Genomic DNA, 57,671 nt, shown 5'->3' on the forward strand with positions numbered 1-57,671 from the left:
GCTCTGGCTCTGGCTCTGGCTCTGGCTCTGGCTCTGGCTCTGGCTCTGGCTCTGGCTCTGGCTCTGGCTCTGGCTCTACAGTCAGTGTTGCTGCTGTCTCAGCCGTTGTCGAATCTTCAGATGCAGGTGACAGGTCCGCTTCTGCAGCGCCCTGCTCTTCCTCGCCCTGCTGCAGCTGCTCATCCTGATCAGGCTCCTGCAGCAAGGCCTCCAGATATTCAAATACAACTTTCTTCTGGTCAGCCATGCTTCACTCCTGTCGGCGCCGTTCCAGCAGACTGCGCAACAAACGGGCATAGGCATGTACCCCCCGGCTGCCGGCATCAAGCGACGACGGTACCAGCCCCTTGAGGCTGGCATTTCTGAATTTGGTATCCACCGGCACTACAGCATTGGAAACATGGTCCGGGTAATGGTGGTGCAACTCGCGCAGACTGTTCACGGAGGCCTGAGTTCTGCGGTCATAGAAGGTCGGGACAATGGTGTAGGCGAGCTTGTTGCGGCGCGCACGGTTGATCATTTCAATGGTGCGCACCATGCGCTCCAGCCCCTTGAGCGCCAGAAACTCCGTTTGCACCGGTACCAGCAGGTGGTTACAGGCTGCGAGTGCGTTCACCATCAGCACACCCAGCACCGGCGGGCTGTCCATGATGACGTAGTCATAGTCGGCCTGCAGAAGCTTGAGCGCCTTGGCCACTTGCAGCCCCATGCCTTCCTGCGCCACGGCCTTGCGCTCCAGGGTGGCCAGAGCCGTTGAAGCCGGAATCAGGTCGATGCTTTCATGGCTGGTACCCAGAATCAGCTGACGGACGCGGTCAGGCTCGACTTTTACCTGTTCAAACAGGTCATATACGCTGTGCTCAAGCTCATCGGGGTCGTACCGGAAGTAACTGGTCATGGAACCGTGGGGGTCCAGATCGACCAGCAGCACACGGTAACCGACCTCTGCCAGTAGCCCCGCCAGCGTCACAGCGGTGGTGGTTTTACCAACCCCGCCTTTCTGATTTGAAACTGCCCATACCTGCATCTTTATTGTTCCTGTGCTTGCTCCGGATCCGCCTGACGAAACAGAATTCCCGAATCCGTCTCAACCTGCTCCAGCGTTGGTGCCGCTTCTTGTTGTTGTGTCTGTTCCCGGTCCTGCTCAATCAGCAACGTATTAACGGCGTCATCACTGATACGGTCGCTGCCGTAGGCCTGCACGGCACGACGAACACGCTCATCACGTGCAATCACAATGACAATGCGCCGATTGCGCTGCCGCCCCTCCTCGGTCCGGTTGCTGTAGGCCGGCTGGTACTGTCCATACCCCACTGCCGCCAGCCGCCAGGGTTCAATCCCGCGTTGCTGCAGCAGGCGAACCACTGCAGCGGCACGAGCGGCCGAGAGCTCCCAGTTTGAGGGAAACCGCTCCGTACTGATCGGCTGATTATCCGTAAACCCTTCAACATGTACGGGGTTATTCGCATCCTGCACCAGTTCCACGACCTGCTGCAACAGTGGGTCGGCTTCGATCACCGGAATCGCATCACCACTGGCAAAGAGCAGGCTCGCATTCAGCTCAATGGCAACCCATAAACGGTTGCCTCGCACCAGCACCTGGCCAGCGTCAATCTGCTGTGCGAAGCGCTCACGGGCCTGGGCTTCCATCTGCGTCAATTGATCCGTTACTTCGGGATCGGGCGGCTCAATGCGCGCGTCCGGAGTTGCCAATGGGCGCTGACTGCCCTCCAGAACCCCTTCACCCTGCCCGGTCCCTTCCACCAGTGCCGTTCCACCTTCCGCACGGAAAATCTGGGAGAGCGACTGGGACAGTTGGCGGTATTTTTCTTCGTTGACCGAGGACAGTGCGTACATGACCACGAAAAAGGCAAACAGCAAGGTGACGAAGTCCGCCCAGGAAATCATCCAGCGGTCGGTCTTCAAATCCGTGTCAGGGCGTCGTCTGCGTGGCATCGTTCACGTCCAGATAGCCTTGCAACTTCAGCTGTATGCTCTTGGGCCCCTGGCCCTCGGCAATCAGCAGCAGGCCTTCCAGCATCATTTCACGGTACAGGTTATGCGCATCGATCATTTGACGAAGCTTGGCCGCCAGTGGCAACAGCAGCAGGTTCGCAAGGCCAATCCCATAAACGGTCGCCACAAAGGCCGTGGCGATACCGGACCCGAGCCGGGAAGGTTCATCCAGCTGGGCCATCACCTGAATCAGGCCCAGCACCGCACCGATAATCCCCATCGTGGGTGCATATCCGCCCATGCTTTCCAGCACACGTGCCGCCTGATGATCACGCTGCTCCTGCGCGACCAGTTCCACTTCCAGCGTGGTACGCACCGCATCCACGGGCTTGCCATCGGCCAGCAGTTGCAGGCCGTTGCGCACGAAACGATCTTCAACACGGGCTGCCTCCGGCTCGAGCGCAATGAGGCCCTTTCGACGCGCGGTGATGCACCAGTGGATAAGCGCATCCAGCCCCTGTTCGTGGCGACCCTCTTCAGGCATCGAGGAGCGCCGAAGCAGGCCCAGTGTGCGACGCAACAGAGAAGGCGGTGTCTGGACGACGACCGCCCCCAGGGTTCCACCCAGTACGATCAGGGCAGCGGGCAGGTTAACCAGCTGCATGACGCTGCCACCTTCGAGCTGGTTAGCGCCAACAATGGCCCCAACGCCCAGCAGCAGGCCCAGCAGCACCCACATCAGCGCGGGCCTCGGTTCGCCAGCAGAGGGCCAATGTCTTCCAGAGCCAATATGGCATCGGCCAGGCCCGCATTGACGACGGCCTGAGGCATGCCATAAATGGTGCAGGTTTCCTGATTCTGTGCCCACATGGTCGAGCCTGCCTGCTTCAGCAGGCGCGCACCATCACAGCCGTCAGCGCCCATCCCGGTGAGGATCACGCCCAGCACCTTGCCTGAATAGGTTTTGGCAGCCGATGCATAGGTCACATCCACACTCGGTTTGTAGGTAAGCCGCTCATCTCCGGCGAGCACTCTGACACGGTCCGTCTGCTTGGGGTCGATCATCATCTGCAAACCGCCAGGCGCCAGCAGTGCCTGTCCCGGCTTGAGGCGGTCGCCATCTTCGGCTTCCTTGACGCTGATGTTGCACTGCTGGTTCAGCCGCTCTGCAAACACCTGGGTGAAGGTTTTGGGCATATGCTGAACCAGCAAAATGGGATAGGGAAAGTTTGCCGGCAGGGCCGTTAACACTTTCTGCAGGGCAGCAGGGCCGCCCGTTGATGCCCCGATCACCACCAGCTTGCAATCCGGGAAACGCACACGGCTGGGTGGCGTGGCCGCCACATCCCCCCGTGCCGCTGGCGGCGGGTCACGGCGCAGTGCCGGGCTGACGGGTCTTGCCGAGGTCCGGGGCGCTTCTTCACGCGTCAAGGGTCGCGCAGGGCGAGGTTTGGGCGGCGCCTGGCGTGTTTCGGGCTCCGGCTTGAACACCATGGTTGTACCCTTGCGGGTACTGCCCGGGAAAGACCGTTCCAGCGCAGAGGGGCGCTGATGACGACGGCTGCGGCCGAGCGCAACCAGCCGGTCGATCAGTTGACTGCGCACACTGCTGCCCTTGTCCATCCAGGCCCGAATATCCTTGGGCAGATAATCGGCAGCCCCTGCCTCGAGGGCCTGCAGCGTGACGCGCGCACCCTCGTGGGTCAGGGACGAAAGCATTAACACATTGGTCGGCGCCTCACGCATGATGACCCGGACCGCTTCGATGCCGTTCATCTGCGGCATCTCCACGTCCATTGTCACCACGTCGGGCTTGAGTCGCTTGGCCAGATCAACCGCTTCCTTGCCATTAACTGCGGTGCCTACCACTTGAAGCCGGGGATCATCCTTGAGCATCTCTTCGATGCGGTGCCGGAAAAACCCCGAGTCATCTACGATCAACACACTTACCGGCATAGCGTTTCCTCAGTTACACCCGCCGTTATCAAGTTGATGCGTAGTGTTTCAGCAAATTGGGAATATCAATAATCAGCGCTATACGACCATCACCGGTGATAGTGGCACCTGACAAGCCCGGGGTACCATGCAGGATGCTGCCCAGCGGCTTGATGACGACCTCTTCCTGGCCCACCAGCTGGTCGACGATAAAGCCGACGCGTGTGGTCCCCACGCTGACGATGACCACGTGGCCCTGATCAGGCAGCTCGGCACCTTCCTGTCCCTTGACCAGCCAGCGTTTGAGGTGGAACAGCGGCAGGGCCTGGTCGCGAACAATGATCACCTGCTGGCCATCAACGATATTGGTCTTGGTCAGATCAAGGTTGAAGATCTCGTTCACGTTGACCAGCGGCAGGGCAAACGCCTGACCTTCAAGGACCACCATCAGTGTTGGCATGATGGCCAGTGTCAGCGGTACCTGAATCGCAATGCGGGTACCCTGGCCCAGAATGGAATCGATGCTCAGGGTACCGTTCAGCTGGGTGATCTTGGTCTTGACCACATCCATGCCAACGCCACGGCCGGACACATCCGAAATCTCGGTTTTGGTGGAGAAGCCGGCTTGGAAGATCAGGTTGAAACATTCCTGATCGGTCAGACGGCGCGCCGCCTCGACATCCATCATGCCGCGCTTGACCGCCAGGTTGCGCAATTTCTCCGGATCCATCCCGGCACCATCATCCTGAATAATCAACAGGATATGGTCACCTTCCTGTTCCGCAGACAGGAGAACATGGCCTTCACGGGGCTTGCCGCTACTGGCACGCACATCCGGATCTTCGATGCCGTGGTCAACCGCGTTGCGCACAAGGTGAATCAACGGATCAGCCAGTGCTTCAACCAGGTTCTTGTCCAGATCGGTCTCTTCCCCGCGCAGTTCAAGACGAACTTCCTTCTTCAGGCTGCGAGAGAGGTCACGAATCAGGCGCGGGAAGCGGCCGAATACTTTCTTGACCGGCTGCATGCGGGTCTTCATGACCGAGGTCTGCAGGTCCGCTGTCACCATATCCAGCGTACCCAGTGCCTTGGCCATCTCCTCGTCTTCACGAGTATTGCCCAGCCGGACCAGTCGGTTACGTACCAGTACCAGCTCACCGACCATGTTCATGATCTTGTCGAGCAGTCGAGTGTCAACGCGAACGTTGCTCTCCGCAGCAGGCTTGCCGGGCTTGGCCGCCTTGCTGGTGGGGTCCTTGGACTTTTCAGGTTCCGCCGTGACCGGCGCCACGGCAGCAGCAACGGTAGCGGCCGGATCAGGCGCACTGGTAGCCGCTTCAGGCGCCGCAGGAGCAGGCGCAGGTGCTGCCGGCTCGGAAGCCGCGCCAGAGGCGGGTTGTTCATCATGCGGCAGATGCGCAAAAGCCCCCTGACCTGACGACTGAAGCTCATCCAGCAGCGCTTCAAACTCGTCATCGGTAATCAGGTCGTCGCCTCCGGATGCACTGGCAGCGCCAGTATCAGCCGCACCATCCTGAACACCCGGTCCCTTGCCGGGGCCATGCAGCTCATCCAGCAGGTTTTCGAATTCGTCTTCCGTAATCAGGTCGCTGCTTTCATCACCGCCTTCGGCGTGACTGCCCGCCAGGTCGCCCAACAGCATCTCAAATTCGTCATTCGGCGTATTGGGGTTGCTGCTGGCGGGGGCTTCAGCAGCCGGCTCTGCCGGTGCCTGCGGCTTTGCTGCGGGAGCAGGCTGAGGCGCAACCGGCACGGCCGCCTGTTTGCCTTCGGCAAAATCCTTCAGCGCCTGAAGCAGTTCTGGGGAAGCATGCTCGGGCTCTTCACCGGATCGCACGTTCTCAAACATGGCGTTGACGGCATCCAGTGCCTGCAGCACCACATCCATCAGGTCAGAATTGACCGACAGTTCGCCGTTACGCAGCAGGTCAAACAGGTTCTCTGCCTTGTGGCAGCATTCGACCATCGCTTCCAGCTGAAGGAACCCCGCTCCACCCTTGACGGTGTGGAAGCCACGGAAAATGGCGTTCAGCAGATCCTTGTCTTCGGGACGCTGCTCAAGGTCTACCAACTGTTCCGAAAGCTGTTCAAGAATCTCGCCCGCTTCAACGAGAAAATCTTCCAGAATTTCCTGATCGACATCCAAACTCATACGGAGCTCCTATCAAAATCCCAGGCTGGAAAGCAGGTCATCCACATCATCCTGGTCACACACCGTGTCCCCTTTGCCCGCCGGAAGTTGAGGGCCTTCCGCTCGGATAGGATCCTGTTTCTCTTGTTTCTTTTCACGCTCGCTGTCATCCGACTTGGCGCTGGCACCGCCGTTTTCCGGCATCCCTTCGCCTTCGAGGCTGCTCAGGCGCTCGACCTTGGCAGCCATATCCATCAGATTCACGAGCTGGCCTTCAACCTGCGTCACCAGCGTGATAACACGTCGGATCAACTGCCCGGTTATGTCCTGAACCCCCTGGGAGACGAGGATATCGGTCAAGGTCGTACGCAGTTCTTCAATGGTTTTTTCAGACTCGTTTTTAAGCGTGCAGGTGCGGTCGTAAACCCCATCAAGCGCCTTGAACTCACCTTCCAGCTGCCCAACCAGCAGCAGCAGTTCCTTGAACCTTTCACTCTGCTGATCCAGCTTGTCGACCAGGCTCAAGGAGCGGTCTACGCGGTCCATGGTTTCGTGCGCGCTTTGCTCGGTCAGTTCAATGACGTAGTTGAGACGGTCAGACGCATCGCCCATGGCTGATTGCACATCAGCATCTTCAGCGGAAATCTGACCACCCACATCACTGGAGAAGGTTTTGATCGCTTCATGCAGGCCGCGCGTCAGATGCCCTACTTCATTGTAGAAAACCTGATGGCGAGCAAACTGCAGCTCATTGATCAGCCCCATGGCTTCCGGCAGGTTACCGGCTTCCAACTCGGACACCAGTGCACGAGCTCTGTCCTGCAGGAACTCGTCGAAGCCATTGAAGTCCACTTTGCTGGCCGTTTGTGCTGCCATCTAAACTCCCCGCTAACGCCCGTTAGCCGTCAATACGTTCAAAGATCTTGTCGATCTTTTCTTTCAGCACCGCAGCGGTGAAAGGCTTGACGACATATCCGTTTACACCGGCCTGTGCAGCCGCAATGATCTGCTCACGCTTGGCCTCAGCCGTCACCATCAACACCGGGATCTGTGCCAGGGAAGGATCAGCGCGCACATGCTTGAGCAGGTCGATGCCGGTCATGCCTGGCATATTCCAGTCGGTGATCAGAAATTCGATATGTCCCTGCTGCAGAATGGGCAGTGCCGTTTTGCCGTCATCTGCTTCTTCGACATTGGTAAAACCAAGGTCACGCAGCAGGTTCTTGATGATTCGTCGCATCGTCGAGAAATCATCTACAACAAGAATTTTGATGTCTTTCTTCAAGACACTTCTCCCAGTTCAAAAAACATCTTCCAGCGTTGTCTGTTCATGACAGACGCATCCTGGTACTCAACGCCAGTCCTTCAGCCTTCCTCTCAGTCTCAGTGCCGCCTGGCTGTGAATCTGACTGACACGTGATTCACTGACACCCAGCACCTGACCAATCTCTTTCAGGTTCAGTTCTTCGTCGTAGTACAAAGACAGCACAAGGCGTTCCCGCTCAGGCAAGCGCCCGATGGCATCCGCCAGCGCCTGCCGAAAGCCACTGTCTTCATGGTCTGCACCCGGGTCCGGCTCAGACGCCTGGAACTGCTCACCGGGTGAGTCTTCATTCGACTCTGTCAGCTGATCATAGCTGAACAGCCGACTGTCTACCGAATCCTGCAATAAACCGTGGTATTCCGCGATACTTACACCCAGTTCGGCAGCCACTTCAGCATCGGACGCATCACGTCCGGTACGGTGCTCGATCTGATGAATCGCATCACTGACCCGTCGCGCATTTCGGTGTACCGAACGAGGGGTCCAATCGCCGCGGCGCACCTCGTCAATGATGGCACCACGAATCCGTATTCCGGCAAAGGTTTCAAAACTGGCACCTTTGCTCGCATCATAGCGCCGAGCAGCTTCGAGCAACCCGATCATGCCGGCCTGCAGCAGATCATCCAGTACAACGTTGGCCGGCAGCCGCGCCATCAAGTGGTGCGCAATGCGTTTGACCAGCGGCGTATACTCCTGGATCAGCTCTTGACCCGATTTAAACTCCAGTTCGTTGTACATACACGCTGCTTTTAAGGTGCTCTGGTTCCCTGCACAAGGCGCTCGACAAAAAACTCAAGATGCCCGCGGGGACTGTTATTGACCGGCCAGGCATCCACCTTGTTTGCCAACTGCCGGTATGCAAGTGCCGCCTTGTCCCGTGGATAGGCCTTGAGAACCGCCTGCTGCTTCTGTACAGCCTTGCGTACCGACTCATCATAAGGGATTGAGCCAAGGTATTGAAGCGTCACATCCAGGAACCTGTCGGTAACCGTCAACAGTTTATTGAACATACTACGACCTTCCGATTCCGTTCGGACCATATTCGCCAGCACACGAAAGCGCGTCATCTGGTAATCCCGGTTCAGCAGCTTGATCAGTGCATACGCATCGGTAATGGATGTGGGCTCGTCACACACGACCACCAGCACCTCCTGTGCCGCCCGCACAAAGCTGACCACGGAGTCCGAGATACCCGCAGCGGTATCAATCACCAGCACATCCAGCTCATCCGCAATATCATTGAAGGCATGGATCAGTTCGGCGTGCTCATGCGCGCTCAGTGCCGTCATCTCCTGTGTCCCTGACGCGGCAGGCACAATCCAGAAATTGTCGCCGGCACTGACCATCACGTCCTTGAGGGTCGCATCGCCAGACAGGACATCGGCGATGTTCTGCCGTGCCCGTAGCCCCAGCATGACATCCACGTTGGCCAGGCCAAGGTCGGCATCCATCAGCACAACCCGCTGGTTCATCTCGCTCAGGGCTGCCGCCAGATTAACCGACACGTTGGTTTTGCCAACGCCGCCCTTGCCGCCTGTGACTGCAATAACCTTTACCGGGTGGGTCTGCTTCATCCAATGACTCCTCAGCCCGCCCTGAACAGGGAGTCATCGGAAGCATCGTCCGACTGCCCTGATACCTTTTGTGCCGTGACAACGGCCCGGCTGACGAGGTCATGCCGGCTCGCTATCCCGATATCATCCGGTATTTTCTGGCCATCCGTGATGTAGGCCACCGGCAGCTGTTTCTCGACCGCCAGCGTCAGGGCCTCTCCCAGACTGCCGGACTCGTCGGTTTTACTCAGCACACACCCCTGCAGTCCCAGCGTAGAGTAATTGTCGTATGCGCTGCGCATCAACTGCTGCTGGCTGGAACAGGACAGCACCAGCAGCTTTTTCAGCCTTAAGGTGACACCGGACAACATCTGCATCTGCAACTGCCCCTGAGGGTCCCCTGCATTCATGCCTGCCGTATCAATCAGCACCAGTCGCTTGTTGCGCAACCCCTGCAGCACCTCTTCCAGGCTGTGGTTTTCATCCACCACCCTGACCGGCACATCCAGAATGCGGCCAAAGGTCTTGAGCTGTTCGTGCGCTGCGATACGGAAGCAGTCCGTGGTGACCAGCGCCAGACTGGAGCTGCCATGCTGCAACACATAACGCGCTGCCAGCTTGCCGATAGTGGTGGTTTTCCCCACCCCGGTGGGCCCCACGAAGGCGATCATGCCGCCACGTTCAATCATCTCCTCGCCCAGCACCGGCAAGGCATCCGACAGGCGCGACAGCGCATTACGCCAGGCCTTGTCCGGAGACAGGTCCGGCTCGACGCCACTCATCAGCTGGCGGACCAGGTTTTGCCCCAATCCCAGGTGCTGCAGGCGCTTCACAACCGCTGGCGCCGCCTGCTGAGCATCTGCTCCATATGAAGGTGGCGGAGCCACAGCGGGCTGTGGTGCCTCGCTCTGGCGAGACGCCTGCTGCAACAGGCTGCGCAGTTCCTGAATTTCGCTCTGCATGCTCTGCAGAACACTGTCATCAGCAATGGAGTGATGGTCTTGCTGGGGTGCGCGCGGGGACGGGGGACGGGCAGGTTCAGTATAGGGCTCCGGCGGATCCAGGTGGCGCTGCTCCTGACTCTCACGGCGGCGATTGCGACTGCGCAGAGATTCCAGAATCGAGCGCAAGTCCTCATCATCCTCGTCGTCGATCTGACGGTTGGCATTGCGGTCTGCGGCGGGAGTGGGCTCTGTCATGCGCCGACTGGCTTCGGCAATACGCGCCCGAGTCTTGTTCAATTCGGCTTCCAGTGCCGCATTACGGCTGGCCTGCGCCGACTGGTGCGAATGGCCACCGGTGAGGATCTTGATCTGCTCATCTCGTCGGGACGGCGATGGTGACGCTGAAGCACGGTTACGCTTCAGCTCGGCCTGAGCTGCCTCGTATTCGTCTTCGCGAGCCGCCACGACCTCAACCCCACCCGCTACGCGATGGTTGGAGATGATAACCGCGTCGGCCCCAATCTCTTCCCGCACCCGGCGCATCGCCTGACGCATATCCGGTGCAAAGATGCGTTTGACTTTCATATGCTTCCCTTATCGGCAGCCAGTCGCCAAACCCTAGCCATTTTGTCCACCCACTGTGGCCACGATGGTGACTTTCTTGTTTTCAGGGATCTCCTGATAGGAGAGTACATGAATTTGGTGCTCACCATAACGGACAAACTTCGCCATCAGCGGCCGCACCGGAGCCGCTACCAACAGAACGGACGGTTTGCCCGCCATTTCCTGACGCTGTGCAGTTTCTGCCAGCGATTTCTGCAGACGCTCGGCCATACCCGGCTCCAGCACCATGCCTTCATCCCCCTGCCCCTGCTGCATTGAGTTCAGCAGCATCTGCTCCAGCGAAGGCTCCAGCGTAATCACCGGCAGATCCGGATCCGAGCCATTGATCGTCTGTACAATCAGACGCGCCAGCGCGACGCGAACGGCCGCAGTCAGCGCCAGCGGATCCTGAGTACGCTGCACCGCCTCGGCCAGCGCCTCGGCAATGGAGCGGAAGTCCTTCAGCGGCACCTGCTCCATCAACAGGTTCTGCAACACTTTCAACAGCGCGCTGATGGAAAGCTTCTTCGGAATCAGCTCTTCTACCAGTTTGGGACAGGATTTGGTCAGCAGATCCAGCAACTGCTGGACTTCTTCATGCCCCAGCAACTCGTGCGCATGTGACTGCATGATCTGATTGATATGCGTCGCCACCACGGTACTGGCATCCACCACCGTGTACCCCAGCGTCTGGGCCTGTTCTTTCTGGCTCTTCTCGATCCAGACAGCATCGAGCCCGAACGCCGGGTCCTTGACCGCGACGCCCTTCAGATCCCCGAAGACCTGGCCGGGATTGATCGCCAGTTCGCGGTCAGGGTAGATTTCGGCTTCACCGGCAATCACCCCCATCAACGTCACCCGATAGGCACCCGGCATCAAATCCAGGTTGTCACGGATATGCACCGACGGCACCAGGAAGCCCAGATCCTGAGACAGCTTCTTGCGCACCCCCTTGATCCGCCCCAGCAGCTGACCGCCCTGCATCTTGTCCACCATCGGAATCAGGCGATAGCCCACTTCCAGGCCGATCATGTCCACCGGCATCACATCATCCCAGCCAAGCTCCTTCTGCTCTTCGGGAGGCTGCTCGGCCTCAATATTCTGTTCCTCTTCCGCTGCCTGCGCCGCGGCCTCTTCACGCTGCTCTTCTCGACGGCGGATCCACCAGGCACCCCCTGCCGCAGCCGCTGCAAGACCGATAAAGGCGATATGCGGCATGCCCGGCACAATGCCCATAATGAACAGTATGGCAGCCGCCACGCTCAGTGCACGCGGGGAGGCAAACATCTGGCGGAACACCTGTGTGCCCATCGCCTCGGAGGAGTTGGCGCGTGTCACCATCACGGCCGCCGCGGTTGACAGCAGCAGCGACGGAATCTGGGCCACCAGGCCATCACCGATCGTCAGCAGTGAGTAATACTGCAGCGCCATGTCGAAGTTCAGCCCGTGCTGAACCATCCCGATGCCAAGACCACCCAACAGGTTGATCACGAGGATCAGAATGCCTGCGACCGCATCCCCGCGGACGAACTTTGACGCACCGTCCATCGCACCGTAGAAGTCCGCTTCCTGAGTCACTTCGCGACGACGGTCGCGCGCTTCATCCTGGTTAATCAGGCCCGCGTTCAAGTCCGCATCGATCGCCATCTGCTTGCCCGGCATCGCATCCAGCGTAAAGCGGGCACTTACTTCGGAAATACGCCCGGCACCCTTGGTCACCACCACGAAGTTGATGATGACGAGAATCAGGAAGACGACGATACCCACGACGTAATTGCCGCCAACCACCACGTCACCAAAGGCCTGGATCACCTTACCTGCCGCATCGCCCCCTTCGTGACCGAACAGCAGCACCACACGGGTCGAGGCCACATTCAGTGCCAGCCGCAACAGTGTTGCCGCCAGCAGGATGGTCGGGAAAACGGCAAAGTCCAGCGGACGGAGGGCGTAAATGCTGACCAGCAGCACCACGATCGACAGCGCGATGTTGAACGTAAAGAAAACGTCCAGCAGGAAAGGCGGCATCGGCAGCGTCACCATGCCGAGGATCACCAGCAACAGCAGCGGAATACCCAGATTCCCCTGTGTCAGTCCTCGCACATTATTGATGATGACGTCGCGTTCCACTCGTCCTCCAAGGCGTCAAAAAAACGACAAAAATACACCCAGTGAGTCTTATGTTGTTTGGACTCTGGGCCAACTGCGGGTTTTTTGATGTTTTTCTGACGATTCGTCAGTACCCGAAGAGGAGTAATGCAAAAATCCGGCCAACTTACTCCGGCTCCGGATCATTGCGCAACTCGTCAGGAATATCGAAATCGTCTTCGCGGGGAGGTTCCGGCGTCTCATCCAGATGCTGGCGTGCACGCTTGAGCTGGAACACATAGGCCAGCACCTGGGCCACGGACTTGTACAGACCGGCCGGGATTTCGTCACCTATCTCGGTGTTGTGATAGAGCGCCCGAGCCAGTGCCGGTGCTTCGAGCAGAGGCACATCGTTGGCTTCGGCAACTTCTCGAATCTTGAGCGCGATGAAGTCAGCGCCCTTGGCAATCACGCGCGGTGCGCCTCCACCACCCTGATCATACTTCAGCGCTACGGCATAGTGGGTCGGGTTGGTAATGACCACATCGGCTTCCGGTACTTCCGACATCATCTTGCGCTGTGCGATTTCACGCTGCAACTGACGGATTCGCCCTTTAACCTCCGGCTTACCCTCCGTGTTCTTCATCTCATCCTTCACTTCCTGCATGGTCATCTTCAGCTTCTTGTTGTAGTCGTAGAGCTGAAAGGGCACGTCCACCAGGGAGATAATGATGAGAGACAGACTCATGACCAGAAAAGACCAGCCCAGAATCTGCAGGGAGTGAGCCATCGCGGGTTCGACGGCTTCACGGGCCAGCGCCATCAGGTCGGGACGGTCCAGCCAGAGCACCATGATGGCGAAGGCCCCGACCAGCAGAAACTTGGCCAGCCCCTTGCCCAGTTCGACCAGCGCCTTGAGTGAAAACATGCGCTTGAGCCCGCTCAGCGGGTTGATCCGACTCCCCTTGGGCTGCAGCGCCTGACCGCTGAAATTCCAGCCGCCCAGCGCAATTGGACTTAACAGCGCCGCCAGCAGGGTCAGCAGAAAAAAGCCCCACAGACTGAAGAACCCCTCAAACAGCGCCTCCCCCAGGTGGGTAAACATCAGCGCCGTATCAAAGGCATCTCGCCGATCCAGCGTGAAGCTTTCCTTCATGATATTCATCATGGTGGTCGCCACATTGTCGCCAAACAGCAGAGCGGCGGCCGCTGCAGACAGCAGGAGGGCGGTTGAACCCAATTCACGCGAGCGGGGTATGTCGCCTTTCTCGCGCGCTTCTCGAAGGCGTTTCTCCGTGGGTTCTTCTGTTTTTTCCTGACCCGTTTCTTCTGCCATCTCAGCGTCCTGATTTCAGCAGCGCGGCAATATTATCCAGCGCCTCGGCAGAAAAGGTCTGGTAGTGGCTGAAAAAGCCGGACAGGCTGGCCCAGACGATGAACAGGCCCATCAACATGGTGAACGGGAAACCGATGGCAAAAATATTCAACTGAGGGGCCGCCTTGGTCATGATGCCGAAGGCAAAGTTCACCACCAGCAGCGCCGTGACGGCAGGCAGCGCCATCAGCAGTGCCGCCATAAACAGCCAGCCGCCTGAAAGCGCCACCTCCCAGAGGGTAACCCGGCTCACGCCTTCCAGCCCCACCGGCACTACGGTGAAGCTTTTCACCATGATTTCGATCAGTACCAGATGCCCGTTCATGCCAAGGAACATCATCATCACCAGCATCAGATAGATCTGCGCAATGATCACCACATTTACCCCGTTGGCCGGGTCACTCATGGAGGCAAAGCCCAGACCCATCTGCATCGCCATGATCTGACCACCGGCCACAAAGCTTTGCAGCAGGATCGTGGCCGAGAACCCCAGCAGGCTGCCCAGCACGACCTGCTGGGCAATGACGATCCAGCTCTGGACCGATATGGGATCAAACACCGGCATGGGCGGGAGCGAGGGCACAATCAGGATGGTAACGATCAGCGCCAGCCCCAGCCGCAGGCGTGCCGGCAGCATCTGGGTACCGATGATCGGCATGGCCATGAAAAATGACATGACCCGAAACAGTGGCCACAGAAATGAACTGACCGATTGCTCTATCTGCATCAAGCCGAATTCCATGGGTCACCTAGGAGATAAGCCGCGGGATATTGAGGAACAGGTAGTTGAACAGGTCGGAAATCTTGGTCACGATCCAGGGGCCTGCCCACATGACCGCCAGCAGAGTCACGATCAGGCGGGGCAAGAAACTCAGCGTCTGCTCGTTGATCTGGGTGGCTGCCTGAAACACGGAGATAACCAGACCGACAGCCAAAGAGGGGCCCACAATCACGGCCACAATCACCACGATCAGCCAAAGCGCCTGTCCAAACAGGTCCAGAATCATTCCCGGATCCATAGGCCCTCCTCGCTAAATGCCAAAACTTGCCGCCAGCGTTCCAACCACCATCGCCCAGCCATCAACCAGTACAAACAGCATGATCTTAAACGGCAGGGAGATGATGATGGGCGACAGCATCATCATACCCATGGCCATCAAGACACTGGCCACCACCAGATCGATGACCAGAAACGGAATAAACAGCATGAAGCCGATCTGGAAAGCCGTTTTCAGCTCACTGGTCACAAACGCCGGTATGAGGATAGTAAAGGGGATCTCTTCCACATTTTCCACCGGCGGCGTTTCCGAAATGCGCATGAACAGATTCAGGTCACTTTCCCGGGTCTGCCGCAGCATGAATTCGTGGAAGGGCACACCGGCGGCTCTGAACGCCTCCTGAGGGCCCAACTCCTCGTTAATATACGGTTGCACGGCACTTGTGTTCACCTCTTCCAGCACCGGCGACATGATAAACAGGGTCAGGAACAGGGACAGGCCGATGATAATCTGGTTGGAGGGCGTCTGCTGCAGCCCCAGCGCCTGACGCAAAATGGCAAACACGATGATGATGCGGGCAAAGGAGGTCATCATCATCAGCATCGCCGGCAGGAACGTCAGCAGCGTCATCAGTGCCAGAATCTGGATGGTGACGCTGTAATTGGTCGTGCCGTCCTCTTCCGTGACCAACGTCACGGCCGGGATGCCGGTTTCCGCCCAGACCGGGGTCATCGGCAGCAGAAGCAGGAGGATCAGGCCCAACCAGCGCATCAGCGTTCGCCTCCACGCGACAGCACCTGCTGCAGCCGCTCCGCAAACGCCGCACCACGCACCTCGGCGCTGTCCAGCACCGGCTCCTCAAATTCCACCAGCAGACTGACCCGCCCGGGTGCAACACCCAGCAGCATCTGCCGTTCGCCAACCTGTACCAGAACCGCTCGCTCACGCTGGCCCAGCGGCAAGGCGGCCAGCACTTTCATGCCCTGCCCACCGGCCGGGACACCATTCACACGGCGTACCAGCCAGGCCAGCAGCAGGATCAGCCCCACCACCAGCACCAGCCCAAGGGCGAGCTGAATCAGAGCCCCCCAGGAAAGCGGATCCGGCAGGCTGGGTTTCGGCTGTTCGGCCTGCTCAGCCGCATGCGATAGCACAGGCAACAACAGGCAAAGGAGGGCTGCTCCGAGTCGATACAGGATCATTTCAGGCGGCGAATCCTTTCCTGCGGGCTGATCACGTCGGTCAGTCGGATCCCGTAACGGTCATTGACGACCACGACTTCGCCATGCGCGATCAGGGTGCCGTTCACTTTCACGTCCAGCGGCTCACCCGCCACACGGTCCAGCTCGATCACTGACCCCTGACTCAGCTGCAGCAGGTTCCGAATGGCAATTTCCGTCCCGCCCACTTCCATGGTCAGGTTGACGGGAATATCCAGAATGACATCCAGCTTGGGGTCGGCTATTGGCGTGGAGTCGTCCTGAAGCTCATCAAGCTCAACTCCCTGTGCAGGCGGCTCTCCTCCCCCCTGCTGTGCCTGAACATCATCAAGCAAGGCGTCGGCATCAGCACTGGCATCACCGGTTTGCTGTTCCAGGGCCGCGGCCCATTCATCCGCCAGCGCATCCTGATCCTGATTGTTGTTCTCGTCACTCACGTTTTGCTCTCCGCGGATGGTCAGCTGCCACCCGGCTGCTTGATTGTCTCTTTGATTTTAACGGCCAGATTGCCACGTGACGTTCCCAGCTGGCACTCAAACAGGGGGATGCCGTTGGCTTTCAGAGGCAGTGTATCCTGCATTTCAATCGGAATGATATCGCCCGCTTCCAGCTCCATCACATCCCTCAGGGTCATTTCACGCTCGGCCACCGTCAAGTCCAGCTCCAGGGTGGCCATCATGATGTCGCGCCGCAAGGCTGACAGCCAGCGCTCATCCTTCTGCTCTTCAGTGGTTTGAACACCTGATACCAGCTGGTCCCGAATCGGCTCCAGCATCGAGTAGGGCATGGTAATATGGAGGTCGCCCGACCCCCCTTCAAGATCCACCTGGAACGAACTCACCACCACCACTTCCGTGGGGTTCACCACGTTGGCCATGGCCGGGTTCACTTCATGCCCGATATGCTCAAAGCGCAGCGATGTCACCGGCTTCCAGGCTTCTTCCAGGTCATGAAACAGCTGCTGCAGGGTACGATGCACGATCCGGGTTTCAGTCGGCGTAAATTCACGGCCTTCAATCTTGGCGTGGCGGCCGTCACCGCCAAAAAACTGGTCCACCAGCTTGAACACCAGCCGCGAATCCATGATGAACAGCGCCGTACCACGCAAGGGGTGCGCCTTTACCAGGCTCATACTGGTCGGAACGTACAGGGTATGGATATAGTCACCGTACTTCATGACCTGGATGCCACCCACGGTGACATCGGCAGTACGGCGCAACAGGTTGAACAGACTGATCCGGGTATGTCGAGCGAAGCGCTCATTGATCATTTCCAGCGTGGGCATGCGCCCACGCACGATCCGCTCGTGACTGGCGAGGTCGTAACTGCGGACACCGTCTTCGTCTTCGGTGTCCCCCTCTTCATCGGTTTCAACATCTCCATCGTCGACACCGTGCAGAAGTGCATCGATCTCGTCCTGGGAGAGCAGATCCTTGACCGACATCCGGCCCCCTACTGCATCACGAGGTTAGTAAATAGAATGGTCTCCACTCCCGGCTCGCCAATCTTGTCCTGCATAATGGACTGAACCATGGCGGTTGCCTCGGTACGCAGCGCCATTTTGCCTTCAATGCTCTGCAGCTCCTCAAAGCTCTGAGCAGAGAACAGTGCATTCAAGCGCGATACGATCAGCGGCATATGCTTTTGCAGCGCCTCGTCAACCTTGGGGTCACGACTCTTGGCCTCGACAAACGCCTGCATGTAATGACGCTTGCTGTCGTTGGATTGAAGCGTGGCAACGAATGAAGGCTTGCCCTCGAGGGTACGGATTTTGGTGTAGATTGCCTCGCGCTTCACCGGCTCGACACTGCCCTGCTCAGCCGCCTCTTCATCTCCCGACATCAGGAAGAAATAGGCCGCGGCACCGCCGCCACCCAGCAGCAGAACAGCCCCCAGTGCGATAAAGATGATCAGCTTCTTTTTGGAGCCCTTGCCGCCCTCTTCGGCCGCAGCATTTTCCGCGGTGTCATTGGTCGCCATTCATGCCTCCACAACAGTGCGCTTTATTCCTGATGACAGGGTAATATAACACACTGTTTTTAGGGCTGTAGCCTTCAGGCGTAGTAGTCGACCAAACCCACTGCTACGGCTTGACCGGCCAGCGGTTCAGACTGGCTGTCAGTGCCCCCTCCCGCATAGCCGCCGGAGCGGCCTTCCGAGCCACCGCGCTGGTCAGAACCACGCCCGGATGAGGCGTCATCCGAGATAGAGCCTTCGTGCAGATCAAGTCCCTGCTCGGCCAGCATTTCCCTCAAACGGGGCATCTGTTGCTCCAGAGCATCCCGTACAGCCGGGTTGGGGCTGGTAAAGCTGACACTGACCTGATCCTGCCCCTGTACATGCACTCGAATCTGCATGGCCCCCAGTTCAGGCGGGTCCAGTTGTATCTGTGCACTGCGCGGGCCGTGCTGAGCCATCATGATCATGCGCTCGCCCACTGCCTGCCCCCAGCGTGGTGTCATCAACTGCATGGCAGCCGGCATCTGCTGGGCAAAATTCTGACCTGACTGAGTCGCACGGGGCTGAGCAGATTGCTGTGCAGTCGTTTGTCCGTTCGCGTCCTGACGCGACTGGCCGCTGTTACTGTCTGCGCCTTCACCTGACGTGCTGCCACTGCCTGTTGCACCGTTTATCGCCGCGGTTTCATTGCGTACGGCGCTTTCACCGGCACGCAAGTTGTTCCCATCGACACTGGGCTGCGGGGGCTGTTGTGCCTGTCGAGCCGTGGCTGCATCCGCTGCCGCATTGGCCGCCACGGCACCCTGTGGCGATTTCAGCTGGGTGGGCGCGGACGTATCCTGACCCGAGAGCTGAGCAGTGCGTGCCTGCACGGCATCCTGAGCGGCAATTCGGGCCACCGCATCGGTTTCAGCCCCGGCACGAGCCGGATCAACTCCTTCTGTCATGGCCTCTGAGCCCGGCTTTATCTGGATTTCATTGATGTCACTCTGCTGACTTGGCTTTACTAGCTGACTCTCTTTGCCTTCATTTTGCTGGTGTGGCTTTAGCTGACTAACATGGAGCACATTCTGCTGGCTTGGCTTTACTAGCTGACTCTCTTTGCCTTTATTTTGATTGTCTGCCTTTACTTGGTTTTCATTGGCGGGCACATCGTTCTGCGCCTGACGTGCTCTAGCCGCTGCAATGGCCTCTGACGCCCTGTCGGCCCGCATCTCCTGACCGGTGCTGGACGCATTATTCAGCGAGTCGGTGCGCGCAGAAGCCCCGGAGGTGTCAGCTTCACCAGCCTCAGCGGCAGCGGTAACGCGGGATGCTGATACATCCGCAGAGCGTTCACCCTGAGCATCCGCCACGGATGCAGTAGCCTGACCAGCTGCGCTCTGACCCGACGGCTGAGCGATAGTGTCCGATGCTCCCCGGTTTGGAGTCGGCTGTACCTGCTGGGCACCGGTGCCTTTTTCAGAGCTGCCGGCTTCACCGCTCTGGGCAGGGTTTACTGTCTGTTCGGACAGTGTCTGCCGAGACTGGGCAGACGATTGCGCACCCGCTTGCCCACTCACTGTCTGTTGTGCGGCCTGCTGCCCTTTGCCTTCAGCCCCCGTCATCTGCATGTCTGGCGCTGATGTCTGAGCCGATTGAGCTCCGGCAGGCACCTTTTGTTCACGCCCGGCCATTCCGTTTGGCGGCACAGCGCCCGCATCAGAACTGCCGACTTTCCGGGAGGATGCTGTCTGCGCAGCGGATTCTGCCGCTGAGCTGAATGCGGCATCGGCTGCTGCCTGACTAACCATAGGCTGACGATTTGCGTTCGGTATCGTTGCCGCCTGATCGGACTGGGCCCCCGAAGGCGTTGACTGGCCACCGGCTACAGACCCGGCTTCGCCGGCGGCAAGCGCACGGGAAGAAGCCTCACGCTTGCCAGCTTCAGGCGTAGATGGCTGACCGGCCTGAGACATCAGTGCTGCCTCACCCTGGCCCGCAGCCTCATCAGGCGTGGTTGCCGTATCCGGCATGGAGGGGGCCTCACCCTGAGCAGGCGGCAACGCCCCCGGCAAGGTTTCACCTGCCATGGGCAAGCCCTGACCGTTTGCCTCTATGCGCCCCTGAGCTTTCAAACTGCCCTGAAACAGCAGTTCAAAACTGCCGGCGGCAGGCATGCCTTGAGCCGTGGAGCCCGCACCACCCTTGCCCTGTACGGCGAGAGCTGCGGTATTGAGTTCCAGTAGTGTGAGTGTATTTTGACTGGGCGCTTTGACGATGGCCATGGGTGACTCCTGCTATCCACTGCCCGTTATCAAGCAATATGGATGCCAATCTCTAACCCAGGCCTGAGAAGACGTTAGATGTACTGGGGCCGCCGGTGCTGGGAGCGTTCATCGATTTCGCGCTGCAGCTGCTTATCGGCCTGCTGCAGTTCGCTCTCACGCGCCTTGCGTACCAGCTCTTCGATCCCTTTTTCACGCGCATAGGCCTGCTGCCAGTGCGCCTGTACCTGCTGCAGCTGGTCGCGCGCATGGACCAGTGCCTGCTCCTGCGCAATGATGGTGGCATTGATTTTCTGCAGAAACGCCTGCTGGGACTGAAGCGCGCCTACGCTCAACCCCTCACGGCCGTGCTGGGTAAACTGCTGCTGATACTCACCGAGGTAGGTTTGCAGCTGCTGGATGCCCTGCTCGCCCTGCTCCACGCGCTGGCGTGCTTCGGCCAGAAAGCGCTCGGCTTCACGCCGTTTGCGCTCGGCCACTGTCAGGACAACCTCGAGTCGCTGTGATCGTGACTTGGCCAAGTGTTACTCCTTTACGGCACGCGCCGTATGCCCGGCTGTGCCGGTTGGGTGTTACCGTTCGCATTACCGCCCTGCTGCCCCTGGGGCTGTGGGCTCATCACCATCGCCAGCTCCTGCATGGAGCGCTTGATGGGCATCGGCTCATTCATGCCCTGCTGCAGATAGGCCTTGATGGTCGGCATCATCTCGATCGCCCGATCCGTTTCCGGATCACTGCCCCTCGCGTAAGCCCCCACTGAGATCAGGTCGGCATTCTGACTGTAGCGTGAGTATAGCCGCTTGAACTGCAGCGCCAGATTGAGGTGCGAATCTTCCACGATTTGCGGCATGGCACGGCTGATTGACGCCTCGATATCGATTGCGGGGTAATGCCCCTGCTCCGCCAGGCTGCGTGACAGCACAACATGCCCATCCAGAATGGCACGGGCCGAGTCAGCTACCGGGTCCTGCTGATCATCCCCTTCGGTGAGTACGGTGTAGAACGCCGTAATGGAACCGCCGCCGGTTTCACCATTGCCGGCGCGTTCGACCAGCTTGGGCAGTTTGGCAAATACGGAAGGTGGATAGCCTTTGGTGGCGGGCGGCTCTCCCACGGCCAAGGCGATTTCCCGCTGGGCCTGTGCGTAACGTGTCAGGGAGTCCATCAACAACAGGACATTACAGCCCTGAGCACGGAAAAATTCGGCAATCCGCGTGGTCAACTGAGCCGCACGCAGGCGCATCAAGGGGGAGTCATCTGCCGGTGACGCGACCACCACCGAGCGTGCCATTCCCTCTTCCCCAAGGCTGTGGTCGATAAATTCACGCACCTCACGGCCACGTTCGCCAATCAGCCCCACCACTGTGATCTCAGCCTCGGTAAAGCGCGTCATCATGCCCAACAGGACAGACTTGCCCACGCCACTGCCGGCAAACAGCCCCAAACGCTGTCCCCGGCCCACCGTCAGCAGGCCGTTGATGGCACGTACGCCTACATCCAGTGTTTTTTCGATGGGGTGTCGGTGCAGCGGGTTGATGGTTTCACCGGACAGCGTGACCAGATCATCCGGGGCCAAGGGCCCTTTGCCATCCAGCGGGCGGCCGATGCCGTCAATCACGCGGCCCAGCAGGCCAAAACCGACCGGCACCAGACTGGCCCCCACACGTGGTCGCACGGCAGCCCCGGGGGCCAACCCATCCACGCTGTCCAGTGGCATCAGGTAAATGCGGTCGCCCGCGAATCCGACAACTTCCGCTTCAACCTCGCCCTCCCCTTGCAGCGACACCAGACAGTAGTCGCCAAGTGCCACCTTGAGACCAACCGCCTCCAGCGTCAGGCCGATCAAACGTGTCACGCGGCCTTCCACTTCAGGCCGGGGCGGGTCATATTCGATTTGGCGGTAACGTTCCAGGCGCCGTGTCAGGTCAGGCATAAGGGAACAGCCTCATTATTCGGCGGGTGGGTCGGTGGGTTTAATCAGACGCGCACGCAGCTGATCCGCTACCTGCACGAAGCGCTGCTCAACCTGATAATCGACCCGGCAATTGCCGCTGTCGACAATACAGCTGCCTGCGGTCAACTCAGGATCCGGCTTGACCTGCAAGGCCAACTCTTCCAGCAGAGGCTCCAGCGGTGCCACCTGCTCGGGTGCCACGCGCAGCAGCACCCTGCCTTCTCCCTCAGGCAGCTGATCCAGTGCATCCTGTACACTGCGCATGAGCACGTCAATATTTTGACTAAGCTCCGCCTTGACCGTCGCTTCAGCCAGATGAATCACCAGATTCACCAGGGCTTCCTCCAGTGAGGCACGCTCCTGTTCCAGCGGTTTTTGCAGCTGCTCAATCAGCGCATCCAGTACCTTGAGCCGCTCATTGATCTGCGCCTGACCCGCTTCAAGGCCCTGTTGAAGCCCTTCCTGATACCCCTGCTGCCGGCCTTGCTCACGCCCCTCGGCCAGGCCTTCGGCATGCCCTTCACGCCGTGCCTCTTCGCATATTTCTTCCCATTGGGACAGGGTAAGCTTCTCGGCAAAGATCTCTTCTTCCACCACCGAGACATCCACATCCTCAAGCGGGGCCGAGGGTTTGCGCGCCAGCGCCTGTACCACCGGCGCTTCGGCTCCCACATCGGGCGGCAACCAGGGCTGTATGGACTGTGCATCGACGCCGCGAATGCGAACAGGCTGATCCTTTTTCATCAGATCATCTCTTCGCCGGAGCCACCCAGCATGATTTCACCTTCATCTGCCAGGCGGCGGGCCACATTGAGGATTTCCTTCTGCGCTTCTTCCACTTCAGACACACGTACCGGTCCCTTGGCTTCAAGGTCGTCACGCAGCAATTCGGCGGCACGCTTGGACATGTTCTTGAAGATCTTCTCCTGCAACGTGTTGTCGGCCCCTTTCAGCGCCAGCACCAGGTTGTCGGTGGAAATTTCGCGCAGAATCACCTGAATGCCGCGATCGTCCACATCCACCAGGTTGTCAAACACGAACATGAGGTCCGAGATCTCGGCCGCCAGCCCTTCGTCGTTGTCGCGAATGCCATCCATCAGCTCCGCTTCGACGTTGGACTCGATGAAGTTCATGATGTTGGCTGCCGAGCGAACACCACCCAGGGTGCGAGACTGGCTGGCCTTGCTGCCGGTAAACTGCGTTTCAAACATGTCATTCAGCTCCTGCAGCGCCTGCGGCTGAATCCGGTCCAGTGCGGCGATACGCATCAGAATATCCAGCCGCACCTTTTCATCAAAATAGGTCAGCACCACGGCCGCCTGATCCGGGTCGAGGTAGGCGATCACCACCGCCTGGATCTGAGGATGCTCGTAGCGCAGCATTTCCGCTACCTGGCGCGGGTCCATCCAGCGCAGGGTATCCAGCCCTGAGGTGTTGGTACTGAACAGTATACGATCAATCAGCGTTTTCGCTTTCTCTTCGCCCAGCGCCTGATTCAGCATGGCGCGAATATAGCGGTCATTGTTGATGCCGATACCGGTCTGATCACTCACCACATTCATGAAGTCCGAGACCACCGATTCCACGCGCGACTGAGGCACGTTATCGAGCTGGGTCATCGCTTCACCAATCTTCTGGACCTCCTTGGGCCCCAGGTGCTTGAGGATCTCAGCGGCATCGGACTCACCCAGACTGATCAGCAAAATGGCGGCTTTCTGGATATCCGTCAGGTCAGCATCACTGCTCATGTTCAATCACCCATTGACGCACTGCCTGAGCCACTTTTTCCGGGTCTTCCGCGACCATGCTGCGGATCGCATTCAGCTGATAGTCAAAGCTTTCATTGGGGGTGGGCAGCACACCTCGGTCGCCGCCGGTGTTGAGCGTGACCTTGTCCTCGGCTACGTCCGATCCTTCCAGCCCTTCAAGGTCAGCCGAGATCTCTCCTGCCGGCCCAAGGGTGGCCACTTCCCTGGTTTTGCCTGCATCTGCAAGGCTGCGCAGAATCGGTCGCAGCACGAAAAAGATCAGGATCAGCACGAACAGTGCAGCCATCACCTGCTTGATCACATCCCAGAACCAGTCCTGCTCCCAAAAGGCGGGATCTTCCATGCTCACCGGCTCATCCGGCACAAAGGGAGAGTTCACCACGGTCACACTGTCGCCCCGGGCAGCCGAATAGCCCACGGCATTGCGCACCAGTGTCTGCAGGCGCTGAAGCTCGTTTTCAGTCCAGGCCATCCGCTCCTGTTCGCCGCTCTCCGCATTCGTGGTGACCAGATCATCCACGACCACGGCCACACTCAGGCGCTTGATCACGCCGGTTTGATGGCGGGTATAGCTGAGGGTTCGGTCCAGTTCATAGTTGCGCACGGCCTGTTCGCGGCTGGAACCGTTGCCCGCGACAGAGCCGGCGGCATTGGCAGCCCCTACGGTGCCGGGTTCGATCTGTTCGGGCACCTCGTTCGGCCCCGGCGGCTGGTTGGTCAGTGCGCCCGGCACACCACGTGCCTGAGTACCGGAAGCACGCTTCTCTTCCAGTGTTTTCTCACTGCGCAGGGCTGGCAGGTCCGGGTTGTAGATTTCATCCGCCTGCTCGACCTGGGTGAAATCGATATCGGTGGAGACTTCGGCGCGGAAGTTGCCAAGCCCGACGACAGGCTGAAGGATGCTGTTCACGCGGTTGACCAGCGTCTGTTCAACCTTGCGGGTGTACTCAAGCTGCTTGGCGGCCAGGACCACATCTTCATCCTGGTCACGGGTGTTGAGCAGTCGACCCTTCTGGTCCACCACCGTGACATCTTCAACCGCCAGTTCCGGGATACTGGACGCCACCAGATTGGCAATAGCGGCCACCTGATCGCGCGCCAGCGAACGGCCCGAAAACATTTCGATAAACACGGAAGCACGCGGCTTGCGCTGGTCACGTACGAAGACGGATTCTTTCGGCAGGGCCAGATGAACGCGGGCCGACCTGACCGCCAGCAGGCTGCTGATGGTTCGCGCCAGCTCGCCCTCCAGGCCACGCCGGAAGCGTGCGTTCTCCATGAACTGGCTGGTGCCCAGCCCCTGCTCCTTTTCCAGCAGCTCGAACCCGACCGTCTTGTCAGCGGTAAAGCCTTCCGATGCCAGCTTCAGCCGCGCCTGATGCACATGCTCTTCAGGCACAAGAATGGCCCGGCCGTCTGCATCAAACTTGTAGGGGACACTGTAGAGCTTGAGTTGCTCGATGACCTCGTTGGCGTCAGCAAAGTTCAGGTTGGAAAACAGCACACGATAGTCCGGCTTCTGCGACCAGAGAACCACGGCAAAGCCGATGGCAATGCTGGCTGCCAGACCGATCATCAACCCGAGCTGCCGCAGGATGCCCAGGCTGTTGAAGCCGGTCATCAAGCTGCCCTTGCCGCTTAGTTGTGCTGACGTATTATCCATTCAATCCTGACCGACACCGATTTAGATTAGATCGGCATTTTCATTACATCTTCATACGCCGTGACCAGACGGTTGCGCACCTGTGTCATGGCCTGAAAAGAAACCGAGGCCTTTTGAGCCTGAATCATCACCTGCGGCAGATCGACAGACGGGTCGCCCTGCTCGTAGGCGGTACGTAACCTTGACGCTTCTGACTGGTGTTCATTCACTTTATCCACTGCACTTTTCAACAGGTCGGCAAAACCGCTGCTGTCGGTCTTGCTGATGCCGTGGACTTCGTTGTTCAGGGTTGGGGCCTGAACCGGTGCCACCTGTTGATGCATCTCCTGGCGGATCGACCGCATCTGCGACAGCAAGCTGTTGATATCAGCACGTTCGACCATGCTATACCTCTCCTGTGCGGCAATATTTTGACATTATAGAGCTTGCCCTGACCTCATCAAGATGGCGGGCCCGCAAACTGACAATTCATTGACGATTTGCCAATAAAAAAACATGCCTAGTGCATAGAAGCAAAAAACGGGCCAGATGGCCCGCTTGCACCCATGATACACACTTTGCCGCTCAGTAGATATTCCTGGGCGTTTCACCGTACTTCAGGCGCACATACATCAACGCAACGGTAATGGCATCGCCCAGCGCAGTATGCCGCTGAAGAATGGGGATATCCAGCTTGCCGGCGATGGTATCGAAACGCAGATCGACCTCGCCGCCTACATGTTTCCACTTGATGATGTCGTGGTAAACGTGGGACAGCTCGATCGCCTTGTTGGGCAGTCCGAAACCAAACTCCGGGCGCAGAAACTTGTCCAGCATGCGCACGTCAAAGTTGACGTAGTACCCCAGGATTGGCCGGTTGCCCACAAACTCCAGCACTTTCGGCAGCGCCTCCTCCAGCTCGATACCGTCGGCCAGATCACTCGCACGCAGCTTGTGTATCTTGATCGAGTCGCCACTAAGGCTGGCGGGCGGCTTGAGCTTGATGTCCAGCCGGTCACTGGTGATCACCTTGCGCCCCTTGATCTTGACGGCACCGATCGACAGAATCTCGGCTTTTTTCACGTCCAGACTGGTGGTTTCACAGTCCAGTGACACCACTTCATCACCCTTGTAGGGCTCAAACAGCTCGGCCCAGGGGCCTTCACGGTGTTCTCTCCTTTCCTTATAGCGCCTTATCGTGCGCGGTATGATCATCGGTGTCAGCCTCCAAGGTGGTAGCGGGTGGCCAGGTGTTTCTTGAAGCCCTTCACCACGTGCAGGGCATCACGCAACAGCTCTCGCTCAAGCTTGTTCAACTGCTGCAGGTCGATCTGGTTGGGAGTGGGGTCCTGCCCTTCCTGGCTCTCCTCTGCCCGTTTGATCTGCTGACGCAGACGCAACTGTATGAACAGTGCCAGCGCTTCTGTCAGGTCACTGCCATGTTGTGACTGCATCACGCCCTGCTCGACCAGTGTTTCAATGCGCTGGAAGGTGTTGGTTTTCAGAATGCGATGTTCCAGCGCCATGGTTCTGACACCGTGAACAATGGGGAAAATGCCCCCCTTCTTGATATCCAGCTGTCCCTTGTCTTTCAGGTTGCCAAAGAACGTGAGCGGGGTATCGAACTCCACGGCGGCACGGGCGAAGTGCGAGAAAAACACATCGTTGTTGCGCAGATGGCGCAGGAACCAGTTGCGCGCCACCTTGAACAGCGCTTCATTGCCGGCCACAGGCTTGGCATCGACGGCGATGGCCAGGTTCATCTGCGCATTCCCTTCGCAGGTATCGGCCCAGTCGCTGAGGTGCTGGGTCCAGTCACCCACCGAATTCACCCACTCGGGGTTGGATACCATGATCTTGCCCGGACAGGGCGGGAAGCCAAAAGAGATCAGGTTTTCGCTGAACCGGTTCATGGTTTCCTGCATCTCCGGCCAGACCAGATTTTCACGGTAGATCAGGGCGTTGTCCTGGTCGGTTTTCATGATCTGTTCGCCACGCCCTTCGGAACCCATCACGATCAGACAGACATGTGGCTGCATGTCGGCCGGAATGATCAGATCAAACAGCTTGGAGATAATGCGGCCGTTCATGGCGGCAAGCAGGTCCATGGTGAAGCGAATTTTGACCCCGGTTGAGATCAGGGCCTTGATCAGGTCATTCAGCCCCTGAGCCGCTTCTCGCAACTGGTCGATGGTAGCGGCACGCTCAATACGCAGACCGATCACATGGGAATGGCTGGAGAAGTAGCTGAGCACATCGGTCAGCTCTACCACGCCCACCATGGATTGGCCATCCATCACCACCACACGCTCGATCTGCTGTTGGGTCATCATGACCAGCGCGTTGAACAGATAGTCTTCGTGGTCAATGGTAATCAGCCTGAAGCTGGCAATGTCGATGATATCGGTGTCCAGTGACTTCTCGTTAATCACCACCGCATCCAGCAGGTCGGTACCGGTCACCATGCCGTAACGGCCACCTCGGCGGGCGAGGACACAGTCCGCCTTGCGCTGACGCATCAACTCCGTGGCCTGTTTGATACTGGTACCCTGCTCGACCACCAGCGGCTCACGGACCGTTGCATCGGTAATCTTGGCCAGCATGAACTCGGCCATGTCCTGAGTGCCGCCGTGCTGAGCCACGATTTCACGCTTGACGGCCAGGTTCTGCTGGAAGTAATCCGCAAACTGGGGGTTGCTGGCGATCAGATCCAGTAGCGTGCGAGTGGGCAGTACGTGGCAGATGGTTTCCTCCTCCGCCACGAAGTTGTGGATCGCCGAGCCGCGCACCGCCGACCAGCCACCGAAGTAGTCCTCATCCTCGTAGTGCACGAAGATATGCTGACTGCCGTTTTCATCCTCTTCGTCTGCCGCTTCGCTCTCGCTCACACGGCCCTTGAGAATGATGAACAGCCCTTCGGGCTTTTCCCCGGCCGTGATGACGTTCTCACCCTTTTGGTAATAACCAATATCCAGGTGGGAGGCCAGCAGGTTCCGCTCCTCTTCATTCAGCAGGCTGAATGGTATGTTGTCCATATTGAACGCATCAGGCATCCGCTTCTCCTCATCACGTACCAGAGTCAGGGGGTAAGCCGAGAGGGTTTGCCCTCCCGGCCGGATAACGCCTCAGTGTGTATGTGCCTCACCGGCACCACGCGGAATACGAATATCCTCGATTATGGTTTGGATCTCGGCCGGCGGCTCGGGCGTCATCGCGGACACCAGCAGCGCCACCGTGAAATTCAGCAGCATGCCGACCGTACCAAAACCTTCCGGCGAAATACCGAACAGCAGCTGATCCGGCGTACCGCCCATGAACTTGAAGTAGACGATGTAGGCGATGGTGACACTCAGTCCCACCAGCATCCCGCTGACAGCCCCCTGGGTGTTCATGCGGGTGCTGAAGATTCCCAGGATAATGGCCGGGAACACGGATGATGCGGCCAGACCAAACGCCAGCGCCACCACCTGAGCCACAAACCCGGGCGGGTTAATGCCAAAGTAGCCAGCAATGATAATCGCCACAATCGCAGCCAGACGGGCGTAGGTCAGCTCCTGCTGATCGGTAATATTGGGGTTGATGGTTTTTTTCATCAGATCGTGTGATATCGACGTGGAGATCACCAGCAGCAGACCCGCTGCCGTCGAGAGCGCAGCAGCCACCGCACCTGCCGCCACCAGCGCAATGACCCAGTCAGGCAGGTTGGCAATTTCCGGGTTGGCCAGCACCATGATGTCACGGTCCACGTAGACTTCGTTGGCACTGACGGAGGCATTGCCGGTCAGGCGCTGTCCATATTCACCCCGCTGATCCAGAAACTCGGGCTTGCCGCCCTCAAAGGCACTGCCGGCCAGATACTGCACCTTGCCATCACCGTTCTTGTCAGCCCAGCCAATCAGACCGGAAGACTCCCAGTTCTTGAACCAGGACGGCATCTGGGTATATTCCACCCCCGCATTATCCGGTCCGTTGATGGTTTCAATCAGATTGACGCGCCCGAAGCCGGCGACCGCCGGTACGGTGGTGTAGAGAATGGCAATGAAGATCAGCGCCCAGCCGGCCGAGATGCGCGCATCCTTGACCCGTGGCACCGTGAAAAAGCGCACGATCACATGCGGCAGGCCTGCGGTGCCACACATGAGAGCGGCCGTCATGAAGAACATGTCGATGGTGCTCTTGTTCCCCTGGGTGTACTGATCAAATCCGAGTTCAACCGACAGGTCATTCAACGTCGCCAGCACCGACTTGCCGGTATCCAGAGTTGCTCCCAGTCCGGTTTGCGGCAGGAAGTGCCCGGTGACCTGCATGGAGAGGAAGAATGCCGGTACCATGAACGCCATGATCAGTACGCAATACTGCGCTACCTGAGTGTAGGTAATGCCTTTCATGCCACCCAGCACGGCATAGAAGAAGACGATCACCATACCCACGATGACGCCCGTGTTGATATCCACGTGCAGATAGCGAGAGAACACGATGCCGACGCCACGCATCTGGCCGGCCACATAGGTAAACGAAATCACGATGGTACAGATCACCGCAATGGTGCGGGCCGTGCTGGAGTAATAGCGATCACCCACAAAATCAGGCACCGTGAACTTGCCGAATTTGCGCAGATAGGGGGCCAGCAGCATGGCCAGCAGCACATAGCCACCGGTCCAGCCCATCAGGTAGGCGGCCCCGTCACGACCGATGAAGGAGACGATACCGGCCAGCGAGATAAAGGAGGCTGCCGACATCCAGTCTGCCGCGGTTGCCATCCCGTTGGCCACTGGCGGCACACCGCCGCCTGCCACGTAGAACTCCTTGGTTGACCCGGCTCGGGCCCAGATGGCAATGCCGATATAAAGGGCAAAAGAGCCACCGATGAACATGTAGGTCAGCAGATCAAGACTCATCACTCGGCTTCCTTGACTTGGTGATCGTTACTCATGGACGTCATACTTTTCATCCAGGCGGTTCATGCTGAACACATATGCCCAAATGAGGCCGATGAAGACGTAGATTGCGCCCTGCTGAGCAAACCAGAAGCCAAGCGGAAAACCAAAAAACTGAATCTGGTCCAGTGCATCAACGAAGAGGATGCCGCAACCGTAGGAGACGACGAACCAGACCACCATGTAGGTGAAGATGATGCGCAGGTTTTCGCGCCAATAGGCACGTGCGCGATCAGATTGAGTAGACATGACACCATCCTGTTCTTGTTATTCACGGTGAAATTCACTTTGAATCTAACAAACAGGGCTGGCTAAATATGCCCCGACTTTAGTCGGAGCATTGAGCATGAATTTTCAGGTGTGAATCAGCGGCAAACACGCGCCATCAGGGGAGCACTCTTCTCGACCTGTTCAAGGCTGCCCGGCACCATATTGCGCGCCTCATCCAGCTGAACCATTTCACCTTTGTCACAGTTCATCAAGTGAGCGGAATGCTGGACATGGTCCGTATAGCTGCGCTCAAAGTTGTAGAGCACAAACTGCGCCAGGGTTCCGGCTTCCGTCACCTGGTGCGTCAGACTGTTGGTGTCCAGAACGGTGAAAGTATCGGTCATCGGGAAGGCAAAGGTCCAGGGACGCCAGATCATGCTGCTTTTTTCCGACGAGACCACCACGGAGCCCTCGGGCAGCTGTGACGTTTTGAATTCAAACCAGTTGTATTCGTTGTAGATCGAATACCCCAGCATTCCCAAACCGGCGGCAGCCGGCACTATCCACTTGGGCAACTTCTTGCGCGTCAGGGTACGCAGGATCATGGCGATCCCCGCAGCCCCGAGTCCGGCAAAGACAGTAGCGACCAGATTCCAGACCATACTTCTGCTTCCTGAAAAAAGTCGGGCTTCCAGTTGGAAGCCCGAGGAGGTTCAACATGCGACAGTGATAACTGTCTGTTGATGCATTATGACTTAGTGGTCCTGAGCAGCGCCAGCACCTTTCGGGTAACGCACGCTTTCAACCAGTTCCTGAATTTCAACCGGCGGCTCTTCAGTCGCATTGGAGACTACGAAGGCCACGATGAAGTTGATGATCGCACCGATGGCACCGAAGGACAGCGGCGAGATACCCAGGATCCAGTTATCCACATTGTCAGGCAGGTTTGCAGTGCCCGGGATGAAGAACCAGCCCTTGTACATGAAGATGTACACGAGGGTGATCACCAGACCGGACAGCATGCCCGCAACCGCACCCTTGTTGTTGATGCGCTTGGAGAAGATACCCATCATCAGTACCGGGAAGATGGAAGCTGCCGCGATACCGAATGCCAGTGCTACCACCTGTGCCGCGAAGCCTGGCGGGTTCATACCCAGATAGGTTGCAATGATGATGGCAACAGTCATGGAGGCTCGGGCCGCCATCAACTCGCCTTTCTCACTGATGTCCGGATTGATCGCATTCTTGATCAAGTCGTGACTTACCGCAGAGGAGATCGCCAGCAACAGACCTGCCGCAGTCGACAGCGCTGCAGCCAGACCACCAGCAGCGATCAGACCGATAACCCAACCCGGCAGCTGTGCGATTTCAGGGTTCGCCAGTACCAGAATGTCGCGGTTGTAGGTCAGCTCGTTGCCTTCCCAGCCCTTGTCAGACATATCCGCCTTGTCGTTGTAGAACTGGATACGGCCGTCGTTGTTCTTGTCTTCGATGGTGATCAGCTGGGTCTCTTCCCAGGTTCTCATCCACTCCGGACGCTCATCAATCTGAATCGACGGTGCATCAGTACCGTTCGGGTACACGGTGTCGATCAGGTTCATGCGAGCCATGGACGCAACCGCCGGAGCAGTCAGGTACAGCAGCGCGATGAAGATCAGAGCCCAGCCGGCAGACCAGCGCGCATCAGCTACCTTCGGTACGGTGAAGAAGCGGATGATAACGTGCGGCAGACCCGCAGTACCGATCATCAGGGTCAGAGTGAATAGTACCATGTTCAGCTTGTTGGGCACGTCAGCCGTGTAGGCAGCAAAGCCCAGCTCCTGAACCACCTGGTCCAGCTTGGCCAGCAGCGGCATGCCGGAAGCAGTGTGATCACCGAACAGGCCCAGTGCCGGAATCGGGTTACCGGTCAGCTCCAGAGAGATGAAGATGGCCGGAATAGTGTACGCCACGATCAGTACGCAGTACTGCGCCACCTGAGTGTAGGTGATACCCTTCATGCCACCCAGTACGGCATAGAAGAATACAACGACGGACGCGATGATCAGACCGGTGTCCTTGTCCACTTCCAGGAAGCGGGAGAAGGCGATACCGGCACCCGCCATCTGGCCGATAACGTAGGTAGTAGACGCAACGATCAGACAGGCTACAGCGACCAGACGTGCCGGCTTGCTGTAGAAACGGTCACCGATGAAGTCAGGCACGGTGAACTTGCCGAACTTGCGCAGGTAAGGTGCCAGCAGCATCGCCAGCAGCACGTAACCACCGGTCCAGCCCATCAGGAAGGTAGAGTTTGCATAACCACCGGCGGCAATCAGACCCGCCATGGAAATGAAGGAAGCCGCAGACATCCAGTCAGCAGCCGTTGCCATACCGTTAGCAACCGGGTGTACACCCCCGCCTGCTACGTAGAACTCTTTGGTGGAACCCGCACGGGCCCAGATTGCAATGCCGAAGTAGAGTGCGAAGGACGCCCCTACGAACAGCAGGTTGATATAAAACTGATCCATCGAATTACTCCTCCAGTCCCATCTCTTTATCGAGCTTGTTCATACGCCATGCATAGAAGAAGATGATCCCGATAAAGGTCAGAATTGAGCCCTGTTGAGCGAACCAGAACCCAAGGTCAGTACCGCCGACAGAGATGCCGGACAGCAGGGGACGGAACAGGATGCCGCAGCCGTAGGACACAAAGGCCCAGACGACCAGGCTACCCAGGATCAGACGAAGGTTCGTCGACCAGTATTGAGCAGCTTTGGATTTATCATCTGCCATGGTGTTTCTCCGTTTTCTTGTTATTGGAGCCGGGAAGATACGCCTTGATCTTGCATAAAGACGTGAAGCAAGAAAAGCCCCGACTTTAGTAGAACAGCCAATGGGGCTTAGTCGCCAAAACCAGAATAATCCAAATTAATCAGCAAGTTACGATCAAGCGTCAAAAACATGACCCAGCTCATGTAATACAATAGTCAAGTAAGATTCACCGCTCCCGAGGCCCGCTTTCGACCAAAGTTGCAGGTTGGGTTGATGCCCTGAACAGGGGTACACTCTGTCAGCATCCCCAAGACCCTGTATGAGAGACGCATCATGTTATCCGGCTGGTCCATCATCCTGATTTCACTGGCATACCTCGGCCTGCTGTTTGCCATCGCCTATTTTGGTGACAAAAGCAGTGCCGGCAAGCAGTGGGCAGGAAACCCGGTGGTGTACTCGCTCTCACTGGCAGTGTACTGCTCAAGCTGGACCTTTTACGGCGCCGTGGGTCGCGCCGCCTCCACCGGCTGGGAATTTCTGGCGACCTATCTGGGCCCGGTGATCGTCTTTCTGCTGGCGATCCGGGTGATCGAAAAGATCTTTCTGGTCAGCAAGCAACAGAACATTACCACCATTTCCGACTTTATCTCCTCGCGCTACGGCAAAAGCCAGAGCCTGGCGGTGCTGGTCACGGTGATCGCCGTGATGGGCACCATTCCCTACATCGCACTGCAGCTCAAGGCCGTGGCGATCAGTTACAACGCACTGGCGCCCGGAGCGACCGAGGCGATGAGCAAGGGCAGCGATACCGCCCTGTTCGTGGCGCTTTTGATGGCGGTGTTTGCGATCCTGTTCGGGACTCGTCATATCGATGCGACCGAGCATCACGAAGGGCTGGTGCTGGCGGTGGCCTTTGAATCACTGGTAAAACTCACCGCCTTTGTCGGCGTGGGTCTGTTCGTGGTGTTCGGGCTGTTTGATGGCGTCGACGAGGTGATCGAACGTGTACAGGATCAGCTCAGGCACAATGAGAACTTCGACGCTCCATTGAGCGGGGGCTTTCTGACCGAAATCGTGCTCGCCTGTGCCGCAGCCATCTGCCTGCCTCGCCAGTTCCACGTCAGCATTGTGGAAAATACCCGCCAGCGGAACCTGTTTGTCGCCCGCTGGCTGTTTCCCACCTATCTGCTTTTGATGGCCCTGTTTGTACTGCCGATCGCAACAGGCGGTATCAACTACTTCAGCAATACCGGGGTGGATGCCGACACCTACGTTCTCATGTTGCCACTGGCAACAGGGTCGGAAAACCTGGCCACACTGGCCTTTATCGGTGGCCTTTCGGCGGCGACCAGCATGGTAATCGTGGCCAGCATCACGCTGGCCACCATGGTATGCAACGACATCATCATGCCGCTCCTGTTCCGTATCTCCTGGCTGCACCTGTCCCGCTCCAAAGATCTGGGTGCACTGCTGCTGCGGGTACGTCGCATCACCATCATCTGCCTGCTGCTGATGGGCTATTTCTACTACCGCATTCTCGGTGAACAGGGGCCTCTGGCCTCTTTCGGCCTGCTGGCCTTCGTGGCCGCAATCCAGTTTCTGCCGGCCATTCTGGGTGGCATCTACTGGAAAGGCGGCACCCGTCACGGCGTGCTGGCCGGGCTCAGTGCCGGCTTCCTGCTGTGGCTCTACACCTTGGTACTGCCCACGCTCAACTCGGCCCGCCTGATCCCCATTGAGTGGCTGCCTCAGCTGAGCGGCACCGACGGCTGGCTCAGCCCTACCAGCCTGCTGGGCATGGAAGGCATGGACCCGCTCACGCACGGAGTTGTCTGGAGTCTGGGCGTCAACTGCCTGCTGTTTATTCTCGTCTCCCGGATGGCCAATGCCCGCCTGGTGGATCGCATTCAGGCCAGTGCGTTTGTCAACATCGCGGCCAAGGGCATTACCGACCCCTCGCGCCACCTGGGACAGGTTACGGTGGGTGATCTGCAAATGCTGAGTGAGCGCTTCCTCGGCATGAGCCGCACCCGTCAGGCCTTCGCCACCTTTGGTCAGCACCGCGGCGAAGGCCCGCCCATGGCGGCGGAAAAAGCGACGCCGGAGTTGATCCAGTACACCGAACGCCTGCTGGCCGGTGCCATTGGTGCCTCGTCTGCCCGCATCGTGATGGACTCCACCCTCAGGGGCAAGGAGATGGAGATCGGCGATGTGGTGACTATTGTGGACGAGGCGTCACAGGCCCTGCGTTTCAACCGCTCCCTGCTCCAGTCCACGATTGAAAACATCAGTCTGGGGATCAGCGTGGTCGACCAGCAGATGCGTCTGGTGGCCTGGAACCAGCGTTATGTCGAAATGTTCAACTACCCGGAAGGCCTGATCTGTGTTGGTCGCCCGATCGAGGAGGTGTTCCGCTATAACGCGATCAAGGGTGAGTACGGCCTGGGGGATGTGGAGCAGCAGGTGCGCATGCGACTGGACACCATCAGTTCCGGCGCACCGCACTCCTACGAGCGTTTCCGCCCCGACGGCACGGTGCTTGAAGTCCGTGGCAACCCCATGCCCAACGGCGGCTACGTCAACACCTACATGGATATCACCGAGCACAAGCGGATCGAAGAAGCGCTGCGTGAGAGCGAACACAATATCCGCATCTATACTGACAATGTGCCCGTGCTGATCGGCTACCTTGATCCGGACAAGCGCTTCCTGTTTATCAACAAGGCCTATGCCGATGCCTTCGGTCTTGACCGGCACAACATTGCCGGTGTCTCGGCGCTGGAAGCCCTGCCGGAAGAAGAGTATCTGCACCGTCGTCAATATATTGACGGTGTACTGCGCGGTGAGCGCCAGCGCTTTGAAACGCGGCTGCCCACCCGTGACGGCAGCCTGCGCTATGCCGAAGTCACCTATATCCCCCATATTGGCGAATACGGCGATGTGCTGGGTTACTTCACGCTCTACCAGGACATCACCGAGCGCCGCAAGGCGGAGCAGGCGCTGCAGGAAACCAACGAAAACCTGGAACAGCGTGTCCGTGAGCGTACCCACGCCCTCTCCGTCGTGAACAAGGAGCTGCGCAAGGAGAACACCATCCGCGCCCTGATGGAGGATGAGCTGCGCCAGGCCAAGTCTGATGCCGAGGCCGCCAACTTTGGCAAGACCCGCTTCCTGGCCGCAGCCAGCCACGACCTGCTGCAGCCGCTGAATGCCGCGCGCCTGTTCACCTCCGCGCTGGCCCAGCAGAGCCATGGCGTCGAAACCCGCCAGCTGGTGGAGAACCTGGATGGCTCTCTCAAGGCTGCCGAGGAGCTGATCACCGCGATTCTGGATATCTCCAAACTGGATGCCGGTGCACTCGAACCTGCGCTGACACACTTCTCACTGGAAGGACTGTTCCAGGCCCTGAATACGGAGTTCAGTGCCTTGGCGCAGGAAAAGGGGCTCGGGTTTGATACGGTCAGCTGCAAGCAGGTGGTGCACTCGGATCAGCAGCTGCTGCGCCGTATCATGCAGAACTTCCTTTCCAACGCCATGCGTTACACCGACAAGGGCCGGGTGCTGCTCGGTGCCCGCCGCGTCGGTCGCCAGCTGAGGCTGGAGGTCTGGGACACCGGTGTGGGTATCCCCGAGGACAAGCTGCGTGAGGTGTTTGAAGAGTTCAAACGGATCGACAACCCCAAGCACAGTCAGGTGAAAGGCCTTGGGCTCGGGCTTGCCATTACCGACCGTATCGCCCGCATGCTGGGACACCAGCTGAATGTGCGCTCCTGGCCCGGGCGCGGCACGGTGTTCAGCATTACCCTGCCACTGGGTGACCCGGCCCTGGCCCAGAAATCACGCCCCGAGAAACGAGGCTGGATTCGCAGCAAGGGCCTCAACGGCGTACGCGTGCTGGTGATCGACAACGAACCGAAGATTCTTGAGGGCATGAGCGCATTGTTGAAGGGCTGGTCATGTGAAGTCGCGGTCGCACTGTCAGCAGACGAAGCACTGGACACGCTTGCCACTGAAGGCTGGGTGCCGGACATCGTGCTGGCGGATTACCATCTGGGCGAAACCGATACCGGAATCATGGCCCTCAAGGCGCTGGCCACACTGCAAGAAGGTGAAGCGGCCGGTGAGTACTTCAGCCCTGCCATTGTCATTACCGCCGACCGCACCGATGAGGTTCGGGATGAGATCAACGCCGCCGGTGCTCAGCTGCTGACCAAGCCGGTCAAGCCTGCCGCTCTCAGAGCCATGATCAACAAGATCATGGCCAACCTGAAAGCCGGGCGGGAGTAGGCGTAGAAGCTCGCTCTCGCGCACGGAATGCACGCCCACAGCAAGCTTGCCACTGGCCTCTCACAAGCCTGTGGCAAGCGCCTTGATCGTTACTTCAGAGTATTGCGGGAGGCTGCTCTGCAGCCGAAGAGTCGTTTCAGACTTCAGTTTTGGGAGGCTCGACACCCAGCCGCTGTGCGGCGATCACCGCCTGAGTACGGCTGTGTACGCCCAGCTTGCGCAGAATGGCGGTGACATGGGCCTTGATGGTGGCTTCAGACACGCTGAGTTCATAGGCGATCTGCTTGTTTAACAGACCTTCGGTCAGCATGGTCAGAACACGGAACTGCTGTGGGGTCAGTGATGCCAGTGCTGCGGCAAACTTCTGATCCTCTTCACTGACATCATCCATGTTGTCGGTCAGCTCCTGAGGCAGCCATTCTTCGCCTTCCAGTACCGCTGTGATCGCTTCAGAGATGGTCTCCAGCGGAGCCGATTTGGGAATAAAGCCTGAGGCACCATAGTCGATGGCGCGCTTCATCACATGCGGCTCTTCACTGCCCGATACCACCACCACCGGTACACCGGGGTGCTGACCTCGCAGGAAGACCAGGCCGGAGAAACCGTGCGTGCCCGGCATGTGAATGTCCAGCAACACCAGATCGGCATCAGCATGCTGCTCGACCGCTTCCTGCACTCCGGCCAGGGTATCGGCTTCAACGATATCGATACCCGGGACCGCCTGAGTAACGGCCTGACGCAGCGCCGCGCGGAAAAGAGGATGGTCATCAGCGATTATGATCTTGTGTGCCAGTTGCATGCATCATTCTCCCAGGTACTTTGAAATGGAGAGCGCCACCGCCCCGCCAAACGGAGCCGGCCTTTTCCGGGACAGCATGATACCACTTATCAAACCATCGCGCCGCATACTGCGACCTTTGTCGGTGATATTGGACACAAACAAAAACGCCCGCTGCAGGCAGCGGGCGTTTCCTTTCGCTCAGGACTTACATCTTAGCCCTTGCGGTTCATGCGGTTCTCGATCAGATCATCCACAACGGTCGGATCGGCCAGGGTAGAAGTGTCACCCAGCGAACCGTAATCGTCTTCCGCGATCTTGCGCAGGATACGGCGCATGATCTTGCCGGAACGGGTTTTCGGCATGCCCGGGGCGAACTGGATCAGGTCCGGAGACGCGATCGGGCCGATCTCGGAGCGAACCCAGTTGCGCAGCTCTTTCATCAGCTCATCAGACTGCTCATAGCCGCTCTGCAGGGTCACGTACACGTAGATGCCCTGACCTTTCAGGTCGTGCGGGTAACCGACGACCGCCGCTTCTGCCACAGCCGGGTGCGCAACCAGTGCGGATTCCACTTCAGCGGTACCCATGCGGTGACCGGATACGTTGATGACGTCATCCACACGGCCTGTGATCCAGTAGTAGCCATCTTCATCACGGCGAGCACCGTCACCGGTGGTGTAAACGCCCTTGAAGCTGGAGAAGTAGGTCTGAGTGAAGCGATCATGGTCACCCCAGATGGAGCGGCTCTGGCCGGGCCAGGAGTCCTTGATCACCAGGTTGCCTTCGGCGGCACCTTCCAGCTCGTTGCCTTCGTTGTCCAGCAATGCAGGCTGTACACCGAAGAACGGACGGCTTGCAGAACCCGGCTTGGCGTCAGTCGCACCCGGCAGCGGCACAATCATGATGCCGCCGGTTTCGGTCTGCCACCAGGTATCCACGATCGGGCAGTTACCCTTGCCGATGATGCGGTGGTACCACTCCCAGGCTTCCGGGTTGATCGGCTCGCCCACAGAGCCCAGCAGCTTCAGGCTGGACAGGTCGGAATCGCCCATCACGTCTTCACCCTGCTGCATCAGTGCACGGATGGCCGTCGGTGCGGTGTAGAACTGGTTGACCTTGTGCTTCTCGATCACGCGACCGAAGCGGCTGTTGTCCGGGTAGCTCGGCACACCTTCAAACATCAGCGTGGTCGCGCCGTTGGCCAGCGGTCCGTACACGATATAGCTGTGACCGGTTACCCAGCCCACGTCAGCCGTGCACCAGTAGATGTCGCCTTCGTGATAGTCGAATACATACTGGTGCGTCATGGCGGCGTACACCATGTAACCGCCGGTGGTATGCTTGAGGCCTTTCGGTGCACCGGTAGAACCGGACGTATAGAGGATGAACAGCGGCGCTTCCGCGTTCATCGGCTCGGCCGGGCAGTCGTCGGACGCTGCAGCAACCGCTTCTTCGTACCAGACGTCACGGCTGTCGTTCCAGGCCACGTCTTTTTCGACACGTTTGACGACAAACACGTTTTCGACCAGTTTGCCGGCGTCGTGGTTATCCAGCGCCTTGTCGACATTGTCCTTCAGCGGCACAACCTTGCCACCGCGCAGCGAGTAGTTGGAGGTGATCACAACCTTGGAGTTGGCGCCTTCGATACGGGCTGCCAGTGCTTCCGGCGAGAAGCCGCCGAATACGATCGAGTGAACCGCACCGATGCGCGCACAGGCCAGCATGGCCACGGCGGCTTCAGGAATCATCGGCAGGTAGAGGGTGACCACGTCGCCCTTCTGAACGCCCTTGTCTTTCAGTGCGTTGGCAAAACGACAGACACGCGCATGCAGGTCACGGTAGGTGATTTTCTCATCTTCGCTCGGATCATCGCCTTCCCAGATGATGGCTACCTGATCACCGCGGGTTTCCAGATGACGGTCCAGACAGTTGTAGGAGGCGTTCAGCTCACCGTCTTCAAACCACTTGATGTCGACGTTATGCGGGTCAAATGAGGTGTTCTTGACCTTGGTGTACGGCTTGAACCATTCCAGGCGCTTGCCCTGCTCACCCCAGAAGGCTTCGGGGTCGTTGACGGACTGCTCGTACATGGCCTGATAGGTGTCACTGTCGATATGCGCCTTGGCAGCGAAAGCCGGATCGACCGGATAGACTTTTTCTTCACTCATCGTGATGCCCTTAACTTGCGAATTGTTGTTATAACTTGGTCACGCCGCTCTTGGTTATAGTCGCTATTGTCGGCGCATGCGAGTTGACTAGGGAAGGTTATACCGAAGCGTCTCCGTCCCCCTGAATTAGACATTGGTCTACTCGAACAGCAACAAAAGTCTTAGAGCAGGGAGTATGCGAATACTTACTTACCTGAGAGCATTGACTCCAGATCAATTCCCTCTTCACGCATGCGAGCCAGCTTATACCTTAGTGTCCTGGGGCTGATCCCCAGCTTCTCGGCTGCATCCTTACGGCTGCCGTTGGTGGCGCGCAAGGCTTCCACAATCAGCTGGTATTCGTGCTGCTTGAGGTCGTTGCCCAACAGTCCGTCGGGCTCGGCCTCCTCGGGCGCTGCCGGCGCGGGCGGCGCCATCTCGGCCCCCGAAAGAGGGATCGCCTGGCTGCTCAGATGCAGATCCTCTGCCCGAATCATCTGGCCGGTCTGCATGATCAGCGCACGCTGCATGACGTTATCCAGCTCACGCACGTTGCCCGGCCAGTCATACGCCTGCAGGCTGGCAGCGGCCTGGGGGTCGAGCCGAACGCCGGCCCGTTTCATTTTACGGCAGTGGTGCGCCAGCAGACGCTGTGCCAGCGGTTCGATATCTTCCCGACGCTCGCGCAGGGGCTGCCACTGCAACGGAAACACGTTCAGGCGGTAATACAGGTCTTCACGAAACTTGCCTTCGGCCACATAGTCTTCCAACCGGCGGTTGCTGGTCGCCAGCACACGCACATCCAGCGGAATGACCTTGCGGCCGCCAATGCGCTCCACTTCCTGCTCCTGCAGCACGCGCAGCAGCTTGGCCTGAAGCCCCAGATCCATCTCACTGATCTCATCCAGCAGCAGAGTGCCGCCATTGGCCTGTTCGAACTTGCCGGGCTGACTGCTGACAGCACCGGTGAAGGCCCCTTTCTCATGCCCGAACAGGGTGGCTTCCAGCATGCTCTCGGGGATAGCGGCGCAGTTGATGGCAATAAACGGCTGGCCCTTGCGCGCGGAATGGCTGTGGATAAACCGGGCCAGTACTTCCTTGCCGGTGCCCGATTCACCGGTAATCAAAACGGTGGAGTCGGTCACCGCTACACGCTGGGCAAGCTGCAGCAGCTGCCGGCTGCCGGGGGCTTCGGCCACCGGAGCCGCTTCGTCCTGAGTCACCACGCCCTGGGCATGGTTGCGGATCAACGCAATCAGCTGATCCGGTTCAAACGGCTTCATCAGGTAATCGACTGCTCCGTTGCGAATCGCATCGACCGCCTTGCTGACCTGACCATAGGCCGTAATGAGCGCGACCGGCAGCGCCGGGTGGTGCTGACGCAGATGTGCCAACAGCTCATGGCCATCCATGCCCGGCATATTGACGTCCGACACCACCATATCCACGGCATGCCCCTGCAGGCGCTCCAGTGCCTCTTCCCCGCTGCCGGCTTCCACGTAGCGAATGCCCGCCAGATCAAGGGTGTCGGCGATCGCTTCTCGCAAATCCACATCGTCTTCAACGATCAGTACGGTCGCGCTCATGAGACTCCTTCGTCAGTTTTCAGCAAGGGTAATCGGAAACGTGCCCGGGTGCCTTGCCCCGGGCTCGATGTCAGTTCAAATTCGCCATGATGTGCTCGCGCCATCACCTGAGCGATTGCCAGCCCCAGCCCGGTTCCATGCGACCGGGTGGTATAAAACGGCTCCTGCGCGCGCTGGAGCGTTTCCGCATCCATGCCCGGGCCCGAATCGATCACATCAATTTGCAGCTGGCCGGCCTGCTCGCTCAAGTGAAGCTTGAGCTCGCTTCCCTCGCCACAGGCCTGCAGCGCATTGTTCACCAGACTCAGTACTGCGCCGAGCAACGCTTCGAGGTTACATTGAATGCGCGCATCGGGCGCGTCGTTGATACAGTCGCAGTCGGCATCATATTGTGTCAGCGGCTGGTCCAGCAGATCTTCAAGCCGCGCCATCAGCGTGCGGCCGTCCACGCGATCTTCCAGTCTGGTTTCGCCACGCGCGAAAATAAGCATGTCTCGCACCTGCTGCTCCAGGTGCGTAAGCCTGGACTTCACCTTGCCGGCAAAGCGGATCCGCTTTTCATCGTCCAGCTCTGGCGCCATCAGATGGCTGGCGTACAGGAGAGCGGCTGACAGTGGTGTGCGCACCTGATGCGCCAAAGACGCCATCATGCGGCCCATCTCGGACAGACGCTGGTAGTGGTGCAGTTGCTCCTGCAGGGTACGCGTGTGGGTCTGATCGGTGAGGAATACCAGCTGTCCCGGTTCGCCTTCCAGTGACTGGGTCGATAGACTGACACGGCGCCCGTTTTTAAGTGACACCTCGTGCCCATCGTCAGGCCGTGGCGCAAAGCAGGCGTTAATCACTTCCAGCCAGGTTGTGTCCTGTAGCTCAACCCCCAGCAGGGCCTCTGCAGCCGGGTTATATTCAGTAACACGCCCGTTTTGTCCGATGACCAGCACACCACCGGGCATGCGATTGACGAGCCGTCTCAGCCGCTGCAGGCTGGCATTATCATGCGCCAGCCGAGCATTCTGCTGTTCCAGCTCCGCGATACGGGCTTCCAGCCGCGCAATCTCCGTGTGTGAGTCGGTTGTCTCCGTCACTGACGTTCAATTCCGTATTTGCGCATTTTCTCGACCAGTGTCGTGCGGCGGATCTGTAACAGCCGTGCCGCCCGCGACACCACCTGATTGGCCGCTTCAAGTGCCTGACGAATCAGCTGCTGCTCATGCTCTTCCAGCCAGGCTTTCAGGTCGAGCCCTTCCGCCGGCAAATCGGTTTGCAGAGGAGCCGAGGGCGCCTGCGTGACCGCCCGCAATATATCCATCGGCGCCGGCTCCTCTTCCGGCTGGGGCTCCGCCACGGATTCATAATGGTCCGGGTTGGGCTCCGGCAAGTGTCGAAACTTTGACGGCAACTCACTGACGCCGATCACGCCACCGGGATGGATGATGCTCAGGCGTTCCACCAGGTTGGCCAGCTCACGCACGTTACCCGGCCAGGGGTGACGCTTGAGTGACTCCAGTGCTGCCGGATGGAAATGCAAACGCCCGGCTTCATCATCGTCGACCTGTTCACACAAATTGTGGATCAGTAACGGCAAGTCTTCCAACCGTTCACGCAAGGCCGGCATTTCGATGGGAAAGACATTGAGGCGGTAATAGAGATCTTCGCGGAAGTGACCGTCCTGAATCATCAGCTCCAGGTTTTTGTGGGTCGCGGCGATAATGCGAACATCGACATCCAGCGTTTTACTGCCCCCGACGCGCTCGAACTGTTTCTCCTGCAACACGCGCAACAGCTTGACCTGCATCGGCAGCGGCATGTCACCAATCTCGTCCAGAAACAGCGTGCCGCCATTGGCCAGTTCAAAACGTCCCGGTCGACTGGAAATTGCGCCGGTAAAGGCCCCCTTCTCATGGCCAAACAGTTCACTTTCCAGCAACTCGGACGGAATGGCACCACAGTTCACCGGTACAAAAGGCCCTTCTCGGCGACTGGAATGCTCGTGCAGACAGCGCGCCACAACCTCCTTGCCGGTACCCGACTCCCCGGTAATCAACACACTGATATCACGTGGCGCAACCTGGGCGATGAGCTGACGAATTTCACGCACCGGGCGACTTTGACCCACAAAGCCGGGCATTTCGGGCAGGTCCTGCCAGGTGTCAGCTCCCTGTTCATTGAGGACAGAGCACTGATGCAGCCAGTCCATCACCTGTGGATAACGGTAAGGCGGGGTCAGAACCCCCAGGATTCGATAGCGCGCAAAGTCGGAGCGTTCCAGCTCCGGCCACTCGCATGACAGCAATTTGGGGATTCGGTGCGAAGGATCCAGATCCGTGATCAGCTTGCTGAGTGCAATCGGCAAGGTGCTCTCGCCGATCAACACCAAGGACACGGCATCCAGCGGTATCGTTTTACCCTGCTGCAACCAGGTCACGAAGTCAAAAACATGACACTGATGCCCAAGCAGTTCAAACACTGCACAAAGGCTGTCACGCCGTTTGGCGTCATCATCCAGTATCAGTATGTCGGAAACACGGGACGGGCTCTGTCCTTGCATGGTTGAATCCCTGTTTGTCAGGATTCTGTCAAAGGTACTGGAAGCTGAGGATATGTCAATAGATTGACATCAGTAAGAGAGGGTTACACTCCTGGAATTGTCCTGGCTCTCAGTTGCGGCTGAAAATAACCACACCCACACGGTCTATATGCTCCTTCAGTCTGGGGTTGTTCAAGGTGTCGTAATGCAGAATATCGACCGGATAAGGAAAATCGCTGTCATCAATTTCGAGCATCAAGCGTGCAATCTTGAACCGGTCAAGCTGCTCGCCCTTGACGGCAAGGTCCACATCACTGCGGTCATGCCAATTCCCCTTGGCACGTGACCCATAGAGCACTGCCTGTGTAATGTCAGAACAGCCTAGAAAACAATCATGTAGAACCTGCATCTGATCAGCCGTAAGACCTCCCGTGGGCTCATGCATCGTCAAGCATATCCTCCATCCAGCCGAAATATCGGTTTTCCAACACCGGGAGATATCGGTTACGAATGGTATCGATGACCGCTTCAAACTTGGCGAAGTCATAGGTATGGCTCATCAAGTTACGATCACCAATCATATCCAGCCAAGCGTCTGAATCGTCGATATAGCCGTTGCTGTATGCTTGTCGCACTACCGCCTTTGGCGAAATCTGATCCAGCATCAGGCCATCAGCCTGCATTCTGTCTTTCAAAACTTTCCAGGCCAGTTCAAAGGTGTACTCAAAGCGCTGAATAATGCCCTCTTTTTCCAGTTGGCTCAGCCCCGCCGGGTCCAACTCCATTGCCTCGCGCAACAGACTAAAGGCACGTGAAAAGTTTTGAAAACGCTGCTTCCAACGCACATCGTCCGAGTTGTTCAAAGTCACACCTTTCTGGATTGTTACACTTGGAGCGTATACACAAAACCGGGCATAGGCCCGGTTTTATGTGTTTAAGATGTTACAAGCCCAAGGCTTTTCATGTGCTCAGCTTTCCGAATAAGCCGTCGTCTGGTGCTCTTCAGACGGAATTTGTGACCAGCCTTCGGAAATGGTGACAATCAGTTCACTCACTTCCTTCACCTTGGTCGCATCATTTTCGCGGTTAGCCTGCATCAGAGTACGCAGCATGTAGTCGTAAAGACTATCCAGGTTCTCGGCCACTTCACCACCCTGCTCAAAGTTCAGGCTGCCCTTGAGGTTAACGATTATTTCGGTGGCCTTGTTGATCTGCTGAGTACGCAGCTGGATATCCTTACGCTCAATGGCACCGGCTGCCTTGGCCAGCGCCTCAAGAGTCCCTCGGAACAGCATGCTAATCAGCTGGTGTGGGCTTGCAGCTTCAACCGCCGTGTTCAGATCGACGCTTTTATACTGGTTGAGGGCTTTATTGATCATTCAGTTTGCATCCCATACATAGGTGTCAAGTTGACGCGTTACTTACTCTGGGCCGTAAAGGGCAGTCGGTCCAGAAGACCATCCAAAGAATCGCCTGTACTCTGGAGGCTTGTTACAATTTTTTCCATCGCCAGGAACTGAGCACTGATACGCGCTTCAAATTGCTCCATGCGACGATCCAGCTCTTCACGATCGTCGTCGATACGGTCGAGCTGGTTACCCATATTCTCTTCTCGGTTGGCAATACTGCCATCCTTGGACAGAAAGCGTTCAATCAGGTTGTTAAGCTCACCACCCAGCCCGCGAGAGAAACCAATACTGAAAGTGCCTTCTGCAGCGGCACCCGGACGAACACTCAGGTTCAAGCCATAGGCGTCCGAGCCCAGTTCTGGCAACAACACTTCACCGGCGCCGAACCCGGGCTCACCGTTGATAGTGCCGGCCACATCTCGCCCAGCTGTTGACGTTACGCTGCCAGTATCCAGCCCGAGAGTAGCCATGTCTGCCCCCTGGTTACTGAGCGACACTTTAGAGTTGGCACCATATTCGCGGGAGGTAAATGAGAACTGTCCGGTCGCCGCATCAAAGCCCACATCGACCTTTGCATTGGCACCCTTCAGGTTTTCATCGCCATTAATCAGCGACTGCATCTCAGTGCGCAGCTCTTCTGCGTTGGCATAGCTTCCGCTCAGGGTAATGGTGTTGGATTTAACACCATTCACTGAAATATCAAAACTGTAGTCACCAGTACTTGCATCAAAAGGCGGGGTATCAAACAGAGTACCTATATCCGCTCCACTCAGTACACCCTTGCTTGGGTCCTGCGTAATCTCAACATCATAGCTGCCGGGTACCGTATTGCCGACACGCGTTCCAGTACCAACTTCAACGAAACTGTTCTCTGAGGAGGTATTCTGGGCAAACAGTTCACCCACCAAGTCAAAGTTATTACTAAACGCCGCGCTGAACTCCTCTTCGCTTATGGAGAGCGAACCATCACGTTCGGTACGAATACCCAAATTGGTCAATGCCGTAAATCCGGACTCGATACCATCCACTTCATTACCAATCATTTCACGTACTCGGCTGACAAGGGCTTTTGCCGTACCATCCGTCGCCAGATCGCCGCGAACGGTGTTATTGTTTTCATCCTTGCTGTAACCGGTCAGATTTTTGGCTGTGGTCAGGAAGCTGTTATAGGCTTCGACAAAATCTCGTACCGCCTGCTCTGCAACGCCTTTGTCCACATCAACCGAAAAGTTTATCTTCTCGCCCACAGAGGCCTTGTTCAGCGTGAAATTAAAGCCGTCAATTACATCATCAATGGTATTGGTTTGACGGTTAATCGTCAGACCATTTACCTTCATGACCGCATCGCTCGCCTGCTGGGTTTCAAGGGCGGAAAGGTTTCCCATATTGAAACCAAAATCGGAAAGCGAAGGATCAGAGGCGGTAATCTGCATGGCATTGTCAGCACCCGACGGAGAGCTCAGCATCAGCTGATAGTTACCGTCCACGTTCATTACGCTGGCCTGAATGCCCGAATCGCTGTCGTTGATTTTGTCGGCGATTGTTTCCAGGGAGTCACTGGCGTCAACGGTGATATTGAGTGCTGCCTTGTCACCATTAACGGTAAAGCCGGTCGGGTTGTCACTCACATCATAGGCCCACTCACCAAACTGAATGGTCAGCTCGCCACTGTTACCCAAAGCGGCCTTGGGATCTGAGTTCGATCCCATTACCAGCGTCTGGGCACTGGCAACGCTTTCAACCTCAATCTGATAGCTGCCCGTTTGAGCACCTGCGTCAAGGGAATTTGGGGTAATGACATCAGTGTCCGGGAAGGCGACCGAACGGGCATTGAAGGTGTCTGCATTTCCAAGCGGTGACAACACCCCCTGGAACTCGGACAGAGCACTCTTCAGTGTTCCGTAAGCAGAGATCTGCGACTCCAGCTCTGTTTGACGCTGATCAAGACGCTGCTCTCTGGGTGCACGTTCGATTTCGGTCAGCTGGGACACCAGGCTCTGGGTATCAATCCCTGAACCACCACCCAATGACGAAATGATATTGGTCATATAACCTCCCCGATAATGCTGGTGTCAGCTTATCAGAATGGGATGAAGGCGTCAGACGGTTTCATCAAAGATGATGCCCACCATGCCTTCGAGATACTCGGCGAACTTCAGCGTTTCTTCCGTGGGGATCTGTCGCACAACTTCATCGGTTTCCAGGTCCATGACCTTGATCACCACCTTCTCGGTGGAATCATCAACCGAAAAGTTCAGTGAACGACGCCCACTCTGCATCAGTTCATTCATCTTCTCGACAGCATCCTGCAGCTTGTCCATCGACAGCTCAGTCTGTTCAGCGGTATTGGTCTGCTGTAAAGCACTGGTGCTGTTATTGACAGTCGAGACTGGCTCCATGCCCGTAGATGAAGGCCCAGACTGTTGTCGGGAAGATGCCGTATTGGCAGCTACGGTTTGCGGGTTGGATACGCCAGAGGTTTCGATACTCATACCCTTACCTCTCGTTCAAAAGGGCCGCCCGAAGGGGCGGCCCGGATTAAAGAAGACCAGTATCTGTATTCTAGCCTTCTTTACCATCTTACTGCAGCAGTGACAGTACCTGCTGCGGTGCTGCGTTGGCCTGTGCCAGCATGGAAGTACCGGCCTGCTGCAGTACCTGTGAGCGTGACAGCGCTGCAGATTCAGCGGCGAAATCAGCATCCTCGATTCGAGAACGTGCAGCCGATACGTTTTCAGAGATGCTGGACAGGTTGTTGATGGTAAAGTCCAGACGGTTATTCACCGCACCCAAGTCACCTCGAGTTGAGTTGATGGTATCAAGGGCATTATCGATGATGCCGATCGCTTTCTGCGCACCATTCACAGTAGAGATATCAATACTATTTACTGCAGCCCCGAACTTGCCATCAGCAGTTGTATTAGCGTCTAACAGGCCAGTAGCATTAGCGCCATTAGAGTTCACATCAACACTAATAGGGCTTCCACTGTCTGAAGTCAGTTTCACCCCACCGGAGGCATCTGCAACTGTAACACCACCACCCAATATGGTAGTCAGAGCAGCCCCGTTATCAGAAGCACCGGAGGCATCACCAAAGGTGATCGAAGAAACATCACCCTCAAGACGCAGGTATTCCCCATCCTGAGCAGCGGAAATGCCAGTACTTGTAGTTTCGGCATTGATGGCCGTAACAAGCGCATCCAAATCTGCACCAGAGGTGATTGTCACGCCATTCATTGTAAAGTCACCGGCGGCCCAAGCACCTGTCGCAGCACCAGTATCAATTTCAACAGACGTAAACGCATTGGCAGTAACGCCAGTCTCACCGCTTACCTTGTTAATGGCAGCGACTGTATCTTGAAGGTCACCGGACTCACCCGCACCAACCTTCACTCCGTTAATGGTCACATCACCTGCGGCCAGTGTCGAACCATCACCGGCAGCACCCTCAATCACACCGGAAGTATTATTTTCTCGAAAACCAAAAGCTGCCAAGGTCGCCGTATCACCGACAGACCCTCTCTCTACAAGTACCGGCTCGCCATCATCGGAGTTCAAGGTGATTGACGCAGCAGCATCTGTCAAGGTACCAGTGGCCCCGGCAACGTCCGAACCATTGGTAGTCATATCAATGCCTGCCACATTTTCTGCACTGATAGTAAGCTTTCCATCGTCACCAACTGAGGCAGAAATCAGACCACCACCTTCTTCATTCAGTTTAGCGACGAGTTCGTCCATGTTTTCGGTACCAGTCACACTAATCGCGGCAGTTGTACCATCCAGTTTATCAAGGCTGATCGTAAGTGTATCCGTACCCTCTACCAGCACACCTGTGCCGACACTTGAAGCAGTAGTCTCCGCATAAGTCCCAGCGGTAACTCCACGCACATTGGTATTGATTTTATCGATCAACTCACCGAAGTTGTCAGTACCCCCAGTCCAGCTTTCGCCTGTCGCCAAAATAGACTGCCCATTAATATCAATAGAGTTAGCAGTCAATGTGGTAGTATCTGCAACGAGAGTACTGGCCGCACCCATAACATCAGAGCTGGTTGATCCCAGGCCAAGAGTCTTGGCATCCATCGCCTGCACTTCAAAGGTAATGGTTTCATTAGCCTCAGAACCTACCTGCAGGTCGACTTTACCCAGAGAGCCATCCAGAATTTTCTGACCGTTGAAAGAAGTGGTTTCAGAAATACGGTTCAGCTCTTCTTTCAGCTGTTTAACCTCTGCGTTCAGTGTAGAGCGGTTACCTTCAGAGTAGGTACCGTTCGCAGACTGGATGGACAGTTCGCGCATACGCTGCAGAATGTTGGTGGACTCTTCCAGCGCACCCTCAGCCGTCTGGATCAGGGAGATACCGTCGTTGGCGTTACGAACGGCCTGGTCCAGACCACGTACCTGAGAGGTCATGCGGTTGGAGATTGCCAGACCGGCGGCATCGTCAGCAGCGGAGTTGATGCGCTTACCGCTGGTCAAACGCTCCATTGCGGTGTTCAGGTCATTGTTGGTTTTAGTCAGCTGGTTCTGTGCGTTCAGCGACATGATGTTGGAGTTGATTACCATTGCCATGAGTGTATCTCCTCAGATAGCGACCGTTTCACTTGGTCGACTGTATGCAATTAGTGCAAAGCCTGGGGCGTTTACCGCCGTGTACTTTGTGTATCGGCCCCAGGGACAGAAGCTTTAAAACTTTTTTCTGTCACCTGCTGCGCTTGAATACTTGTATCGGCCACGTCAGACTCGGCATTAGATAAATATGAGGATTTTCCATGGACACCATTACTGCACTCGCGCTGGAACTTTTGCAGGCAACGAAAACACTGGTGGAACGCTGTGAGCAGGAAGACTGGGATGCCATTGCCCCTATACAAGCCCAGCGTGAGCAGCTGGTCGCCGCCCTGGATAAGGAAAGCCAGCAGCCTTACCCCCGCGACGTCCTGGTCGGCTGTCGCAGCCTGCTGACTGAAGCACAGGCTCTTGAGCAGCGTGCTACCCAGATTCTGACTCAACAGAAAGAAGAAGCAGGCGAGGCATTCCAAAAACTGAAAGCGGCCGATAAGGCACGCAAGGCCTACGACCGCTTTCGCTAGAATGGAGCCCTGAATCAGCGAATATAGTTGAACAGGCTCAGGTCCTTTATTTTGCTGAAGCTGGAGAAGGTGGCTTCAAGTGCCAGGCTGCGTTTGGCCAGCTCGGTTGAGGCTGCCGCATAGTCCAGATCCTGCACCGCCGACAGTGTCCCTTCTGTCATCAGTTTGAAGTCCGTATTACTGAGTTCAGCCTTATCCAGCTTATTCACACGCGCACCCAGCGTGGAAGTCGCTTCCGACAACCGTCCCTGAGACTGATTCAGCTGATCAAGTGTCAAGGCAAACCGTTCACTCAGCTCGGCCTTGGCCAGCGCTTTACCGTCGACCGGTTCGCGCATCAGTTCCACCGTTTCCATTACAGCATTCAGGATATTGGTGGGGGGCTGATCAAACTGCAACCTGGTTTCAGACGTTGCCGGCGTATCAACTGCAAAAGCAGCAGTGGACGTATCCGTTACCGATGAAAGATCCACATCGAAGCTGACGGCCGGAGGGCCTGCCAGGTTCACGGTCTGGGTCGGTGCGCCCGAAGCGATACCGGTGGCAGACGCCAGAACATTGCCAGCCTGGTCGGTCACTTCATAGGCATATTCATCCGCGGTTTCGTCATACGACGCACTGATCGAGACATCACCCGTGGTTTCACGCATCAGTTGCAGAAAGTCTGCTTGAGAGGATACGTTTGTGGTATCCAGCATGTCACTGCCAGCCCCATAGGTACTGACTGCGGAAGGAGCCGGGCTGGCTGGTTCAGTTAGCTCAAGGTTAACAAACGCCCCGGGCAGTTTGATTTCCGGCACGTTTCCGGTGGTAAAAGGAATACCCTGCTGTGGGGTATCATTAGCGTCCCGCACTACATTGCCGGCGCTGTCTCTAAGGGTGAAGGTGCTGACCGTTGACCCTGACCCACTGTCCACATACTGATCAACCTCGACCAGAATATCCCCGGTCTCACGCATGAAACCTTCAAATGCATCCACATCGGTGATACGCACGGACTCTTCTGTCAACGCCGCTTTCAGGCTGCCGGTTGCCTTCAGGCCCGGTTCATCGGTCACCGATTCAAACAGATACTTGCCGTTGTCAGTAGACTGAACATACAGGGCACTCGACACCTGAATATCCCGGCTGGTGCCGTCACCCTGATACTGATATCGGCCGCCCTGCTCAACATATGTCTGAACGTTGCCCTGTGAGCCCGAAAACAGATACTCGCCTTTTGCATCCTGTGTATTCATCAAGCCGGCCGAGTATTCAACCAGCTCTTCCAGCTCGTATGAAATCGTTGTGCGGTCTGCATCGCTGAGCGTACCATTAGCCGCATACAGTACCAGCTCACGCATGCGATCCTGGGCGGTATTCAGGTCATCCAGTGTGGTTTCTTCCAGCTCCAAACGACGACGAGAAGCGTCTATGTTGGTCTGGAACATCTCCAGCTGCGCCAGCTCACGCTTCAGGCTCACGACCTGACTGGCGCCCACCGGATCTTCCGCCAGGCGGGTAAACTGCTTGCCGCTGGACAGCTTGTCCTGGATATCCAGCAATGATGACTGGTTCTCCATCATGCTGTTGCTGGCATTAAAAAAGATCTGACCGGTTGAGATACGCATACTTATCTCCTCACAGCACTGATCAGGCTGTCAAAAATAGACTGATAGGCCGAAATCAGCTGAGCAGACGCGGAATAGGCCTGCTGAAACTTGACCAGGTTGGCGGCTTCTTCATCCAGGTTCACACCCGCCACACTCTGCAACGCACTTTCACTGGACTGCAGTACCGCCTTGCTGGAGGTGTAAGCAATCTCGGATGTGCTGGCCTGCGTTCCCACCTTGGCCAACATCTGGCCATAGGTGTCCTGGTAACTGAACCCGTTCACCAATGGCTCATCCTGAAAGTTGGACATGGCCAAAGCGTTCGAGTTGTCAGAGTAACCATCAACGTTGCGCTCTATGGTGAATCGATCGCCCGGATTGGGCTGGTTTTCCAGTGTAATGCCGTAGTCTTCCAGTTCAATCGGCTCCCCTTCTGCGTATTCAATCTGTTCCATGTCATCAAATACGACCGGGTTATCCGGATCACTCATGTCATATACCGTAAAGGTCGGCACATCGCTGCCCGCGGCTGGCGCGTTGAACACGATCTCCAGCGGCAGCGTCACATTTCCTGAACGCAGGGCCGAAGTATCCTTGGCGTTTGTCACCTCAAGGGCAGCGATTTCAGCATTGCCGCTATTGGTACTGGCCGCTTCGGCCCGCAAGGGCGATGCCAGCGCCAACAGCTTGGGATTGGTAATTTCGGTATCCATCAACTGGGCGCCGGTACGTGTCGGCTGAACCAGAAAACTGTCACCGGTACTGTAACCGCTGCTGGAAGCCTCCAGATGCACGGTCATACCATCCAGGCTGATTTTCAACTTGTTGCCATCCCGCTCGAATACGCGATCCTGCTGCAGTGTTTGTTGATCTGAGGGCAAGGTTGCGATGTCTGTAAAATCGGACATATCAAAGCGTTGACCATCACTCAGCCGGGTAACAACGAAGTCATTCACACCGGTGAACTTCACCTCATAATCACTGGCGGTCAGGTCAGTAACATCATAGAAATTAACGGTGGAGCTCAGGGTGGGGTTTTTGTTGCCACTATTGGCTGTCACCTGCCCGTATTCGATAGGCGTAAACAGGTTTTCACCCATATCGCCGTTCAGGTCCATGCCTTTCCGGTGCTGCTCATTCATGCTTTCGGAGAAAACGATCGCCAGGCGGCCAACTTCGCTGATGGTCGGGTTCAACACCTCGTCCTTGTAGCGCCGCAATCCGCCAATGGCGCCCTGACCCAGCTGGTCGGTTACATTCGCCGTGGTAGCACCATTGGTCATAAAGATATCCAGCTGGGACGGATCTGACTCGCTGTTGCGTAGTTCCAAACGTGCGGCGGAACTGCCGATAATCAGCGGCTGGCCCTGCCCCATCATCACGTTGTAGGAAGATCCGCCATTCTGCTCGATGACATCGACATTGATATATCCAGACAACTCCTTGACCAGCAGGTCGCGCTTATCCTTCAGCACATTGGAATTCTGACCAGACGCATCCAGCGTGCCGATCTGCACATTCAAATCCGCGATATTCTGGGTGATAGAGTTGACCGAATTGGTCATGCTGCGCAGTTCTGTGTTGATCAAGTCACTCTGCTCACGGAGCTTGGCGTCAAAATCCGTGAAGGAGTTGGTGAGTGATTTGGCCTCGGCCAGGAAAAGCTCGCGGTTGGCGATGAACAGGGGGTCATCCACTACCTGCTGCAGCGACTCAAAATAGCTGTCCATGGACGCCGACAGGCTGGTGGACTCGGACACCATCATTTTGTCAAGCAGCGCAATTTTTTCGGAGAAGGCTTCGTTGCTGCTCATGACAGACGTATCCGACCAGACCTGACGCACCAGAAACTGGTCTGTAACACGTTTAATATCTTGAACTTCCACCCCAAGAACCGGAGGGTCCTGGGTACCGAACTGCACCGTCTGACGGGTATAACCGTCAGTGTTCACGTTGGCGATGTTCTGGCCCACATTGGACAAGGCTGTCTGGTTCGCATTCAGTGCCTGAACACCGATATTAAGAATACTGGAACTCATAAAATGTCTCCGGGCATAGCATGGTTCTATGCCAATACAGTCATGCCCTTGTTATCGGCCAAACCTCAGCCTTCTTGAGGCCCCGAGCCAAAGGCGGCCAGCAGATCACCGTTGAAAATGCGCTCAATTTTGGCGGCATATTCCGGGTCGGTCGCATAACCGGCATTGTGCAGCTCACGAACAAACCGACTCGGGTCACTGCCCTGCTCCAGTGCCTGCTGGTAGCGCGGGTTCGTTTGCAGAAAATCCACGTAATCATTAAAGCTGGCTTCATAGCCTTCATACGCGCGGAAGCGCGCCTGCTCTTTCTCGGGCACCCCACCGCGATACTCCAACGTCTGCACCTGAACCGCATCCCCCTGCCAACGGCTGTCGGCCTTGATATTGAACAGGTTGAAGCTGCTTTTGCCGGTCGCCGTATCTCGCGTCACAAACTTGCCCCACCCGGTCTCGAGCGCAGCCTGCGCCAGCAACACCGATGGATTGACGCCCAAGGATCTGGCGGCCTTTTCCGCCAGCGGCATCAGTGAGTTGATAAACTCAGCCGGGCTCTCAAAGCGATTGGGCAGATCTGCCGTAGCGTTTCGATCCGAGGTTTCGGTGCCAGCAACAGCCTGAGCCTGCTCAGGGTCATCCACCTGCTGGGTCGCTTGCGCGGGAGCCTGGTGATCAGCCTCCACCGGTGCAGTATAGCCCACACCCGCTGGCTGGCTGATTGGACCGCTGCTGAGGGCGCGGTTGAGCATCTGCTCGGTCAGTGACTGACGCTCATCTCCATCCTTGTCACCGCTCGCAGGCTGGCTGAGCTGCTTGACGATGATATCGGCCAGCCCAATGCTGTCTTTTCTGGACAGGTCCAGCGTGAGCTGCTGGTCGAACATCTCCTGATAGAACTTCACATCGCTGGAGTTGAACGGGCTGTCGGCCGCCAGCACATCGTTGGCCTGGCGCATGCTTTTGAGCATCATGTTCATGAACAGCTGCTCAAACTCCTGCGCCACGCCTTTCAGCGCTGCCTGCTCATCCGTTTTGGCCTGCCCCTTCAGTTTGCTGAGCTGGTTCAGGTCCGTGAACAGGGAGGACGAGGAGGGGTCGAAACCACTTTTAATCGCCATCAGATCACCACCAGTTCTGCTTTCAGCGCACCCGCCTGTTTCAAGGCTTCCAGTATCGCCATCAGATCCCCGGGGGCCGCACCCACCTGGTTCACTGCCTCAACGATATCGCTCAGTGTGGCGCCCGGGGCAAACTCGAACATGCGACCGGAGCCCTCATCAATCTCGATTTCTGAACGCGGCGTCACCACGGTCTGACCACCGCCCAACACGTTGGGCTGATCCACATCCAGGTTTTCGGTAATGGCCACCGTCAGGCCACCATGTGTAATCGCGACCGGAGAAACGCGTACGTTCTGACCGATGATGATGGTGCCGGTACGCGAATTGATGATCACCTTGGCGGTTTCTTCACCGGGATCGACTTCAAGGTTTTCCAGCACGGACAGGAAGGAAACCCGCTGCGAGGGATCTCTCGGTGCACGCACGCGAATAGAAGCGGCATCCAGTGCCTGCGCCATATCAGGCCCCAGCAGGCTGTTAATCTGCTCAGCTACCCGGCGTGCGGTCGTAAAATCAGGATGGTTAAGGTTAAACATCAGGCTGTCACCACGTGCAAAGGCATTGGGCACTGTACGCTCAACCGATGCGCCATTGGGGATTCGCCCGACACTGGGGACGTTCAGAGAAAGGCGTGAACCGTCATTCCCTTCCGCCCCGAACCCTGACACCACCAGGTTTCCCTGCGCAATTGCATACACATTGCCGTCGGCCCCTTTCAGCGGTGCCATCAACAGACTGCCACCTCGGAGGCTCTTGGCGTCACCGATCGTGGAGACGGTCACATCAATCGACTGCCCCGGCTTGGCAAAGGGCGGCAACTCGGCATGAATGGCCACGGCGGCAATGTTCTTGGACTGCGGATCCACGTCAGCCGGAATCGCCACGCCAAAGTTGTTCAGCATGTTGCGGAAGGTCTGGGAAGTGAAGCTGGTCTTGTCACCGGTACCGTCAAGCCCGACCACCAGGCCATAACCTACCAGCTGGTTGGTACGCACCCCGGCCACACTGGTGATGTCCTTCAGCCGCTCGGCCTGAGCCCAGGCCGGCAACAGTGCCACGAAAACCAGAAAGAACTGCCATACCTTACGCATCGTCAAACCCTCAGAAAGGCCAGAGTGGGCTGATAAAGAAGCGGGCCAGCCAACCCATCACGTTGGAATCGTGAGTCGCCCCCGTACCACTGTAGGTAATGCGCGCATCCGCGAGGCGGGTGGACTCAACCGTATTGTCCGGACCGATATCCTGTGGGCGTACCAGACCGCTGACGCGGATGTACTCATCCCCCTGATTCAGCGTCAGCCATTTCTCCCCACGAACCAGCATGGTGCCATTGGGCAGAATCTGGTGAACCGTCACGGTGATGTTGCCGTCCAGGCTGTTGCTCATATCGGCGCTGCCTTCACCGGCGAAGTCACTGTTACTGCCCATGGAGGCGCTGAGCGGATTGCCCAGCAC

At 57.5% G+C, this 57,671-nt stretch carries 52 protein-coding genes (1 of these 52 running past the window's edge); 2 read left to right on the forward strand and 50 right to left on the reverse strand.

The genetic code is table 11. From position 1 onward, the window contains the following. The 34 genes from H9C73_RS07120 to H9C73_RS07285 all read right to left on the reverse strand — a co-directional run. On the reverse strand, positions 1-247 hold a 247-nt coding region (locus H9C73_RS07120; protein WP_209287122.1), incomplete at its 3' end, for a hypothetical protein. A 3-nt stretch (positions 248-250) separates the two neighbouring features. Then, positions 251-1,027 (reverse strand): ParA family protein, encoded by a 777-nt coding sequence (locus H9C73_RS07125; RefSeq protein WP_209287123.1) that lies wholly within the window; start codon positions 1,025-1,027, stop codon positions 251-253. A 2-nt stretch (positions 1,028-1,029) separates the two neighbouring features. Beyond that, complete coding sequence (gene motD, locus H9C73_RS07130) at positions 1,030-1,956, reverse strand: flagellar motor protein MotD (protein WP_209287124.1); 927 nt, start codon at positions 1,954-1,956, stop codon at positions 1,030-1,032. Beyond that, a complete protein-coding gene (locus H9C73_RS07135; RefSeq protein ID WP_209287125.1) occupies positions 1,934-2,695 on the reverse strand; it encodes a flagellar motor protein in 762 nt (253 codons plus the stop codon). The genes motD and H9C73_RS07135 overlap by 23 nt, the downstream gene beginning before the upstream one ends. Next, positions 2,695-3,912 (reverse strand): protein-glutamate methylesterase/protein-glutamine glutaminase, encoded by a 1,218-nt coding sequence (locus H9C73_RS07140; RefSeq protein WP_209287126.1) that lies wholly within the window; start codon positions 3,910-3,912, stop codon positions 2,695-2,697. Before H9C73_RS07140 ends, H9C73_RS07135 begins: the two co-directional genes overlap by 1 nt. Positions 3,913-3,940: 28 nt before the next feature. Further along, positions 3,941-6,064: a chemotaxis protein CheA gene (locus H9C73_RS07145; RefSeq protein WP_209287127.1), complete on the reverse strand. Its 2,124-nt coding sequence runs from the start codon at positions 6,062-6,064 to the stop codon at positions 3,941-3,943. 12 nt (positions 6,065-6,076) lie between these two features. Then, positions 6,077-6,919 (reverse strand): protein phosphatase CheZ, encoded by an 843-nt coding sequence (locus H9C73_RS07150; protein WP_209287128.1) that lies wholly within the window; start codon positions 6,917-6,919, stop codon positions 6,077-6,079. Between the two features lie 22 nt (positions 6,920-6,941). Next, positions 6,942-7,328 carry a chemotaxis response regulator CheY gene (cheY, locus tag H9C73_RS07155; RefSeq protein WP_209287129.1) on the reverse strand — a complete coding sequence of 129 codons (387 nt, stop codon included), beginning with the start codon at positions 7,326-7,328 and terminating at the stop codon, positions 6,942-6,944. A 66-nt stretch (positions 7,329-7,394) separates the two neighbouring features. After that, on the reverse strand, positions 7,395-8,105 hold the full coding sequence (locus H9C73_RS07160; protein ID WP_209287130.1) for an RNA polymerase sigma factor FliA: 711 nt from the start codon (positions 8,103-8,105) through the stop codon (positions 7,395-7,397). Positions 8,106-8,116: 11 nt separating this feature from the next. Then, positions 8,117-8,941, reverse strand: coding sequence for a MinD/ParA family protein (locus H9C73_RS07165; RefSeq protein ID WP_209287131.1), 825 nt, complete (start codon positions 8,939-8,941; stop codon positions 8,117-8,119). 11 nt (positions 8,942-8,952) lie between these two features. After that, positions 8,953-10,449, reverse strand: a complete 1,497-nt coding sequence (gene flhF, locus H9C73_RS07170; RefSeq protein WP_209287132.1) for a flagellar biosynthesis protein FlhF — start codon at positions 10,447-10,449, stop codon at positions 8,953-8,955. A 33-nt stretch (positions 10,450-10,482) separates the two neighbouring features. Then, positions 10,483-12,594, reverse strand: coding sequence for a flagellar biosynthesis protein FlhA (gene flhA / locus H9C73_RS07175; RefSeq protein ID WP_209287133.1), 2,112 nt, complete (start codon positions 12,592-12,594; stop codon positions 10,483-10,485). A 145-nt stretch (positions 12,595-12,739) separates the two neighbouring features. Further along, the gene (flhB, locus tag H9C73_RS07180; protein ID WP_209287134.1) at positions 12,740-13,888 is read right to left on the reverse strand and encodes a flagellar biosynthesis protein FlhB; all 1,149 of its coding nucleotides are present in this window, start codon (positions 13,886-13,888) and stop codon (positions 12,740-12,742) included. 1 nt (position 13,889) lies between these two features. Continuing rightward, entirely contained in the window at positions 13,890-14,669 is a 780-nt protein-coding gene (gene fliR / locus H9C73_RS07185; RefSeq protein WP_236014141.1) for a flagellar biosynthetic protein FliR, read from the reverse strand. A 7-nt stretch (positions 14,670-14,676) separates the two neighbouring features. Beyond that, positions 14,677-14,946, reverse strand: coding sequence for a flagellar biosynthesis protein FliQ (fliQ, locus tag H9C73_RS07190; RefSeq protein ID WP_209287135.1), 270 nt, complete (start codon positions 14,944-14,946; stop codon positions 14,677-14,679). Positions 14,947-14,958: 12 nt separating this feature from the next. After that, positions 14,959-15,696 (reverse strand): flagellar type III secretion system pore protein FliP, encoded by a 738-nt coding sequence (gene fliP / locus H9C73_RS07195; RefSeq protein ID WP_209287136.1) that lies wholly within the window; start codon positions 15,694-15,696, stop codon positions 14,959-14,961. After that, positions 15,696-16,127 carry a flagellar biosynthetic protein FliO gene (gene fliO / locus H9C73_RS07200; protein ID WP_209287137.1) on the reverse strand — a complete coding sequence of 144 codons (432 nt, stop codon included), beginning with the start codon at positions 16,125-16,127 and terminating at the stop codon, positions 15,696-15,698. Before fliO ends, fliP begins: the two co-directional genes overlap by 1 nt. Beyond that, a complete protein-coding gene (gene fliN, locus H9C73_RS07205) occupies positions 16,124-16,582 on the reverse strand; it encodes a flagellar motor switch protein FliN (RefSeq protein WP_209287138.1) in 459 nt (152 codons plus the stop codon). The genes fliO and fliN overlap by 4 nt, the downstream gene beginning before the upstream one ends. 20 nt (positions 16,583-16,602) lie before the next feature. Continuing rightward, positions 16,603-17,589, reverse strand: a complete 987-nt coding sequence (gene fliM / locus H9C73_RS07210) for a flagellar motor switch protein FliM (RefSeq protein ID WP_209287139.1) — start codon at positions 17,587-17,589, stop codon at positions 16,603-16,605. 8 nt (positions 17,590-17,597) lie between these two features. Beyond that, complete coding sequence (locus H9C73_RS07215; protein ID WP_209287140.1) at positions 17,598-18,125, reverse strand: flagellar basal body-associated FliL family protein; 528 nt, start codon at positions 18,123-18,125, stop codon at positions 17,598-17,600. A 74-nt stretch (positions 18,126-18,199) separates the two neighbouring features. Beyond that, entirely contained in the window at positions 18,200-20,371 is a 2,172-nt protein-coding gene (locus H9C73_RS07220) for a flagellar hook-length control protein FliK (RefSeq protein ID WP_209287141.1), read from the reverse strand. A 74-nt stretch (positions 20,372-20,445) separates the two neighbouring features. Continuing rightward, positions 20,446-20,892, reverse strand: coding sequence for a flagellar export protein FliJ (gene fliJ / locus H9C73_RS07225; protein WP_209287142.1), 447 nt, complete (start codon positions 20,890-20,892; stop codon positions 20,446-20,448). An 11-nt stretch (positions 20,893-20,903) separates the two neighbouring features. After that, positions 20,904-22,304 (reverse strand): flagellar protein export ATPase FliI, encoded by a 1,401-nt coding sequence (gene fliI, locus H9C73_RS07230; protein ID WP_209287143.1) that lies wholly within the window; start codon positions 22,302-22,304, stop codon positions 20,904-20,906. Between the two features lie 15 nt (positions 22,305-22,319). Then, positions 22,320-23,069 (reverse strand): FliH/SctL family protein, encoded by a 750-nt coding sequence (locus H9C73_RS07235; protein ID WP_209287144.1) that lies wholly within the window; start codon positions 23,067-23,069, stop codon positions 22,320-22,322. After that, positions 23,069-24,073, reverse strand: coding sequence for a flagellar motor switch protein FliG (fliG, locus tag H9C73_RS07240; protein WP_209287145.1), 1,005 nt, complete (start codon positions 24,071-24,073; stop codon positions 23,069-23,071). Before fliG ends, H9C73_RS07235 begins: the two co-directional genes overlap by 1 nt. Further along, the gene (gene fliF / locus H9C73_RS07245; protein WP_209287146.1) at positions 24,063-25,757 is read right to left on the reverse strand and encodes a flagellar basal-body MS-ring/collar protein FliF; all 1,695 of its coding nucleotides are present in this window, start codon (positions 25,755-25,757) and stop codon (positions 24,063-24,065) included. Before fliF ends, fliG begins: the two co-directional genes overlap by 11 nt. A gap of 26 nt (positions 25,758-25,783) precedes the next feature. Further along, positions 25,784-26,140: a flagellar hook-basal body complex protein FliE gene (gene fliE, locus H9C73_RS07250; RefSeq protein ID WP_209287147.1), complete on the reverse strand. Its 357-nt coding sequence runs from the start codon at positions 26,138-26,140 to the stop codon at positions 25,784-25,786. A 181-nt stretch (positions 26,141-26,321) separates the two neighbouring features. Then, the gene (locus H9C73_RS07255) at positions 26,322-26,951 is read right to left on the reverse strand and encodes a 3'-5' exonuclease (RefSeq protein WP_209287148.1); all 630 of its coding nucleotides are present in this window, start codon (positions 26,949-26,951) and stop codon (positions 26,322-26,324) included. A 5-nt stretch (positions 26,952-26,956) separates the two neighbouring features. After that, entirely contained in the window at positions 26,957-28,789 is a 1,833-nt protein-coding gene (locus tag H9C73_RS07260) for a putative nucleotidyltransferase substrate binding domain-containing protein (RefSeq protein ID WP_209287149.1), read from the reverse strand. Positions 28,790-28,861: 72 nt separating this feature from the next. Beyond that, positions 28,862-30,634, reverse strand: a complete 1,773-nt coding sequence (locus tag H9C73_RS07265; protein WP_209287150.1) for a sodium:solute symporter family protein — start codon at positions 30,632-30,634, stop codon at positions 28,862-28,864. Between the two features lie 27 nt (positions 30,635-30,661). After that, positions 30,662-30,922 (reverse strand): DUF4212 domain-containing protein, encoded by a 261-nt coding sequence (locus tag H9C73_RS07270; RefSeq protein ID WP_209287151.1) that lies wholly within the window; start codon positions 30,920-30,922, stop codon positions 30,662-30,664. Positions 30,923-31,038: 116 nt separating this feature from the next. Next, positions 31,039-31,545 (reverse strand): hypothetical protein, encoded by a 507-nt coding sequence (locus H9C73_RS07275; RefSeq protein ID WP_209287152.1) that lies wholly within the window; start codon positions 31,543-31,545, stop codon positions 31,039-31,041. Between the two features lie 93 nt (positions 31,546-31,638). Next, positions 31,639-33,393, reverse strand: a complete 1,755-nt coding sequence (locus H9C73_RS07280) for a sodium:solute symporter family protein (protein WP_209287153.1) — start codon at positions 33,391-33,393, stop codon at positions 31,639-31,641. 4 nt (positions 33,394-33,397) lie between these two features. Next, complete coding sequence (locus tag H9C73_RS07285) at positions 33,398-33,658, reverse strand: DUF4212 domain-containing protein (protein WP_209287154.1); 261 nt, start codon at positions 33,656-33,658, stop codon at positions 33,398-33,400. Positions 33,659-33,970: 312 nt separating this feature from the next. Here H9C73_RS07285 and H9C73_RS07290 point away from each other — a divergent pair, with 312 nt between their 5' ends. Next, positions 33,971-37,924, forward strand: a complete 3,954-nt coding sequence (locus tag H9C73_RS07290; RefSeq protein WP_209287155.1) for a hybrid sensor histidine kinase/response regulator — start codon at positions 33,971-33,973, stop codon at positions 37,922-37,924. A 136-nt stretch (positions 37,925-38,060) separates the two neighbouring features. On the opposite strand, the gene H9C73_RS07295 is transcribed toward H9C73_RS07290, so the two are convergent. The 11 genes from H9C73_RS07295 to H9C73_RS16345 form a co-directional block, all read right to left on the reverse strand. Next, positions 38,061-38,723 carry a response regulator transcription factor gene (locus H9C73_RS07295; protein WP_209287156.1) on the reverse strand — a complete coding sequence of 221 codons (663 nt, stop codon included), beginning with the start codon at positions 38,721-38,723 and terminating at the stop codon, positions 38,061-38,063. Between the two features lie 194 nt (positions 38,724-38,917). Beyond that, positions 38,918-40,873 carry an acetate--CoA ligase gene (acs, locus tag H9C73_RS07300; RefSeq protein ID WP_209287157.1) on the reverse strand — a complete coding sequence of 652 codons (1,956 nt, stop codon included), beginning with the start codon at positions 40,871-40,873 and terminating at the stop codon, positions 38,918-38,920. Between the two features lie 185 nt (positions 40,874-41,058). Beyond that, positions 41,059-42,438, reverse strand: a complete 1,380-nt coding sequence (locus tag H9C73_RS07305; RefSeq protein ID WP_209287158.1) for a sigma-54-dependent transcriptional regulator — start codon at positions 42,436-42,438, stop codon at positions 41,059-41,061. After that, entirely contained in the window at positions 42,435-43,523 is a 1,089-nt protein-coding gene (locus H9C73_RS07310) for a sensor histidine kinase (protein ID WP_209287159.1), read from the reverse strand. The genes H9C73_RS07305 and H9C73_RS07310 overlap by 4 nt, the downstream gene beginning before the upstream one ends. Then, positions 43,520-44,986: a sigma-54 dependent transcriptional regulator gene (locus H9C73_RS07315; protein WP_209287160.1), complete on the reverse strand. Its 1,467-nt coding sequence runs from the start codon at positions 44,984-44,986 to the stop codon at positions 43,520-43,522. The genes H9C73_RS07310 and H9C73_RS07315 overlap by 4 nt, the downstream gene beginning before the upstream one ends. A gap of 109 nt (positions 44,987-45,095) precedes the next feature. Beyond that, entirely contained in the window at positions 45,096-45,410 is a 315-nt protein-coding gene (locus tag H9C73_RS07320) for a nucleotidyltransferase domain-containing protein (RefSeq protein WP_209287161.1), read from the reverse strand. Further along, entirely contained in the window at positions 45,403-45,828 is a 426-nt protein-coding gene (locus H9C73_RS07325) for a nucleotidyltransferase substrate binding protein (protein WP_209287162.1), read from the reverse strand. The genes H9C73_RS07320 and H9C73_RS07325 overlap by 8 nt, the downstream gene beginning before the upstream one ends. A 105-nt stretch (positions 45,829-45,933) precedes the next feature. Further along, positions 45,934-46,344 carry a flagellar export chaperone FliS gene (fliS, locus tag H9C73_RS07330; protein WP_209287163.1) on the reverse strand — a complete coding sequence of 137 codons (411 nt, stop codon included), beginning with the start codon at positions 46,342-46,344 and terminating at the stop codon, positions 45,934-45,936. Positions 46,345-46,382: 38 nt separating this feature from the next. Then, the gene (gene fliD, locus H9C73_RS07335; protein ID WP_209287164.1) at positions 46,383-48,422 is read right to left on the reverse strand and encodes a flagellar filament capping protein FliD; all 2,040 of its coding nucleotides are present in this window, start codon (positions 48,420-48,422) and stop codon (positions 46,383-46,385) included. 51 nt (positions 48,423-48,473) lie between these two features. Continuing rightward, positions 48,474-48,866: a flagellar protein FlaG gene (locus H9C73_RS07340; RefSeq protein WP_209287165.1), complete on the reverse strand. Its 393-nt coding sequence runs from the start codon at positions 48,864-48,866 to the stop codon at positions 48,474-48,476. An 88-nt stretch (positions 48,867-48,954) separates the two neighbouring features. Further along, positions 48,955-50,946, reverse strand: a complete 1,992-nt coding sequence (locus H9C73_RS16345; protein ID WP_209287166.1) for a flagellin N-terminal helical domain-containing protein — start codon at positions 50,944-50,946, stop codon at positions 48,955-48,957. 200 nt (positions 50,947-51,146) lie between these two features. Here H9C73_RS16345 and fliT point away from each other — a divergent pair, with 200 nt between their 5' ends. Continuing rightward, complete coding sequence (fliT, locus tag H9C73_RS07350; protein WP_209287167.1) at positions 51,147-51,467, forward strand: flagellar protein FliT; 321 nt, start codon at positions 51,147-51,149, stop codon at positions 51,465-51,467. Positions 51,468-51,481: 14 nt separating this feature from the next. On the opposite strand, the gene flgL is transcribed toward fliT, so the two are convergent. The 5 genes from flgL to flgH all read right to left on the reverse strand — a co-directional run. Continuing rightward, on the reverse strand, positions 51,482-53,077 hold the full coding sequence (gene flgL / locus H9C73_RS07355; RefSeq protein ID WP_209287168.1) for a flagellar hook-associated protein FlgL: 1,596 nt from the start codon (positions 53,075-53,077) through the stop codon (positions 51,482-51,484). Between the two features lie 2 nt (positions 53,078-53,079). Then, positions 53,080-55,098: a flagellar hook-associated protein FlgK gene (gene flgK, locus H9C73_RS07360; protein WP_209287169.1), complete on the reverse strand. Its 2,019-nt coding sequence runs from the start codon at positions 55,096-55,098 to the stop codon at positions 53,080-53,082. A 65-nt stretch (positions 55,099-55,163) separates the two neighbouring features. Then, positions 55,164-56,213: a flagellar assembly peptidoglycan hydrolase FlgJ gene (flgJ, locus tag H9C73_RS07365; RefSeq protein ID WP_209287170.1), complete on the reverse strand. Its 1,050-nt coding sequence runs from the start codon at positions 56,211-56,213 to the stop codon at positions 55,164-55,166. Then, positions 56,213-57,307: a flagellar basal body P-ring protein FlgI gene (locus tag H9C73_RS07370; protein ID WP_209287171.1), complete on the reverse strand. Its 1,095-nt coding sequence runs from the start codon at positions 57,305-57,307 to the stop codon at positions 56,213-56,215. The genes flgJ and H9C73_RS07370 overlap by 1 nt, the downstream gene beginning before the upstream one ends. A gap of 10 nt (positions 57,308-57,317) precedes the next feature. Continuing rightward, positions 57,318-57,671 carry the 3' portion of a flagellar basal body L-ring protein FlgH gene (flgH, locus tag H9C73_RS07375; RefSeq protein ID WP_236014142.1) on the reverse strand. 294 nt of this gene lie beyond the right edge of the window, so only the last 354 of its 648 coding nucleotides appear in the window; the start codon falls outside the window, past its right edge — the gene reads right to left on this strand; it ends in the stop codon at positions 57,318-57,320.

The sequence above is a fragment of the Marinobacterium alkalitolerans genome (assembly GCF_017776525.1).
Taxonomy (GTDB): domain Bacteria; phylum Pseudomonadota; class Gammaproteobacteria; order Pseudomonadales; family Balneatricaceae; genus Marinobacterium; species Marinobacterium alkalitolerans.

Coding starts and splice junctions, on each gene's coding strand:
- H9C73_RS07125 (WP_209287123.1), bottom strand. CDS start 1,027: ATGCAGGTATGGGCAGTTTCAAATCAGAAAGGCGGGGTTGGTAAAACC.
- motD (WP_209287124.1), bottom strand. CDS start 1,956: ATGCCACGCAGACGACGCCCTGACACGGATTTGAAGACCGACCGCTGG.
- H9C73_RS07135 (WP_209287125.1), bottom strand. CDS start 2,695: ATGTGGGTGCTGCTGGGCCTGCTGCTGGGCGTTGGGGCCATTGTTGGC.
- H9C73_RS07140 (WP_209287126.1), bottom strand. CDS start 3,912: ATGCCGGTAAGTGTGTTGATCGTAGATGACTCGGGGTTTTTCCGGCAC.
- H9C73_RS07145 (WP_209287127.1), bottom strand. CDS start 6,064: ATGAGTTTGGATGTCGATCAGGAAATTCTGGAAGATTTTCTCGTTGAA.
- H9C73_RS07150 (WP_209287128.1), bottom strand. CDS start 6,919: ATGGCAGCACAAACGGCCAGCAAAGTGGACTTCAATGGCTTCGACGAG.
- H9C73_RS07160 (WP_209287130.1), bottom strand. CDS start 8,105: ATGTACAACGAACTGGAGTTTAAATCGGGTCAAGAGCTGATCCAGGAG.
- H9C73_RS07165 (WP_209287131.1), bottom strand. CDS start 8,941: ATGAAGCAGACCCACCCGGTAAAGGTTATTGCAGTCACAGGCGGCAAG.
- flhF (WP_209287132.1), bottom strand. CDS start 10,449: ATGAAAGTCAAACGCATCTTTGCACCGGATATGCGTCAGGCGATGCGC.
- flhB (WP_209287134.1), bottom strand. CDS start 13,888: ATGGCAGAAGAAACGGGTCAGGAAAAAACAGAAGAACCCACGGAGAAA.
- fliR (WP_236014141.1), bottom strand. CDS start 14,669: ATGGAATTCGGCTTGATGCAGATAGAGCAATCGGTCAGTTCATTTCTG.
- fliQ (WP_209287135.1), bottom strand. CDS start 14,946: ATGGATCCGGGAATGATTCTGGACCTGTTTGGACAGGCGCTTTGGCTG.
- fliP (WP_209287136.1), bottom strand. CDS start 15,696: ATGCGCTGGTTGGGCCTGATCCTCCTGCTTCTGCTGCCGATGACCCCG.
- fliO (WP_209287137.1), bottom strand. CDS start 16,127: ATGATCCTGTATCGACTCGGAGCAGCCCTCCTTTGCCTGTTGTTGCCT.
- fliM (WP_209287139.1), bottom strand. CDS start 17,589: ATGTCGGTCAAGGATCTGCTCTCCCAGGACGAGATCGATGCACTTCTG.
- H9C73_RS07215 (WP_209287140.1), bottom strand. CDS start 18,125: ATGGCGACCAATGACACCGCGGAAAATGCTGCGGCCGAAGAGGGCGGC.
- H9C73_RS07220 (WP_209287141.1), bottom strand. CDS start 20,371: ATGGCCATCGTCAAAGCGCCCAGTCAAAATACACTCACACTACTGGAA.
- fliI (WP_209287143.1), bottom strand. CDS start 22,304: ATGCCTGACCTGACACGGCGCCTGGAACGTTACCGCCAAATCGAATAT.
- H9C73_RS07235 (WP_209287144.1), bottom strand. CDS start 23,069: ATGAAAAAGGATCAGCCTGTTCGCATTCGCGGCGTCGATGCACAGTCC.
- fliG (WP_209287145.1), bottom strand. CDS start 24,073: ATGAGCAGTGATGCTGACCTGACGGATATCCAGAAAGCCGCCATTTTG.
- fliF (WP_209287146.1), bottom strand. CDS start 25,757: ATGGATAATACGTCAGCACAACTAAGCGGCAAGGGCAGCTTGATGACC.
- fliE (WP_209287147.1), bottom strand. CDS start 26,140: ATGGTCGAACGTGCTGATATCAACAGCTTGCTGTCGCAGATGCGGTCG.
- H9C73_RS07255 (WP_209287148.1), bottom strand. CDS start 26,951: ATGATCATACCGCGCACGATAAGGCGCTATAAGGAAAGGAGAGAACAC.
- H9C73_RS07260 (WP_209287149.1), bottom strand. CDS start 28,789: ATGCCTGATGCGTTCAATATGGACAACATACCATTCAGCCTGCTGAAT.
- H9C73_RS07265 (WP_209287150.1), bottom strand. CDS start 30,634: ATGAGTCTTGATCTGCTGACCTACATGTTCATCGGTGGCTCTTTTGCC.
- H9C73_RS07270 (WP_209287151.1), bottom strand. CDS start 30,922: ATGTCTACTCAATCTGATCGCGCACGTGCCTATTGGCGCGAAAACCTG.
- H9C73_RS07275 (WP_209287152.1), bottom strand. CDS start 31,545: ATGGTCTGGAATCTGGTCGCTACTGTCTTTGCCGGACTCGGGGCTGCG.
- H9C73_RS07280 (WP_209287153.1), bottom strand. CDS start 33,393: ATGGATCAGTTTTATATCAACCTGCTGTTCGTAGGGGCGTCCTTCGCA.
- H9C73_RS07285 (WP_209287154.1), bottom strand. CDS start 33,658: ATGGCAGATGATAAATCCAAAGCTGCTCAATACTGGTCGACGAACCTT.
- H9C73_RS07290 (WP_209287155.1), top strand. CDS start 33,971: ATGTTATCCGGCTGGTCCATCATCCTGATTTCACTGGCATACCTCGGC.
- H9C73_RS07295 (WP_209287156.1), bottom strand. CDS start 38,723: ATGCAACTGGCACACAAGATCATAATCGCTGATGACCATCCTCTTTTC.
- acs (WP_209287157.1), bottom strand. CDS start 40,873: ATGAGTGAAGAAAAAGTCTATCCGGTCGATCCGGCTTTCGCTGCCAAG.
- H9C73_RS07305 (WP_209287158.1), bottom strand. CDS start 42,438: ATGAGCGCGACCGTACTGATCGTTGAAGACGATGTGGATTTGCGAGAA.
- H9C73_RS07315 (WP_209287160.1), bottom strand. CDS start 44,986: ATGCAAGGACAGAGCCCGTCCCGTGTTTCCGACATACTGATACTGGAT.
- H9C73_RS07320 (WP_209287161.1), bottom strand. CDS start 45,410: ATGCATGAGCCCACGGGAGGTCTTACGGCTGATCAGATGCAGGTTCTA.
- fliS (WP_209287163.1), bottom strand. CDS start 46,344: ATGATCAATAAAGCCCTCAACCAGTATAAAAGCGTCGATCTGAACACG.
- fliD (WP_209287164.1), bottom strand. CDS start 48,422: ATGACCAATATCATTTCGTCATTGGGTGGTGGTTCAGGGATTGATACC.
- H9C73_RS07340 (WP_209287165.1), bottom strand. CDS start 48,866: ATGAGTATCGAAACCTCTGGCGTATCCAACCCGCAAACCGTAGCTGCC.
- H9C73_RS16345 (WP_209287166.1), bottom strand. CDS start 50,946: ATGGCAATGGTAATCAACTCCAACATCATGTCGCTGAACGCACAGAAC.
- fliT (WP_209287167.1), top strand. CDS start 51,147: ATGGACACCATTACTGCACTCGCGCTGGAACTTTTGCAGGCAACGAAA.
- flgL (WP_209287168.1), bottom strand. CDS start 53,077: ATGCGTATCTCAACCGGTCAGATCTTTTTTAATGCCAGCAACAGCATG.
- flgK (WP_209287169.1), bottom strand. CDS start 55,098: ATGAGTTCCAGTATTCTTAATATCGGTGTTCAGGCACTGAATGCGAAC.
- flgJ (WP_209287170.1), bottom strand. CDS start 56,213: ATGGCGATTAAAAGTGGTTTCGACCCCTCCTCGTCCTCCCTGTTCACG.
- H9C73_RS07370 (WP_209287171.1), bottom strand. CDS start 57,307: ATGCGTAAGGTATGGCAGTTCTTTCTGGTTTTCGTGGCACTGTTGCCG.